56 protein-coding genes, 4 tRNA genes and 1 pseudogene are annotated in these 57500 nt (G+C 47.3%); 22 read left to right on the forward strand and 39 right to left on the reverse strand.

What is annotated here, in order from left to right; genetic code table 11:
* From tuf to ACJMNB_RS05125, 5 genes are all read right to left on the reverse strand, one after another.
* Positions 1-1185 carry an elongation factor Tu gene (gene tuf / locus ACJMNB_RS05105; protein ID WP_405339631.1) on the reverse strand — a complete coding sequence of 395 codons (1185 nt, stop codon included), beginning with the start codon at positions 1183-1185 and terminating at the stop codon, positions 1-3.
* A gap of 22 nt (positions 1186-1207) precedes the next feature.
* Positions 1208-1279, reverse strand: a tRNA-Thr gene (locus tag ACJMNB_RS05110).
* 46 nt (positions 1280-1325) lie between these two features.
* Positions 1326-1408 (reverse strand) — tRNA-Tyr (locus ACJMNB_RS05115).
* A 10-nt stretch (positions 1409-1418) separates the two neighbouring features.
* Positions 1419-1491: transfer RNA gene (locus ACJMNB_RS05120), tRNA-Thr, on the reverse strand.
* A gap of 232 nt (positions 1492-1723) precedes the next feature.
* Positions 1724-2662 (reverse strand): hypothetical protein, encoded by a 939-nt coding sequence (locus ACJMNB_RS05125; protein WP_405339633.1) that lies wholly within the window; start codon positions 2660-2662, stop codon positions 1724-1726.
* Positions 2663-2750: 88 nt separating this feature from the next.
* Between ACJMNB_RS05125 and ACJMNB_RS05130 the strand changes: the two genes are divergently transcribed.
* The 3 genes from ACJMNB_RS05130 (at position 2751) to ACJMNB_RS05140 (ending at position 5645) form a co-directional block, all read left to right on the forward strand.
* Positions 2751-3161, forward strand: a complete 411-nt coding sequence (locus tag ACJMNB_RS05130; RefSeq protein ID WP_405339635.1) for an acyl-CoA thioesterase — start codon at positions 2751-2753, stop codon at positions 3159-3161.
* A gap of 147 nt (positions 3162-3308) precedes the next feature.
* Positions 3309-4286, forward strand: a complete 978-nt coding sequence (locus tag ACJMNB_RS05135) for a T9SS type A sorting domain-containing protein (protein WP_405339637.1) — start codon at positions 3309-3311, stop codon at positions 4284-4286.
* Between the two features lie 66 nt (positions 4287-4352).
* Positions 4353-5645, forward strand: coding sequence for a replication-associated recombination protein A (locus ACJMNB_RS05140; RefSeq protein ID WP_405339639.1), 1293 nt, complete (start codon positions 4353-4355; stop codon positions 5643-5645).
* Here the strand turns inward: ACJMNB_RS05140 and ACJMNB_RS05145 are convergent.
* The 6 genes from ACJMNB_RS05145 to ACJMNB_RS05170 all read right to left on the reverse strand — a co-directional run bounded on the left by ACJMNB_RS05145 (position 5642) and on the right by ACJMNB_RS05170 (position 11326).
* Positions 5642-6694 (reverse strand): M48 family metallopeptidase, encoded by a 1053-nt coding sequence (locus tag ACJMNB_RS05145; RefSeq protein WP_405339641.1) that lies wholly within the window; start codon positions 6692-6694, stop codon positions 5642-5644. The two genes, ACJMNB_RS05140 and ACJMNB_RS05145, sit on opposite strands and share 4 nt — an antisense overlap.
* 68 nt (positions 6695-6762) lie before the next feature.
* Positions 6763-7323 (reverse strand): LemA family protein, encoded by a 561-nt coding sequence (locus ACJMNB_RS05150; RefSeq protein WP_405339643.1) that lies wholly within the window; start codon positions 7321-7323, stop codon positions 6763-6765.
* A 104-nt stretch (positions 7324-7427) separates the two neighbouring features.
* Positions 7428-8186, reverse strand: a complete 759-nt coding sequence (locus ACJMNB_RS05155) for a YggS family pyridoxal phosphate-dependent enzyme (protein ID WP_405339645.1) — start codon at positions 8184-8186, stop codon at positions 7428-7430.
* On the reverse strand, positions 8186-10516 hold the full coding sequence (gene lon, locus ACJMNB_RS05160) for an endopeptidase La (RefSeq protein ID WP_405339647.1): 2331 nt from the start codon (positions 10514-10516) through the stop codon (positions 8186-8188). Before lon ends, ACJMNB_RS05155 begins: the two co-directional genes overlap by 1 nt.
* 77 nt (positions 10517-10593) lie before the next feature.
* Positions 10594-10782 carry a hypothetical protein gene (locus ACJMNB_RS05165; protein WP_405339649.1) on the reverse strand — a complete coding sequence of 63 codons (189 nt, stop codon included), beginning with the start codon at positions 10780-10782 and terminating at the stop codon, positions 10594-10596.
* Positions 10769-11326, reverse strand: a complete 558-nt coding sequence (locus ACJMNB_RS05170; protein WP_405339651.1) for a hypothetical protein — start codon at positions 11324-11326, stop codon at positions 10769-10771. Before ACJMNB_RS05170 ends, ACJMNB_RS05165 begins: the two co-directional genes overlap by 14 nt.
* 225 nt (positions 11327-11551) lie before the next feature.
* Between ACJMNB_RS05170 and ACJMNB_RS05175 the strand changes: the two genes are divergently transcribed.
* Positions 11552-12160: a hypothetical protein gene (locus ACJMNB_RS05175; protein ID WP_405339653.1), complete on the forward strand. Its 609-nt coding sequence runs from the start codon at positions 11552-11554 to the stop codon at positions 12158-12160.
* Between the two features lie 97 nt (positions 12161-12257).
* Here the strand turns inward: ACJMNB_RS05175 and ACJMNB_RS05180 are convergent, their stop codons facing one another.
* From ACJMNB_RS05180 to ACJMNB_RS05235, 12 genes are all read right to left on the reverse strand, one after another.
* Positions 12258-14303 carry an LlaJI family restriction endonuclease gene (locus ACJMNB_RS05180; protein ID WP_405339655.1) on the reverse strand — a complete coding sequence of 682 codons (2046 nt, stop codon included), beginning with the start codon at positions 14301-14303 and terminating at the stop codon, positions 12258-12260.
* A gap of 113 nt (positions 14304-14416) precedes the next feature.
* Positions 14417-15412 (reverse strand): McrB family protein, encoded by a 996-nt coding sequence (locus tag ACJMNB_RS05185; protein WP_405339657.1) that lies wholly within the window; start codon positions 15410-15412, stop codon positions 14417-14419.
* A 398-nt stretch (positions 15413-15810) separates the two neighbouring features.
* The gene (locus ACJMNB_RS05190) at positions 15811-16983 is read right to left on the reverse strand and encodes a DUF262 domain-containing protein (protein ID WP_405339659.1); all 1173 of its coding nucleotides are present in this window, start codon (positions 16981-16983) and stop codon (positions 15811-15813) included.
* Positions 16967-17566: a hypothetical protein gene (locus tag ACJMNB_RS05195; protein ID WP_405339661.1), complete on the reverse strand. Its 600-nt coding sequence runs from the start codon at positions 17564-17566 to the stop codon at positions 16967-16969. Before ACJMNB_RS05195 ends, ACJMNB_RS05190 begins: the two co-directional genes overlap by 17 nt.
* Before the next feature lie 48 nt (positions 17567-17614).
* Positions 17615-18328 (reverse strand): hypothetical protein, encoded by a 714-nt coding sequence (locus tag ACJMNB_RS05200; RefSeq protein WP_405339663.1) that lies wholly within the window; start codon positions 18326-18328, stop codon positions 17615-17617.
* 1 nt (position 18329) lies between these two features.
* Positions 18330-20048 carry a DEAD/DEAH box helicase family protein gene (locus ACJMNB_RS05205; protein ID WP_405339665.1) on the reverse strand — a complete coding sequence of 573 codons (1719 nt, stop codon included), beginning with the start codon at positions 20046-20048 and terminating at the stop codon, positions 18330-18332.
* Complete coding sequence (locus ACJMNB_RS05210; protein ID WP_405339667.1) at positions 20048-22567, reverse strand: ATP-binding protein; 2520 nt, start codon at positions 22565-22567, stop codon at positions 20048-20050. The genes ACJMNB_RS05205 and ACJMNB_RS05210 overlap by 1 nt, the downstream gene beginning before the upstream one ends.
* A gap of 11 nt (positions 22568-22578) precedes the next feature.
* Complete coding sequence (locus ACJMNB_RS05215) at positions 22579-23697, reverse strand: DNA cytosine methyltransferase (RefSeq protein WP_405339669.1); 1119 nt, start codon at positions 23695-23697, stop codon at positions 22579-22581.
* Between the two features lie 21 nt (positions 23698-23718).
* A complete protein-coding gene (locus ACJMNB_RS05220) occupies positions 23719-24096 on the reverse strand; it encodes a hypothetical protein (protein ID WP_405339671.1) in 378 nt (125 codons plus the stop codon).
* Positions 24071-25531 (reverse strand): hypothetical protein, encoded by a 1461-nt coding sequence (locus tag ACJMNB_RS05225; protein ID WP_405339673.1) that lies wholly within the window; start codon positions 25529-25531, stop codon positions 24071-24073. The genes ACJMNB_RS05220 and ACJMNB_RS05225 overlap by 26 nt, the downstream gene beginning before the upstream one ends.
* Positions 25532-25644: 113 nt before the next feature.
* Positions 25645-25992 carry a hypothetical protein gene (locus ACJMNB_RS05230; protein WP_405339675.1) on the reverse strand — a complete coding sequence of 116 codons (348 nt, stop codon included), beginning with the start codon at positions 25990-25992 and terminating at the stop codon, positions 25645-25647.
* A gap of 210 nt (positions 25993-26202) precedes the next feature.
* Positions 26203-26508, reverse strand: a complete 306-nt coding sequence (locus ACJMNB_RS05235; protein WP_405339677.1) for a hypothetical protein — start codon at positions 26506-26508, stop codon at positions 26203-26205.
* 74 nt (positions 26509-26582) lie between these two features.
* Here ACJMNB_RS05235 and ACJMNB_RS05240 point away from each other — a divergent pair, with 74 nt between their 5' ends.
* From ACJMNB_RS05240 to ACJMNB_RS05250, 3 genes are all read left to right on the forward strand, one after another.
* Positions 26583-26948: a hypothetical protein gene (locus ACJMNB_RS05240; RefSeq protein ID WP_405339679.1), complete on the forward strand. Its 366-nt coding sequence runs from the start codon at positions 26583-26585 to the stop codon at positions 26946-26948.
* 772 nt (positions 26949-27720) lie between these two features.
* A complete protein-coding gene (locus ACJMNB_RS05245; RefSeq protein ID WP_173653603.1) occupies positions 27721-27915 on the forward strand; it encodes a hypothetical protein in 195 nt (64 codons plus the stop codon).
* Entirely contained in the window at positions 27890-28489 is a 600-nt protein-coding gene (locus tag ACJMNB_RS05250) for an N-acetyltransferase (protein WP_405339681.1), read from the forward strand. The genes ACJMNB_RS05245 and ACJMNB_RS05250 overlap by 26 nt, the downstream gene beginning before the upstream one ends.
* Positions 28490-28749: 260 nt before the next feature.
* Here the strand turns inward: ACJMNB_RS05250 and ACJMNB_RS05255 are convergent, their stop codons facing one another.
* Positions 28750-29280 (reverse strand): RNA-binding domain-containing protein, encoded by a 531-nt coding sequence (locus ACJMNB_RS05255; protein WP_405339683.1) that lies wholly within the window; start codon positions 29278-29280, stop codon positions 28750-28752.
* Positions 29281-29636: 356 nt separating this feature from the next.
* On the opposite strand from ACJMNB_RS05255, the gene ACJMNB_RS05260 reads away from it, so the two are divergent.
* Complete coding sequence (locus ACJMNB_RS05260) at positions 29637-30020, forward strand: (deoxy)nucleoside triphosphate pyrophosphohydrolase (RefSeq protein ID WP_405339685.1); 384 nt, start codon at positions 29637-29639, stop codon at positions 30018-30020.
* 32 nt (positions 30021-30052) lie between these two features.
* On the opposite strand, the gene ACJMNB_RS05265 is transcribed toward ACJMNB_RS05260, so the two are convergent.
* From ACJMNB_RS05265 to tmk, 3 genes are all read right to left on the reverse strand, one after another.
* Positions 30053-31582: a carboxypeptidase regulatory-like domain-containing protein gene (locus tag ACJMNB_RS05265; protein WP_405339687.1), complete on the reverse strand. Its 1530-nt coding sequence runs from the start codon at positions 31580-31582 to the stop codon at positions 30053-30055.
* A gap of 142 nt (positions 31583-31724) precedes the next feature.
* Entirely contained in the window at positions 31725-32504 is a 780-nt protein-coding gene (gene rsmA, locus ACJMNB_RS05270) for a 16S rRNA (adenine(1518)-N(6)/adenine(1519)-N(6))-dimethyltransferase RsmA (protein WP_405339689.1), read from the reverse strand.
* A 68-nt stretch (positions 32505-32572) separates the two neighbouring features.
* A complete protein-coding gene (gene tmk / locus ACJMNB_RS05275) occupies positions 32573-33202 on the reverse strand; it encodes a dTMP kinase (protein ID WP_405339691.1) in 630 nt (209 codons plus the stop codon).
* 97 nt (positions 33203-33299) lie between these two features.
* On the opposite strand from tmk, the gene ACJMNB_RS05280 reads away from it, so the two are divergent.
* A complete protein-coding gene (locus tag ACJMNB_RS05280; protein ID WP_405339693.1) occupies positions 33300-34304 on the forward strand; it encodes a hypothetical protein in 1005 nt (334 codons plus the stop codon).
* Positions 34305-34315: 11 nt separating this feature from the next.
* Here ACJMNB_RS05280 and ACJMNB_RS05285 read toward each other — a convergent pair whose 3' ends face one another.
* The 4 genes from ACJMNB_RS05285 to ACJMNB_RS05300 form a co-directional block, all read right to left on the reverse strand.
* Complete coding sequence (locus ACJMNB_RS05285) at positions 34316-35938, reverse strand: hypothetical protein (RefSeq protein WP_405339695.1); 1623 nt, start codon at positions 35936-35938, stop codon at positions 34316-34318.
* A complete protein-coding gene (locus ACJMNB_RS05290; protein ID WP_405339697.1) occupies positions 35928-37469 on the reverse strand; it encodes a hypothetical protein in 1542 nt (513 codons plus the stop codon). The genes ACJMNB_RS05285 and ACJMNB_RS05290 overlap by 11 nt, the downstream gene beginning before the upstream one ends.
* A 61-nt stretch (positions 37470-37530) precedes the next feature.
* The gene (gene secA / locus ACJMNB_RS05295; protein ID WP_405339699.1) at positions 37531-40488 is read right to left on the reverse strand and encodes a preprotein translocase subunit SecA; all 2958 of its coding nucleotides are present in this window, start codon (positions 40486-40488) and stop codon (positions 37531-37533) included.
* A 94-nt stretch (positions 40489-40582) separates the two neighbouring features.
* A complete protein-coding gene (locus ACJMNB_RS05300; RefSeq protein WP_405339701.1) occupies positions 40583-41071 on the reverse strand; it encodes a low molecular weight protein-tyrosine-phosphatase in 489 nt (162 codons plus the stop codon).
* A 26-nt stretch (positions 41072-41097) separates the two neighbouring features.
* On the opposite strand from ACJMNB_RS05300, the gene ACJMNB_RS05305 reads away from it, so the two are divergent.
* A complete protein-coding gene (locus tag ACJMNB_RS05305; RefSeq protein WP_405339703.1) occupies positions 41098-41607 on the forward strand; it encodes a DNA-deoxyinosine glycosylase in 510 nt (169 codons plus the stop codon).
* Position 41608: 1 nt separating this feature from the next.
* Here ACJMNB_RS05305 and ACJMNB_RS05310 read toward each other — a convergent pair whose 3' ends face one another.
* Positions 41609-42238, reverse strand: a complete 630-nt coding sequence (locus ACJMNB_RS05310; protein ID WP_405339705.1) for a GNAT family N-acetyltransferase — start codon at positions 42236-42238, stop codon at positions 41609-41611.
* 96 nt (positions 42239-42334) lie between these two features.
* On the opposite strand from ACJMNB_RS05310, the gene ACJMNB_RS05315 reads away from it, so the two are divergent.
* Positions 42335-43126 (forward strand): thioredoxin family protein, encoded by a 792-nt coding sequence (locus ACJMNB_RS05315; protein ID WP_405339707.1) that lies wholly within the window; start codon positions 42335-42337, stop codon positions 43124-43126.
* 20 nt (positions 43127-43146) lie between these two features.
* On the opposite strand, the gene ACJMNB_RS05320 is transcribed toward ACJMNB_RS05315, so the two are convergent.
* The 4 genes and pseudogenes from ACJMNB_RS05320 to ACJMNB_RS05335 all read right to left on the reverse strand — a co-directional run bounded on the left by ACJMNB_RS05320 (position 43147) and on the right by ACJMNB_RS05335 (position 46499).
* A complete protein-coding gene (locus tag ACJMNB_RS05320; RefSeq protein WP_405339740.1) occupies positions 43147-44079 on the reverse strand; it encodes a TolB family protein in 933 nt (310 codons plus the stop codon).
* A gap of 207 nt (positions 44080-44286) precedes the next feature.
* Positions 44287-45024: pseudogene (locus tag ACJMNB_RS05325) on the reverse strand (Gfo/Idh/MocA family protein); the annotation flags it as partial.
* A gap of 480 nt (positions 45025-45504) precedes the next feature.
* The gene (locus ACJMNB_RS05330; protein WP_405339709.1) at positions 45505-45903 is read right to left on the reverse strand and encodes a pyridoxamine 5'-phosphate oxidase family protein; all 399 of its coding nucleotides are present in this window, start codon (positions 45901-45903) and stop codon (positions 45505-45507) included.
* Between the two features lie 89 nt (positions 45904-45992).
* Positions 45993-46499 carry an O-acetyl-ADP-ribose deacetylase gene (locus ACJMNB_RS05335; protein WP_405339711.1) on the reverse strand — a complete coding sequence of 169 codons (507 nt, stop codon included), beginning with the start codon at positions 46497-46499 and terminating at the stop codon, positions 45993-45995.
* 105 nt (positions 46500-46604) lie between these two features.
* Here ACJMNB_RS05335 and ACJMNB_RS05340 point away from each other — a divergent pair, with 105 nt between their 5' ends.
* The 11 genes from ACJMNB_RS05340 to ACJMNB_RS05390 all read left to right on the forward strand — a co-directional run bounded on the left by ACJMNB_RS05340 (position 46605) and on the right by ACJMNB_RS05390 (position 54396).
* Positions 46605-47081 carry a VOC family protein gene (locus tag ACJMNB_RS05340; protein WP_405339713.1) on the forward strand — a complete coding sequence of 159 codons (477 nt, stop codon included), beginning with the start codon at positions 46605-46607 and terminating at the stop codon, positions 47079-47081.
* Between the two features lie 288 nt (positions 47082-47369).
* On the forward strand, positions 47370-48044 hold the full coding sequence (locus ACJMNB_RS05345; protein ID WP_405339715.1) for a hypothetical protein: 675 nt from the start codon (positions 47370-47372) through the stop codon (positions 48042-48044).
* 36 nt (positions 48045-48080) lie between these two features.
* Positions 48081-48818, forward strand: coding sequence for a hypothetical protein (locus tag ACJMNB_RS05350; protein WP_405339717.1), 738 nt, complete (start codon positions 48081-48083; stop codon positions 48816-48818).
* A 166-nt stretch (positions 48819-48984) separates the two neighbouring features.
* On the forward strand, positions 48985-49638 hold the full coding sequence (locus tag ACJMNB_RS05355) for a 16S rRNA (guanine(527)-N(7))-methyltransferase RsmG (protein ID WP_405339719.1): 654 nt from the start codon (positions 48985-48987) through the stop codon (positions 49636-49638).
* The gene (locus tag ACJMNB_RS05360) at positions 49635-50420 is read left to right on the forward strand and encodes a ParA family protein (protein WP_405339721.1); all 786 of its coding nucleotides are present in this window, start codon (positions 49635-49637) and stop codon (positions 50418-50420) included. The genes ACJMNB_RS05355 and ACJMNB_RS05360 overlap by 4 nt, the downstream gene beginning before the upstream one ends.
* A 3-nt stretch (positions 50421-50423) precedes the next feature.
* Positions 50424-51419: a ParB/RepB/Spo0J family partition protein gene (locus tag ACJMNB_RS05365; RefSeq protein ID WP_405339723.1), complete on the forward strand. Its 996-nt coding sequence runs from the start codon at positions 50424-50426 to the stop codon at positions 51417-51419.
* A gap of 6 nt (positions 51420-51425) precedes the next feature.
* Positions 51426-52226: a M23 family metallopeptidase gene (locus ACJMNB_RS05370; protein WP_405339725.1), complete on the forward strand. Its 801-nt coding sequence runs from the start codon at positions 51426-51428 to the stop codon at positions 52224-52226.
* Positions 52227-52262: 36 nt separating this feature from the next.
* Entirely contained in the window at positions 52263-52652 is a 390-nt protein-coding gene (locus tag ACJMNB_RS05375; protein ID WP_405339727.1) for a polymer-forming cytoskeletal protein, read from the forward strand.
* Positions 52653-53058: 406 nt separating this feature from the next.
* Positions 53059-53799 (forward strand): metallophosphoesterase family protein, encoded by a 741-nt coding sequence (locus tag ACJMNB_RS05380; protein WP_405339729.1) that lies wholly within the window; start codon positions 53059-53061, stop codon positions 53797-53799.
* 46 nt (positions 53800-53845) lie between these two features.
* Positions 53846-53918 (forward strand) — tRNA-Met (locus tag ACJMNB_RS05385).
* Between the two features lie 22 nt (positions 53919-53940).
* Positions 53941-54396 (forward strand): hypothetical protein, encoded by a 456-nt coding sequence (locus ACJMNB_RS05390; RefSeq protein ID WP_405339731.1) that lies wholly within the window; start codon positions 53941-53943, stop codon positions 54394-54396.
* Between the two features lie 284 nt (positions 54397-54680).
* Here ACJMNB_RS05390 and ACJMNB_RS05395 read toward each other — a convergent pair whose 3' ends face one another.
* The 3 genes from ACJMNB_RS05395 to ACJMNB_RS05405 form a co-directional block, all read right to left on the reverse strand.
* On the reverse strand, positions 54681-56024 hold the full coding sequence (locus tag ACJMNB_RS05395) for a diguanylate cyclase domain-containing protein (RefSeq protein ID WP_405339734.1): 1344 nt from the start codon (positions 56022-56024) through the stop codon (positions 54681-54683).
* 85 nt (positions 56025-56109) lie between these two features.
* On the reverse strand, positions 56110-56883 hold the full coding sequence (locus tag ACJMNB_RS05400; protein WP_405339736.1) for a lysophospholipid acyltransferase family protein: 774 nt from the start codon (positions 56881-56883) through the stop codon (positions 56110-56112).
* Positions 56884-56961: 78 nt separating this feature from the next.
* Positions 56962-57126: a hypothetical protein gene (locus tag ACJMNB_RS05405; RefSeq protein ID WP_405339738.1), complete on the reverse strand. Its 165-nt coding sequence runs from the start codon at positions 57124-57126 to the stop codon at positions 56962-56964.
* Between the last annotated feature and the right edge of the window lie 374 nt (positions 57127-57500).

A 57500-nucleotide genomic window follows, 5' to 3' on the forward strand; every position in this document is an offset into this window, starting at 1 on the left:
TTACTTGATGATTTCGGTTACGGAGCCAGCGCCAACGGTACGGCCACCTTCGCGGATTGCGAAGCGGAGCTGCTTTTCCATTGCCACCGGGGCGATCAGGTTCACGTGGATGGTCACGGTGTCACCCGGAGTCACCATTTCAACACCTTCCGGCAACTGGATCGTGCCAGTCACGTCGGTGGTGCGGAAGTAGAACTGAGGACGGTAGCCGTTCATGAACGGAGTGTGGCGGCCACCTTCGTCCTTCGTGAGAACGTAGATTTCTGCCTTGAATTCGGCGTGCGGGGTCACGGACTTCGGAGCTGCGAGCACCTGGCCGCGGCTGATGTCCTTCTTTTCTGCACCGCGGAGGAGCAAACCGACGTTGTCGCCAGCCTGGGCGTCGTCGAGGAGCTTGCGGAACATTTCAACGCCGGTCACCACGTATTCGGCGGTTTCGCCGAGACCAACGCGTTCGACCTTGTCGTTCAGGTGCACAACACCGCGTTCGATACGACCGGTAGCGACAGTGCCACGACCAGTGATGGTGAACACGTCTTCGATCGGCATCAGGAACGGCTTTTCGGTTTCGCGAGCCGGCAGCGGGATGTAGCTGTCGCAGGCGTCCATGAGTTCCATGATCTTGTCCTGGAAAGCGCTGTCGCCTTCGAGGGCCTTGAGGGCGGAACCGCGAACGATCGGGGTGTTGTCGCCGTCAAATTCGTACTTGGACAGAAGGTCACGAACTTCCATTTCCACGAGGTCGAGGAGTTCTTCGTCATCGACCATGTCGACCTTGTTCATGAACACGACGATCTTCGGCACGCCAACCTGGTGGGCGAGGAGGATGTGTTCGCGGGTCTGCGGCATCGGGCCGTCAGTGGCTGCAACGACGAGGATGGCGCCGTCCATCTGGGCAGCACCGGTCACCATGTTCTTGACGTAGTCGGCGTGCCCCGGGCAGTCAACGTGAGCGTAGTGACGGTTTGCAGTGGTGTATTCCACGTGGGAGGTGTTGATCGTGATACCGCGGGCCTTTTCTTCGGGAGCGTTGTCGATTTCGTCGAAACGCTTGGCGGCGGCGAGACCGCGTGCAGCGAGGGTCGTGCAGATTGCGGCGGTCAGAGTGGTTTTGCCGTGGTCAACGTGGCCGATGGTGCCGATGTTGCAGTGCGGCTTGCTTCTGTCAAAATGTTCTTTTGCCATGATTCTATCTCCAATTAGTGAGAGCCCAGATCGGGAGTCGGACCCGAGACCTCTTCCTTACCAAGGAAGTGCTCTACCACTGAGCTACCTGGGCTTATATAGCTCGCTGATGCGCTCTCTGCATCAGCGAGCTTTTATCGTGGGCCGTCGTGGTTTCGAACCACGGTAGGCGTAAGCCAACGGATTTACAGTCCGTCCCCTTTAACCACTCGGGCAACGACCCATTATGTCTAAGCCAAAGATAGGAATCGAACCTACGACCGGCTGATTACAAATCAGCTGCTCTACCAGCTGAGCTACTTTGGCACACCCTAGTTTCATTACTGAACATAGGAGTGAGCCAAATTTAATAAGTTTTATTGGGTTTTGTCAACGAATTTCGGCAAAAAAAGCAAAAATTTTTCATTTTTTTCAAGAAATCTGTCTACATACTAGATAAAAGAGTGTGAATAAATTGTGAATAGTTTTAAAAAGCCAAAAAAGAGCCCCTCTTCGAAGGAAAAGGGGCCTAAATTATTCAATAACAACTAGTTATATATTAATTGCTGTACCACATGTCCTCGAGGGTGAGGCCCCCGTTCAAGAAACCCTCACACAATTCCGTTTTAGCATCCACCGCCAAGTCTTCCAGCGTCGTTTTTTCGCCATTCTGCAATTCAGGTATTTGGTAATATACAGTCCCATTCATGCAAGACAACACGCTAATCTGACTTTTCTTTAAATAGGCGGAACAAATTTTATCATGCGTTTCCGCGTCTACTCCATTGTAAGTCTCAGCCACCAGGATGTACCCTAGAGACATACCGTTTATCGTATAATTGTTCGCCTTCATAGAAAAAGACCTAGATGCAAAAACCGCATCTACATAAAGAGTATCACCTTCTAGGCGGACATTGCAGCTTTGCGCCGGATCAGCAGGAGCCCCTTCATTGTAAATCCATTTTCCCGGCATTTCCGACATGATGTCTTTATAGTAATCGTAGAAGTCATCGCACTGGGATTCCATATTCGACGCCGTCTGGGAAAGGCCATATGACGCCCTATAGCCATCGATGGCATCCCACTCCACTTTTCCCCCTACATGGGATTCGGTGCAAGTGGTTTTCATGTTTTCGTCCATATCCTTGACATCGCCACAGATAACGTCATATTCGCTTTGGAACTCGCCCGACAACAGCACATCAACAGAGAAAACAGAGGGATCACCCACTTCTAAATCGAACACCGTATTCATGGACGATTCGTACATCTTCACGTCAAAATTCATTTCCAGGGTAACGTGGTTTTCGCGGGTATAGACCTTGCAGTCAAATGCAGCGCTGTTGCCCCTCGCCAGGTGGCGATCGTACGTAACATCGCCAAAATTATCGGGGCGATCGAACCAGTTTGAAGAATCGTCCGATGAACAAGCCGCAAACACAAAGGGCAAAAGCAAAACGCCTGTCTTGAACATACTTGTCTTAGAAAAAGATTTCATGCATTCTCCTCATCAATTTATTCTACAATATAGTCTATTTTAGCACGTTCGGAACAAGTTAAATTTGCCAGTTTTATATATTTAGGCCATGGAAACTTGCACATTTAAGCATACCGCGCGGATCGATGTCCGTTATGCAGAAACCGACCAGATGGGAATCGTCCACCACGCCGTTTACCCCATATGGTTCGAACAGGCCCGCACCGAATTTTTCAGGGCCGTAGGCGCCGGCTACGCCGAAATGGAAGCCGAAGGGTTCGCAGCACCGGTCTTGGAGCTTTCGGTTCGTTACAGACAACCCACCCACTACGGTGAATTCGTGGACATCGAGACGACCATGGTCCGCGAAGGCAGCCTCAAATTCCGCTTTGAATACAAGGCCTACGTCAACGGAACGCTCTGCACCACGGGATACTCGCTGCACTGCATGACCAAGGGCGGCCGTCCCACGCGCGACCTGCCCAGCGGATTTTCCAAACTTGAATTCGTGACCGAATAAAAAAACGAGCTGAAACAAAGATTCATGCAATTTTCCGTGAAGTCCATCACGGAAACAATATTTTTTTTGCTATAAAAATTTTTGGAAACCATTTTGCATAAAATAAGATATATTTGCGGTATAATCAAAGTGTTTAGGAGTGTATTTATGAAACAGACAAAATTTATTCTTCCCGCCGTTGTGCTTTCTGCAGCGGGTTTCGCCATGGCCCAGGGCTCCCTCTGGAATATGTATGTCGACGCTTACCAAGTTCAGATTCCCGAATTACTCTGGTGTAATTGGAAAAATGAAGACGGTTCGAGAGCGTGTGTAGATCCGAATATAGCACGCTGGTGGTACGCCTATGCCGGCGATACCGAAAATGGTCAGAAGGTGTCGTTTGAACCCATTACGAAAAACGATGACGGTACCTACAAGTTGATTATGGCCGATGAAGATGGCGACATCATCCCCAACGGAAACCTTGTTAAAGATGTCGGTCTTGTCGTAACCATGTCCGCTGCGGGCGGAACCGCTGCTGCTCCGGCAATTGCCGGTCTTGGTTTTGACTGGTTCAAAGACAAATCTGCGATGGACATTTCCAGCCAACCCGGTTACTGTATTCTTTACCAGTGGACTGGTTCGCAACCTCTTCAGATGGAACTTTCCTGGGACGAAGAAGCCAACGGCTACGACACCTGGTATGCAGAACTCCCTATGGGATATAAATCCCTTAACTTTGCCTGGTCCGACTTCAAGCAATACGGTTGGGACAAGAAACCGATTACCATCGCCACGGAAAAGTCCGTCGGCTTGAAGATTCGCCTGAGGAATTCGGGTGCCGATGAAGTCAAGGGAACCTTCAACCTGATTGAGCTCGGTTGGAAGGACGAATGTTCCGTGCTCTCTACTGAATCTTCAAAAATTGCCAGGGCAAATTCCGCCAAGGCAATCCTTACGGACCGTACGCTTTCCTTCAGTGGCGTTCGTGGTGATTCCCGCGTGGAAATCATGAACCTCCAGGGTCAAGTCATGCTGAAGGGTACGACCGCAGCGGCTATGGACCTTTCCCGCCTCGATGCGGGCGTGTACATGGTACGCATCGCGGGTTCCTTGAATCTTGCACAGAAGATTCTGCTGAAGTAGCAGTTTTTTCAAAATGTCAACTGAAAAGGCGCCGGGTGTTCCGGTGCCTTTTAGTATATTTGAATTATGGACCAGCCGCTCGCCGAAAGATTACGCCCCAGGAACCTGGATGAATTCCTCGGCCAGAACAAGATTCTGGGCGAACAGAGCCTATTGCGCAGGAGTCTCGAAAACGACAATGTGCCGAGCATGATTTTCTGGGGCCCGCCGGGCTGCGGAAAGACGAGCCTCGCCCACGTAATCCGCCAACATACCAAGAAGGCGTTCGTTGCGCTCTCGGCAGTGGCCAGCGGCGTGAAGGAAGTCAAGGAAGTCCTGGCCGATGCACGCAAGATGAAGGGGATGTTCAAGGATACGATCCTCTTTATCGACGAAATCCACCGCTTTAACAAGGGACAGCAAGATGCGCTGTTGGGTGCCGTGGAAGACGGCACGGTGACGCTGATAGGCGCCACCACCGAAAACCCGGGGTTTGAGGTCAACAGCGCTTTGCTTAGCAGGTGCCAGCTGATCCTGTTTGCACCCTTAAGCAAAGAAGACTTGCGCACGCTGATTTTTAGCGCCTTGCGGGACCATCCTCGCGGCCTGCAACTGAAAGATGTTGAAGTTGAAGATGCCGTCGTAGAAAAGCTTATTGCGCAGTCCGATGGCGATGCACGATTCTTGCTGAATCAAATTGAATGGATCGGCAAGAACCTTGGCGACAAGAAAGTCATTGACGAAAAACTTCTGGAAGAATTCCAGTACAAGAAGCCCCTGCGTTACGACAAGGGCGGCGAAGAACATTACAACCTGATTTCGGCACTGCACAAGTCCGTGCGCGGAAGCGATCCGGATGCAGCCCTCTATTGGCTGCACCGCATGTTGCAAGGCGGCGAAGACCCGCGATTCATTCTGCGCAGACTCATGCGCATGAGCATGGAAGACATCGGCCTTGCCGACCCCAACGCACTCCTGCTTGCCACCAGCGCCCGCGAAGCCTACGACTTCATGGGAATTCCCGAAGGCTTGATCGCCCTCGACGAACTGGCAATCTACCTATCGCTGGCGCCCAAGAGCAACAGCGTAGAGCTGGCCGGCATGGCCGCAGACCAAATCGTGAAGCAGACCGGCACGCTTCCCGTACCGCGCGCCTTCCGCAATTCCGTCACGAAGGTCGGCAAAAAGCTCGGCTACGGAATCGACTACCAGTATGACCACGACAGCCCCGGCGCTTACTCCGCACAGGAACACATGCCCAAGCAGCTCGAAGGCGTGGAAATTTACCAGCCCAAGCCCTACGGCAAGGAAAAAGCCCTCGGCGAAAGGCTCGCGCAATTAAAGCAGATTAAGAAAGAGAAGAACTCCAAAAAAGATTAGAACTGCTTCAGCAGCCTGATTCTTTCAGGGGTGTCAGGGTGTGTGCAGAACATGATATTCACCTTGGCGATGATGCCTTTAAGGCCCATGTTGTTATCGAATTCTTCGTCGGGGTGAATAATGTAGAGCTGCGCCACGTCGCTGCGGCGAACGCGATCGAGGCCCGGATATTCAGAAATCTTCTGCAAGGCAGAGGCTAGCGCCCACGGGTCGCCACAAAGCTCGGCGCCGCCGGCATCGGCCACATATTCGCGGGTACGGGAAATTGCCAAGCGCGTAAACCAGCTGAAGATATAACCGATCGTACTCCAGATAATAACCAAAATCAGAAAGAAGATGATGATGACTCCCCCGCTGCCACCACCACGGCGATTCCGCGAATGACGCTTAGGTCCGCGCAACATTGCCGAGAGCAGCTTTATAGACACTGTTTGAAGGGTCGCAAATATTCCCACGAACACGATGCATACTACCATCAGGCGGGTATCGCGATTCTTGATGTGGGTAAGCTCATGACCCACGACGGCAGAGAGTTCCGCATCGTTCAATTTCTCAATGAGGCCAGTGGTAAGCGTAATGGTAAACGAGGGAATATCAATACCGCTGGCGAAGGCGTTCAGGCCATTGTCTTCTACAATGTTGATTTGCGGCATTTCGATACCGCCAGCGATACAGAGGTTCTCGACTATGTTATAGACACGCAAGTTGTCCTTGCGTTCAAGGGGCTTGGCGTGCGTGGTATGGCGAATGATGGACGTATTTGCGCAATAGGCGATAATGAACCACACGCCTACGATCTGGAGCGTATACGGGAGCGCAGTCCAAAAGACATCCCACACTTCGGGCCAATGCAACAAGGCGTATTTGGTGTGCGTCGTATGTTCTGCAGGGCAACCACCTTGCATAATGGAGCAAAGAACCCCGGTAACATCCAGGATAAGAATCGTCGCAAAAACCATTCCCAGAATAATAACGGGGAACATGCACAACAGAAGAACACTGTTGCGGTTGTTCCGCCAAATCTGGGTTTGGAGTCCGACGTATTTCATAAAGATGTAAAATGTGAGATGTGAAATGACTAATTAATTACACATTCCACACTTCACATTTCTCATTACTAAAACTTCACTTCGGGGGCCTTGTTCAAGGCATCGCGACTTTCGGTAGCCTCGTACATAGAAGCGCGCCTAAAGCCGAACATTCCGGCAACGATATTGCTGGGGAATACCTCGCAGGCGTTGTTCAGTTCGCGAGTGGTAGAATTGAAGAAGCGGCGTGCAGCGGAGAGCTTGTTTTCGATATCGGCAAGTTCATTCTGCAGCTGCAAGAAATTCTGGTTGGCCTTGAGTTCGGGGTAAGCTTCCAGCGAAATGCGGAGTCCTGCAAGGGCGCCAGAGAGGGCCTTGTCAGCTTGGACCTTTTCGTCGACGGTCGTCGCGCTCATGGCCGCGGCACGTGCAGAAGTCACCTTGTCAAGCGTTTCTTTTTCGTGGGTAGCGTAGCCCTTGACGGTGTTCACCAGCTGGGGCACCAGATCAAAGCGCTGCTTGAGCTGCACATCGATATTCGCGAAGGCGTTTTCGCGGTTATTGCGAAGTTTCACCAGGCCGTTATACATGGCGATAAACCAGACGACAAGAACGACAGCTACTATCGTGACTACGATTCCGATTGTCATATTTTGCTCCTTTCCGTTTCTTAACAAGAAATCTATATAAAAAAAAGATCCCGGGGCAAGCCCGGGACGACATTTTTGCGCTTTAAAGGAGCGTCATTTCGGCCCTATACAGGGTCATTTACCGGTTTACTGTAATCGCGTTCACCGAAGAGGGCCGTTCCCACGCGAATCATGGTAGAACCTTCTTCGATGGCGACTTCCAAGTCACCCGTCATGCCCATAGAAAGCTGGTCGAAGTTCACAAAGGCGCCGCCCTTGGCAAGGAACTTTTGCTGCAAGTTGCGGAGGAAAGCAAAACATTCGCGGCTGTCTTCGGCCACACCGGTGTTCTTGCCGATGGTCATGAGTCCACGGAAACGCAAGTGCGGGAATGCATTTGCACCGCGCGATTCAAGATCATTCAAGAAGTTTTCGGCTTCGTGCACGTCGAGACCGCTCTTGGTTTCTTCTTCACCGGCGTTAATCTGGAAAAGAATTTCAAGAACCTTGTCTTGCGCTGCGCAGACTTTCTCCAGCTTTTCAACCGCCTCGATGCTTGCGATGGAATGGATGCAGTCGGCCACGATGGCGGCCTTCTTGAGCTTGTTACTTTGTACAGGGCCAATCACATGGCAACGCACGCGGCTGCCGTCTTTTGCGGTCAGCGGCTGGCTGAACTTGAGTTCGGCCTCCTGCACGCGGTTTTCGCCAAAGTCGGTGGCACCCAGCGCAATGGCATTGGCCACGGCCTCGGCCGGGTGGAACTTGCTGACCCACACAAGCTTTACCGAGTCGCGGCTGCGGCCCGCAACCTTGCAGGCTTCGGTAATCCTGGCTTCAAGAGCAGCCAGGTGCTCGCGCATTTCTTCAAGTGTGAATTCCATTACTTCTTCGCTTCCTTAAACAGCACCTTGATGATTTCGTCGATGTGCTTATGGGTATAAATCTTGAGGCCCTTCTTCGCAGGAGCCGGAAGTTCGTTCACGTCCTTCTGGTTCTGGGCAGGCAAGCGCAAGGTCTTCACGCCGGCCTGGAGAGCGGCAAGGGCCTTCTCGTTCAAGCCACCGATAGCAAGGCATGCACCCGTGAGGCTCACTTCGCCAGTGAATGCGATTTCGGGCGAAACCGGCTGCTTGGTAAACGCAGAGAGAAGGCAAAGCGTGAGGGCGATACCAGCAGAGGGACCATCCTTGGGCACGGCGCCTTCGGGCACGTGAATGTGGATGTCCGTCTTTTTCACGATATTCGGGTCGATGCCAAAGCGGCTCAGGCGTTCGCGCACAAGGCTCAACGCAATCTGCGCCGATTCCTTCATCACGTCGCCCAGCTTACCCGTCATCAAAAGCGAACCCTTGCCCGGCAAGAGCATGCATTCGATAGGCAGGATTTCGCCGCCCACACTTGTCCAGGCCAGGCCAACGATTACGCCCGGGCGACCGGCAGCAGGCAGCTGGCTATCCAAATAGCGCGGAGCGCCCAGGTAGTCCTGCAAAGTCTTCTCGGTGATTTCGGCCTTGAACTTCTTGCCCATCACCTTGTCCTTGGCGCGGTGACGCACCACGTTTTCAAGAGTGCGTTCCAGTTCACGGACACCCGCCTCGCGGGTCCATTCACGGATCACCTTGCCGATTACATCGTCGTCGAACACCACGTCCGTGCCGTTTTTAATACCCGTGCGTTCGCAAATGCGGGGCACCAGGTACTTGCTTGCAATCTGCAACTTTTCGTGGGGATAGTAACCCGGCAGGCGCACAATTTCAAGACGGTCGCGCAGGGCTTCAGGGATTTCGGCTTCGCTGTTGGCCGTGGCAATAAACAGCACGCGGCTAAGGTCGAGGCCCACTTCCATAAAGTGGTCCGTAAAGTCGTGATTCTGCTCGGGGTCCAAGACTTCGAGCATGGCGCTTGCGGGGTCGCCACGGAAGTCGCTGGCCATCTTGTCGATTTCGTCCAGCAGAATAATGGGGTTCATGCACTTGGCACGGCGCAGGGCCTGAATAAAGCGGCCCGGCATGGCACCAATGTAGGTGCGGCGGTGACCGCGGATTTCGGCCTCGTCACGGACGCCACCCAGCGTAATACGAACAAAGTTACGCTGCATGGCATTGGCGATGGATTCCACCAAAGTCGTCTTACCCACGCCCGGAGGACCGACCAGGCAAAGAATGGGGGCGCGGCGTTCGGTACCCGTCAACTTGAGCACCGCCACGTATTCCATGATGCGTTCCTTGACCTTGTCCAGGCCAAAATGCTTGGAATCCAGTTCGCTCTTCACCTTCTTCATGTTGAGGACGGTGTCGGTGTAGTCGCCATAGGGCAGGTTCAGGAACCAGTCCAGGTAATTGCGGCTCACCGCGTATTCCGGAGACGTGGGCTGCATCAGGCGCATGCGGCTGATTTCTTCTTCAAGCTTTTCTTGAATGGCAGCCGAGAACTTCTTCGCCTTGATTTTCTTGAGCAGCTGGTCCGGTTCCGAAGAATTGCCGTTTTCGCCATCCAGTTCGTCTTGCAGCTGGCGGATCTGTTCCGAAATGAACCATTCCTTCTGCTGCTGGGCCATCTTCTGGCGCACGTTCTGCTGCACCTTGACCATCATGGTGTCGGTATCGGCAGCCACCTGCATAATCTCGATCAGGCGTTCCGCCAATGCGTCAATCTCGCCGATCTCCAGCAAGCGCTGGCGCTCGTCCATGGAAATCTGCAAGAAGGGGATCATGCCGTAAAAGGCGTTGATCTGGCTGTCCATGGTGAACAGGGCGTCGACCATGCCCTCCGAAATATTCCTGTGCAGGGAATATTCCTTGAACTGGGTGAGCACCGTCTCGAAACGCGGAGTCTTGTCGGCCGCCGTAATCGAGGGCTTGCGGGCAGAAACCGTGACCGCCAAGTAGCTGTTCTTGGTCACGATGGAACGGAGATCCACCACCTGTTCGCCTTCAAGCACCACCTTCACGCAACCATTCGGGAAGGGGGTCACGTTACTCACGTGGGCAAGTACGCCCACCGAGTAAATGTCCAGCATGGGGTTTTCGATTTCTTCTTGTTCAATATTTTTCTGGGCCGAAAGAATAATTTCGCCATCGTGGGATTCGGCATATTCAAGAGCGCGCAAAGAAATATCCCTACCGACAAGAATGCGGCGGGTCGTGTGCGGAAATACAACAGCATCCCTCAGAGGGAGCAACGGATACATTTTCGATGTGTCTAAAGCCATACGCTACAAAGATAGTATCTTGGCGGAAAATTTTTGGGGTACCGACTTTTCCTTAAGCTGTTTATACTTTTTCAGTATTACACCTTAAACCGAGCGATTTCCTCAATGGAAAGTTCGCTCACATCTTTTCCTTCTGCTTCTGCATATTTGGCAAGTTCCAAAAGGTTCAGCTTGCAGGCCGGCGGATTTTTATATGGATCTGGAGCCGCAGAAAATGGAATGCGAACATCCGCCAAGAAATCGGCAATTTTTTTAGTTCCATTCATAGGTATAGGTCTCCAGTAATTTTTTTGCGTTCAGAGGGCCTAGCATAAAATGGTAAGGGTGAAGAATTCCCAAATGCGAGCATCCCAGTTTTTCAATATAGTGAATTAACAGCGCTTTGTTAAGGGCGTATCCATAAATAACACCATCGTACCCCCATTGAACGGATTTATCAACGGCAATAGCAAACAAATGCCCTCCAACACCCTTGTATTTTTGGGATCCCCTTTCGTGTTTGTTATTTTGCGGAGCACAGCATGCCCAATGCAGGTAAACCGCTTTTGCACCAGGAGTATTTCTTATTCCAACTAGTCCCTGAATCTCGGTGTTTTCTCTGAGAGCCAAAGCGTAAACTTCTACGTCCTCTGGGACATCAATCCAATTGATTCCCCATCCATTTTTCTCCGTGAATTTTTTTAGGAACGAACGGCTTTCGATCTTAAACACAACCGTTTCTTTTATTTCCCTAGTTTCGGTATCCTCCAAGCAAGAAACAATTCCATCTATCCAGATACCAACACCGCCAATCAACGCGTTTTGATTCATCTTATACTCCTTTCCCGCAGAAAAGGTTGCGGGAGTTATTTTTTTGTCGTGATGCACGACCGATGATATTCAGAGGCGTTCTGGCAAAAACGGGAACCCGCTTAAAACAAGAACGCACCTCGCCTTTGTATAGCGAGATGCGTCGGGCGTTAATGTACCTAATATCCCGAAAACTGGCAAGGGGCCGTTAAAAATTTTACATTTACCTCGAAGGAGGCGGCAGCCATGACACACTTGATGCAGCAAGCAATCGCCTGGTTCGGGTGGGGCAACGGGATTGGAGCCCTGGCCGGCATCAGCGCCATATTGACGGTTGCGGCCATACTCGCCCCGGTGATAGCCGGGCTATTGCTCGACAGGCTGGAACGCCTGCAGATTACAGTCCTGAAAACGCTGAACCACGACTTCGCCTACTTTTTCGTGAACTTTGTCACCTTCCCCGGCACGTTCATGCACGAGACGGCGCACCTCTGCTTCGCGGTGATCACCGGCGCCAAGGTCCATGAATTCCGCATGTTCGAAAACAGCGACGGAAGGCTCGGACACATCAGCTACAGCGCTCGCGGGCCATGGTTCTTGCGGGCCGTACAGCACACCCTGACAGCCGTGGCCCCCACCATCGTGGGCATTGCGCTCGGCATTGTCTTGTTGCGCACCATCTGGGCAGGCGGGCATACCCTTTGGGCCTACATTGGCCTCTGGTACCTGGTAATCTCGCTGATAGACCATTCCACCATGAGCGACGCCGACCTGAAAGGCTACTTTCAGGGCGTGTGGATATTCATTTTGCCGCTGTTCCTCTGCTTTTTGGCACTCGGCCTAATCGCACGATGAATGATCTGGGCGTTCCCGCGCCACGGCGCGGTCGGGCTATACTCGCTCCGCTCACGGAGCCACGCTACGCGCGTCTCCGCCCCCAAAAAGGGGGTTACTATCTCCCCTGAAGGGGACCATAGCCACTAAGCGGCATAGCCGCAAGTGGCTGGAGGCCTAACGCAGAATCAAACGGGAATTCGTCTAAATTCCAGCCTTTCAAGCGCTCATTTTGGAGATCTTTTGCTAAAGAATCACTTGGCAAAAAGTCTTGCGCCAAAACATTGTAAATGTCAATTTTATTGTTTGCAACAGCTTCTTCAACCGCATTATAAATGGCTTTGCAACCATCATTAACATCAGAGAAATTAAGACTTCCCTCAGAGAGTCCTATGGATTCACGTTCCAAAGCAAGCAACACATAGTTGGCCGATTCGTTCGGTCTGAAAACTCGACCCACAAATTTCTTGAAATTATTTTCAACAAAATCACTGACAGTTTTGAAGTCATTCGATTTAGAAAAAATGGCCCAGAAGTAATACTTGCGATTCAGCAAATCCAAGAAATTATCGCGGAACATGTCACGGGCCTTCCCCTTGAACTCATCGCGAAGGCTAGATCGCTTGGAGGTGTACGCCTTGAGCACGTACAAAAAGTTCACGTTGTACACTTGTAACAGAAGCGTGTCGCGGTCGAAAAGACGATTCTTGAAATGACGATTGCGAAGGTCCCACAGACTTTTATCCTTCTGAGCGTTATCAATAACATTTCCTTCATCATCAACCAACTGATAATTGTTAGAATCCACCTCGTTTGCAATCAGTTGTTCATCCGTCAATTCAGTCCTAAAATAGGATTCCCGGAACTGCTCTTCTTTTTTTAGGGAATCTTTTTCGCTACTCGGCAAAAATCCCCTAATAAAGAAGTTCGGCGTAACGCTATAACCTTCAGTCAATTCATCACGATAACGAAGCCCTTGGTACTTTTGCCTATCTTGGTCTTTCTCCAACAAGTCGCTAATATTATACTGGATGATGTTCTTCGCGTAGGTAAACTGTTTGTAAATGGAATTACCTTCTATCTTGTTTCCATCTTTATAATATTTGCTATCGCCCACAAACCAGATTTTCTGTTCTTCATCGGCAAAAATCAATTGACGGTCTTTGTAAAGGTGATCTATCACCTTACCATCTTTCTGCGCCTTCAGATAATTCATAGAATGCGGCAATTCATCGCCAACAAGCTTGTCAATCATCGCCTCGAACACGTTATTATACTTGTTCGTGAGCATGTATTCATTGCTGTAATCATTTGCGCTGAAGTTTGCACCCCATTCAAAGAAGGCTTTTACAATGTTGAAAAGCTTCAGGAACTTATCAGCGAAATACTTATGCTTTATGTGGCGCAGTTCAACAAGTCCACGATGCCCCAGCAAGCGGCGGAATTCGTTCACACGAATCGGTGCGTAAAACTCGGACTTTGGCATTTTAAAACCGAAGGTTTCTTCAATGTAGTTCATTGCCGAGAAATAAAGCACCAAAAGACGGTCATCTAAATCGAAAACCTTTTTCTTGTTTTCGAGATTCATGTAAATGGGCGCACCATTTTGCATGAACGGCTGCGTATGCGCTACTGTACGACGCCAATCTATGCGGTTATTGCCACTATGCTTATTTTTAGCCGTAAAGACAAACAGATTTTGATTTTCGGCATAAAACGCCTTCATGGCGTTCATCACATTAATAAGCGTAGGAGATTCTTTAGCACTACCGAATCGAAAAACCTCAGGAACATCCACGGTCCTGGCTTTAGGATTCTGCTGATGATACAGATCTATTGACGAGCAAACCCATAAAGAAAGCTTAGAAAGGAATTCCTTGGGAGCAGCGTCTATGGCAAAATCCTTGTCAGCATTCACCACTTCGCCAAAAGCCGTTTTTGCATCGTCCATGAATACCTTGGGCAACACAAACACAATGTTATCGGCGGCCTTTTCAGCGCTTTTCTTTGCAGACTTGTTATAAAGATATCCGACGCCATCCAGTTTGCCATCATTTTGCACAAAACCATTCGGTAAACCGGCAAAACGCCCTTCCTTATCGGTCGGGAGTACCTTTTTGAGGTATTCTGAAGAGTAAGCAAACTGTTCAAAAAGGAAAATCATTGTTTTTTAGCTGAATTGTCTATTTTTTCCAATTTTTTAGACATAGGCCCGTTTTTATGTATAAAAAATCGAGTTTTTTATACACGTTCGCTCTAAAAAGGCTTTTTTAGGCGCTATTTTTCACCGATTTCCGCCATAAACCTGTTTAGAATATCTTTCTTTTCCGGCTTATAAAGATCTTGGAAGGTGAAATATCCATCATCTTTTGTGCGGAAGAACGACCCGTTCTTATGTTCATCCTTGCAAACTTCGTTCCAAAGGTAGAACATCACCTTGCCGAGGAAACGATCCTTTGAAATTACATTGCCGTTATCGGGTTTGATGAAGAATTCGCCAAGCTGCTTGTCTTCGGATTCGGTGAGAGTGAGAATTTTCCCGTTAACAGTCTCGACAAACCTTTGCCAGGAATACTGAGAACCATCAATGTCGATTTGGAAATTGACAGCATCCTTGCCTTCGAAACTGATCGGCACATATTCCCAATCGAAGCGGCGTTTGAACGCACTGTCCATGGGGAACAGCGACTGATCGCTGGTATTCATTGTGGCGAGAATATTCAGGTTCGGCGGGAGCTTCAGCTTGCCTTCACCAACCTTACTCTCGTAATCCGTCCAGATGTCTTTCAAGACAGATTCTTCTTTAAGCCACTTCGCAAAATCATAATCCGCATCTATGGAATATTGCGAGGCACCGGAGCCATCACGGTCGAGCAACTGGAAAATGTCACCGAAAATCTGTGCACAGTTGCCGCGGTTAATTTCTTCGATGACAAGGAAAACCTTAGCATCTGCAGCACCGGTCAAATGCAACTTCCATGCCGCGGCATAAGCCTTAGCGAAAACCTGCGGAACGAAGGAATAAGTGATTTTTTCACCATCTTTCTTAGGCTTGTAGGCTCCCACAAATTGCGCGTAGTCGTAATCCGGGTGGAACGCGGTGCGGAATTTATGGGATTCATCAACATCTTTTAAGCCATAGCCTTTTTCGGGGTCATCAATCTTGAAAGACTTACCGGTGCCAGGAGCGCCGAAGAGAATATTCTGATAATAAGGCGGATTACCTGTATTTTTATTTTTTTGTTCATCTATTACAGCATTATTTTCGAACAAATCACTCTTTATGTCAGTATCTGAAGAGTCCGCTTCTTCAATTATAATTTGGGGAACTTTGTCATAGACTCCCCTTTGCTTACAAAGATCTACAAACCATCTAAAGAAGTCTCTTCGGTTTGTTTCCGTTTCCGAATGATACCAATCGTTGCTTATAAAATACTTGTTGAACAAGAAGAATCGTTTGTAAAGGCGTCCATCATATTTATGATCATTTTCGGCAACGCTCTTTAGTAAGATAACTGGGATGTTATAGCGCCCCAGAAAGTTGTGTTTTCTGCAAAAAGGAATATCTTGAAGATTCCTTAAGTCATCTTCATTCAAAATATTTTCCTGCTGGAGAAGACCACTCCAGGCTTTGAATAGTTCTTCACTCGTTTTCATTTGGGGCCTCCAGCTTAAATCTCTTTATCTTCATCTTTATCTTCTTCTTCTGTGTTGCTCAGGTCCCCATTTAACTTCATTTTTAAAGAGTGCATAGCCTCAATCGTTTCGGGATCATGGATATCAGTAAATTTCAGAAGCACTTCTAAACGTATATTCCTATTAACTCTTTTTCGTGCACCTTCTGAAGACGCCAATTTATAAGAATTAATCAATTCAAAAATATGCTTTTCTTTTGGATTGAGCGAACCAACTAATTCTGTGTCATTTTTAAACCTAGAATACATTTTGGCAAAATCATTTAATCGTTCTGCACAGTCATCATCAATAATTTGCCCATTTTCTAGCAAAAGAAACACGAAACTAAATAATGTGTACATCTGAGTTTTTCTTCTTGCAAATAAAAACATTTCTTCAGATGTTAATAGACGATCAATGTTTTCAATAGCTGCTATTATTGCGGCCTTGTCAGCATCCATATCTGGATAGTCGTCTTTTAGATCGTCATATATTTCATTAAGTGCTTTTTGGTTGACTTGGTCTATTATCCCCTTTTTATACAACGTAATAATATTTGCACAGAATTCGATATTTTTCATCCTTCTCTCATCTGCATCAGAGAAAATTCGGACTTTTTCCCAGAAAGGTTCTTCAGAAAGTTCAACAGCAAGATTTGCAAACAAACCGGATTTTGAATGTCTCTTTTCTTGATCATTTAAATTATAATTCGTTAAATTTAGTCTATTAAAAATGTCTATAATATTTTCTCTTTCTACTCCTGAATGAAGCTCGATAACATACAAATTGTAATCCCAAAATTTAGATTTTTCTATTGGAGTCAAATCGTTAAAATATTTATCTTTGTATAGTTCTTTCGTCTCATTGTTCAGCAAAAATCTTTCAGACAATTTGAATTTCCCATTTGAAAATTCGGAAATCGCATTTATACGCTGTTGGCCGTCAACTATTTTTATAATCGACTCTCCAGTTGTCGGGTCAGCTGGGAGCTTCCAAAAAAATAATACTGGGACATACAAATCCAGCAAGATTGTTTCAATCAGACGAACCTTATCTTTTTCAACCCAGACAGAGTTGCGCTGAAAACTATTGTCCACTACCAGTAAACCTTGTTTAAACATTACGTTTATGTCGTGAATACGTATCTTTTTATCATCGGCTTGGAACATTATTTTCTCCTTTATTTTTTAACGCTCTAATTCCATTTAACTGATATTCTTGTAAATCATTCCAATTTCTATATAACCTATAGGTTATAGGGTGCGTAATCAAAAGCCTTCGCTGTAGATTTGCTGTTGCAGCATCGGCCTTTTCATCCCATTTTTTTCGCATTTCAGGAATCTCACGAATATCTTTATCATTAATGAAACCCTTATATATTGAGCTAGAAACACGTTCGAATAACCGGGGTGAAGGAAAATTATAGTTTTGATTGCAGCTGTCGCGAAAGTTCTGCCAATAATCATTGTATAATTGGTCTGAAACAATAGCAATATCAATGTCAGAATAATTTCCCAACATGTCACCGGCCCCAAAGGATTTGAAATCTTTTTTAGGAGATAGACTAAAACCAACCTTAGCACTGCCAACCATTTTTACACTGTAAAAACTAACATTAAAACTATTTGAAACGATTTCTCGAAAGAGGTCTATTTTGTCAATTAATTCAACCCCTTCAAGATGGCAACACTCTGTAAAATACCAATTTTTTGATTTGAGTATGTATTTAACATAAAAATCTTCAACACTCATCGTTGTCAAATCTTTTTTTAACAAATCTAGGTCTATCGGCATAATTACTTATTCCATGTATAAAACGTTAATTTCATTAATTTCACCAATATAACAAGATCGATTGTTTAGAATAATAGACGAAAAACTCTTTACGTTATGATTACAGTACAAAATTGGATAAACCCCTTTTGGCAATTTATATTTATTGGCAGACAAAAATAATACTTCACTATTCGGCATGGATAAGGCGTAAGCACCCTGTTCAAGAACTGTCAAATTATATGACGAATCCTTATTGAAATCGTCTATGCACTGTTTAATATCGTTAGTGACCACCGCATAAGAAAAACGATGGAGATTGCTTTGAATTTTAGACAACAATTCACAGAATCCTATTTGTTCAACAGGATTCATTTCGCGAAGAGTGCCAAATTCATGGGTTGATTTTTCCACATAAGCGAGATGTTTTTTCCCATTATATTTTAACCATTCAATATACGGCAAGTTGGCAAGAATCGTTTCTGGCTGATTTCGACTTGAACCAGAGCCGTGCAAAAAACCATCAACATGAACAATTCGCTTTTTTTGTAGTTCGCTCCAAAGATTTCTTATTTCATCTAAACTGCGTTTTCTTAAATTACCCTGCGCATTTCTTAACGACAGGGAACATTTTTCCCGTTCAATCGCTTCAACAGTAAGTTCAGCACCAGGTCTAATACTGTGCAGATGCAAGCCGACAAGTTTTTCAATGTCTTTTAAAAGATCATTATAAGTCATCATATCATTCCTCGAAAGCTGGAGGGAACTTTAAAACACTGGCATCTTCATCTGAAGATTCAATAGCCACAACGTCTTCTAACCATTGTCTTAAGAAAGATTCCGACTGAGAGTCCTCTTTATTCACTTTATAAAAAGCAACTTTATTCGGCAAGTCTATCCTAGTTGTATCTCGTCCAGACGAAAGCGAGTCTTTTAACGATAACCCAGCTGCAAATCGACGTATATCAGAAACAAAATCTAACACAATGACTTTATCTTTACCTTCGGATAAACGCAACCCTCTTCCTAATTGCTGGATGAATATTCTTCTAGAATGAGTCACTCTCTGAAATACTAGAATATTGACGTCAGGGACATCAATTCCTTCATTAAAAATATCAACAGCACAAATGACGTTAATATTCCCTTCGTCAAAATCACTTAATATTCTATTTCTTTTGTATTGCCCCATTGCTTCAAATCCGCGATCCGACGCATTGGAATAAATGGCTTCCGCCCGGCAGAAACCAAGGGCATTTATCTTATTTTTCATAGTTATTGCGTGCTCAATCGTTCCGCAAAAGATAATGGCTCTTGGATTGGCTTGTTCTTTCCAAGCTTCATGAAATGTGTCAACAACGGAATCATCCCATTGATTAATAAAAAGCGTTTTATTAATTTGCTTTGGAGAAAAAGATTTTCCTTTTATATTTTTTAAAGACGCCCAATCAATATTATTCGTAAATATCCTATAATCAATATTTGCTAAAAAACCGTTTTTCAGCCCATCGATGATGTCAACGCTTATTTTGGGTTCGCCAAAGTATTTCGATATTTGAACTTCATCGGCCCGCCATGGTGTCGCCGTCAATCCTAACGCAAACGCTCCATTTTCCTTTCCTGCAGCTAAAAAATCAAACACTTGATCATACATTGATGAACCGACATGATGGCATTCATCAACCAATAATATGTCAAATAAGGGAAGATCCTTTCTATTCGTTATATAATTGTAAACTGTATCAACGCAAGCAAATGTAAAATCTGCATTTTCCAAGCTTTCGTTATTTTGCGGTTCATAATTATTCCAAACAAGGGTCTTTTCTGAAGGCTTAAGAAAAGGCCAAAACGCACGCTCCAGTTGGTACACTAAATCATTTGTATGCGCGCAAACAAGAACTTTTTTTGGTTCTATCGCTCGAATTCTTCGAATACTTTCTGCAGCAACAAATGTTTTTCCTAAGCCAGTGGCAAGAACCACAAGAGCTTTCTTTTCGCCCGAAAAATACGCACCCGTGATTTCTTTTATCGCCGATTCCTGATATTTACGAATGCTGCGAGTATTCAAAAATTTTTCAGGCAGTTTTTCTGTTTCATTTACAAGTCTAGACGCATCCCATAATTGCATCGGTATCTTGTTATAGCGCATTAAATTTTGCTGATACTGTTTAGCAGATGAATCAAAACCCATAGAGGCTACAACCACCGGTATATCAGCCTTATACTCATATAAAGCTTTTAACGTTTCTTCAAGAATAGAATCCCCTACAGCTTTTTTCCAGTGTTTTGCCTGAAACAGCCATTTTTTCCCGTATCGTATTGCAGTAACATCGGCTCCATGGTCATCACGTTGTCCAACAAGTCGAACATTTGTGTACCCCATATACAGAAGCAATCGGCAAATGTTTCGTTCAAAAGCCTGCCATGAACTGTTTGCGATGTCATGCAAATTATCGAACATTATGTCACCATCTCTTTTCTTAAAAATTCAATGGATAATTTCACCCGCTGCAGTGTTATGGAATCAGAATACTTATTTTCAAGGAATTGCAGAACATCATGCAAACAATTTTCATATTGTCGGATCACTTTTTCTCGCATAGACAATATATTGTCCTCTCCAAGAAGTTCTTCGCCACCAATAGCCAACGAATTTTTCCATATCGCGCCATTAAAGAATTTTTCTGGATTGTCATGGAATATAGACACTAGAAAAGAATACGGCACATAAAGTAAATAAGCTCCCGAATCCTTAAGTTCGCCTATTGTCGAAAGGTCGATTTCGCTAGAAATCAATGAATTGGTCAGACTTTTTTTCTGTTCGTTATCGAGTTCATTGAAATATGTCGCTGCATGTTCTCTCAAAAGATCGCTCATTTTTAAGCGCAAATCTTCCATAAATTCTGAAGCTTCTTTGTAGACAGAGTCTACATTAACTACTAGAGAACTTTTCCATCTAGTGTCTATAACCCGCCATATCAGATTACTCAAGCTATGCCCATTTTTGCTGCCACTTAGCGGATGCGCATTAAATAAATACATGGCAATCTCACTTGCAATCATTTGTTCTTTTGAAACATTATATTGCAAGAAAATTGGATGGCGATGATCTAAAAATACAGACATTTTTCCAATGCTCTTTTCCACAATAATTGGCGTCGTATGCTGTGATGTTGGAATTTGCATTGGTTTTCGAACCGCATAGACATCTACTTGAAGAGGCTGACTATTTTCTCCATCAGGATATCTGACTATTAAATTTGAACAAGACAGAGAATCAATTTTTTCCGAATTACTTAGTAAATTTTCTTCAGACAAGGGATTTTTAAAGCCCTTGGCCGAACCACATTTCGAACATTTTGACGAGTTGGCCGTATTCTTCGTCGAACAAACCTCACAAATCCAAGGTTCTAGGATTTTTGGCGTTTGATCCGTTCCGCAATGAGGGCAGGTTATCGACGATTTTGGAATAAATTTTCCACACGCCTCAAACACGCATGTTTTTCCATGCAATATATTCCCACAAACGCTACAAGTCTCGTCTTCTTTTAAATTCTGTGAACCACATTGAGGGCAAACAGGCAATTCTTCGACAGGTGGCTGATCAGCACTTTCTACTAACTTCCACCACTCACTATCATCATAATAACCAGGAAGTTTTTGTTTGAACTTTTCATAAAGCTCTCTTTCTTTATCACGAGATATTCTATGAGCAGATCCATCCTCCCAATACCCCATATACATGTCACCGCGACCAAAATTCCTGACTCGCCTATACGCTTGATAAAGTTTAAATAATGGCGATGTATTAGAATCTGCATTAGGCTGCGTTGGTTGCAAAGAGCTATTTCCACGAATAAACGTCATGGCCCTAGCCCATTCTGCACTTGTCCTTTGAAAATCCTGCTTCATAAAATCAACAGGAACAAAATCTAGATGAATTTCACCAACAATTCGTCCATACTGCGAGTCAATCGGATAATCCTTAATGGTTCTCTTAAATTCATCAACATATTCAAAGAAAGCATTCTTTTCTGCGATTTTTATCGCACGACCATTGCGGATCAGATCTATACCATATTCAGTATCAGAATCAAATCTTTGGATTCCAAGCCAACCTTTTATTCTTTCTTCAACAGTTCTAGTCGAATTTGAACCACAATGCGGACAAGAGGTTTCCTCTGACGGAAGAATCGCTCTACATTTTCCGCAACGTCGATTGGATCCTATAACTTGATCAAATTCAAAACACGCCGGAACATTTCCACTCTTTCGAACAACAAATCTTTTTTTGTCCCAAACGCAATGTTCAAAAGGAACGCATTTCTCCCCATTTATGGATATCTTTATTTTTCCTTCTCTTAAAATGGACGCATATCGCCGACCAATTTCTTCTCGAATTTTCGGCATCCCATACTGGATCAATTTTAAAATACAATTTCGATTTTGATTTCCCTCAGGCCACCAATCCCTTATCTCTATTATCGTCCCATGATTCCCAATAGCAAGCTCTTTCTTAGGAATTTCTTCTACATCTAGCGAGTAATCTTTTTTCTTATTAATTTCTTCAAGATTGATTTCGGTTTTCACCCAAACAGACATATCCGATCTGCTTGTATAAAAAGTAGTCCGATTGCCCAGCTTTCCTGTAGAGATATTAAATCCCATTCCAAAAAGACCCAAGGTGTCGTAAGGATTGTTCCCCGAATAGCCGGCTTTAATCGCCATTTCCGCAACTTCGGAAGTCATTCCAGGACCATTATCCTGAATCCGCAAGACACCCGAATTTTCACTTAAATTCTTTCTGCTAGGAAGCTCAATGACAATTATCGGGTCATCTATCTTTTCTCCGTCAATTTTTGCACTATAAAACGAGTCTATGGAGTTATCAATCAATTCACACAACGCATCCAACGGCTGTATGGACGTATGGGTCAGTGCAATCAAAATCTTCGGATCTGGTGTAAAATCGAATTTCATCTTTCCACCTTTTACTTTAACGCTTTTTCAAGATACTCGTGCAGTGATTTGGCAACCCCATTCGCAAGAAGATACGGGACTCCATTACCAATGGTTTTAAAACAATTTGTCAAAGTCATAGATGCAGGCAACGTAAATTCCTTTGGCAAGGATTGAAGAGCCATAGCTTCCGCGACAGACAGACGCCGTTCTTTATACGGATGCAAATGCACCTCATTATTTCCATATGCAACAGTAGGAGAAAACCGCCAACGGTGAATTCTTTTATATGATTTTTTATCCGAATCACCTTCCGGAATAGTTTGCATCCTAGAAAGACCTGCCTTGGGCTTGAAAAACCGATCACCGTCGGGATGATGTTCTACATCATTTTTTTCGAACCAGTATTCTACAGTTAAATCCTTCGCTATTCCATCTGGACACGACAACACAGAATCTTTTTCAAAAGGATCTTTCTGTGGCCACGAAATTTTTTTTACATCGTCCAAAGAATGCTTTATGTTCGCCCCCCATGGGAACCCTTGTAACTGATCTTTTTTATAAAAATCTTTTTTCAATAGATTCTTTTTCACACCAATCAGTATAATTCGATCTCGATCTTGTGGAGCACCAAATTCCAAAGAATTACTTAATCTATCGGTAAGGCAATAGCCTGCATTAACAAACGCCTTCTTCAATTCATCATAAAAAAGCCGATGTTTTTTTGTTTTCCACAGCCCTTTTACATTTTCAAACAAAAAGAAATCCGGTTTATACGTAATAATAAGATTTGTGTAGGACCAAGACAGCACGCCATTCTTTCCGTCTCGCCCCCTTTGTTTTCCGGCAATCGAGAAATCAGGGCATGGCGGCCCCCCAATAAATCCAGTCACGTTTCCATCATTTTTCAAATTATTTTTTAAACGTTTTCCGGTTTCTTCATCCTTCAAATAATTGTTAATATCGAAATTATCATAACCAAACTTCGGAAACTTGAGATTCATTTTTTTTCGGGAATACTTATACGCCTCTATAAAAGGCTTAAAATATTCATTTACCTGAACAATGTTAAATCCGGCTTTTTCAAAGCCAAGGTCAAGCATTCCACATCCAGAAAAAAAAGAAAAAACATCACACTTTTTTTTAGTCATATAACAATCTCGATCAATTTTTCACACTTCCACATACGCAAATGACTGCGGAGCGGATTGAACGTTAAAATCAGCCAAAGACTTCTGCTTGCGGTACTTCTTTGTCGAGGCAACCTTTATCGCAAAGGCTTTGTCGCGACCTTCAAAGTATTCGTTGTAAAACTCTTGAGTAATTCCAGAACTAAAGCTTGTCTGAATCCAAATATTGTCTGGAGTCCCGCTCAAAATAGTCTCTATTTCAAACTCACCGATAACCTTCTGCTCCGGCGAAGAAGAATATACTATCACCTTCTTTACAGAAGTATCTTTGAAGACCTGTTTACGAAACTCGAACTTTTTCGAGCCTTCGAAAATCTTGTGTGCGAATTCTGGCTTAATCGACAACAAAACGGCCTTCACTAGCGGTCTCCTTCAAGATAGATTCGAACTGGGCCTTAGAAATCTTGAAAAAACCTCTCGGGGCATCGTTAACACCCTTAAAGATTCCCAAATCAATAAGCCGTTCCATATTGATTCTCTTCGGGAAAGAATATACATAGAGAAAATTAACAACAAATGGCTTCTGTGGCTTATAATCCCACATTTTTTCCAGCTCTTTTTCAGGGAAAACGCTGCCCCTCAAACAATACTGAATGAACTCAGCCTTATTCGTAAAACATTCCCTTGTGTCAGTTACCATTCCAATGGTCGTAACAACACCTTTATAGAGTCCACCGGTCCTGTAGAAAACCAAAATATCGCCCTTCTTAGGGTGCGGCGCCAGCGCCCTAGACACATAGACCTTTGATATTCCATTACGATGCGGGGAATCTTCGACAAAATCTTCGGGAGACTCCGTGTTCAGGATGGAATCGGGAAGCAATTCGGTATGGTACTCCGGGTAAATAGGAACGATATACGTATCGCGATTTTTGGAGATGTAGGGATATGTTCTATGTACATTTTCACCATCGAATACCGGAGAGAAATCGCGCACATACACATTCTCTTCACCCTTCTTGCCCCAATAGGTAAAGCCCCATTTTTCCATGAGACTAATCAGACGTTTCTGTTCATCGCTCCTATCGAAAATCGTTACGTATATTTCGTCAACCTTGTGCTTTAAAGCGTTATCAAAGATAATCTTTAGGAAACGTTCGCCAAGCCTAAAACCGTTGGAGATAACTTTGAACGTGCCAACCTTAAGTCTCTTTTTAGTCGGTAGAGGAGGAATGATGTCAGCATAGTTTTCGTCTGCACCTTCAATTTTCAGATAAAGAAACGAAAGGAGTTTTCCCTTGTTGGAATTAATTGTTATATAAGCAGTCTCATTGTGTTTTTTCTGGAACCATTCCGTAAAACCCGGATAATCGTCTTTCAGAGATTGGAAAAACGGATCGTTAAGGTCAATCATTCCGAACGGTATTTTTTGGACATTCAAAACCTTATAATCGACCATCTCCGGATTTTCAGCGAAAACCTTTTCAAGGAAACGGTCAACATCAACAACTTTATCTGTAAGGTTAAGAGATTTCGCCCTATCATGGATTTTTTCATTTTCAGAAATCAACAAATCCACACGATTGGACGCCACTTCATTTAATAGGACAGCGTTTACGGAATCTTCATCGGTCCAATCCTGCGATGTAGAGTTCCCAAGAACCTCATATCCAGTTAAATCCAGACTTTGATTACCAACACCCCCTAACTTCATTATTTTTTCTACAGTCTTGGCGTGAATAACCTTTTGGCACTTGGATCGATTAAGCCACTTGAACAGGATTTGAGAGTCCTGATTAGATTTGTTCGCAGAAACCTTGTTAAGGAAAATGCTTGTATCGAGTAAAACTTTCATATGACCTCCGTGATGCGGATGAATAAATTACCATATGAAAATCTACATTTTTCAAGATGTCATATTATGACATATATAATTTCATTCAAGAGAACATTCCAATTCTAAGAACGTTATTTAAACTTCCCAATTATAATCCTCTTGCATCCATTATTCAAAAGCACATCCGTTTTCAAATCTTTTTTTTCAACATCCACTTTCGTCACTTTTTTTAGCCTATATACGGGATTTCTTGAATTATGATATTTTATTTTTTCAACCTTCTTTTTATCCATCAAGATTCCCAATACACTATAGGTCAAATAATCCCTTTGCCCGCCTTCATGCGAACTATGCAAATTCAGTTTTTCTGCAATTTCAGAATTCGTGAGGCCTTCATATTTGCCTAGTAAAGCCAGAATCGCTTCTTCCATTTGTTTCAAAGCGTCGCTGGCTAATTTTTTTATTTCTTCACCCGTCATATAAAGCTCCCAAAAGATTTATGTCCTAAGAGTCACACAGGACACCCTGTCATTATAATGATTTTCTAGTTGCATTTTTTCCAAAAAATACTAAAAAAGTTTACCGCTATATTTTTACGAGGGTTTTAGGGGGTGGCCCCCTAGAAGAGGGGGTAGAGAAAGCCACGGCGTGCCGGGGCTGCAGCGAGGGGGAGGCCTCCCCCGTCAGGGTCATTCTTCCAGGAGGACGATGGTGTCGGATTCGTCATATTCCTTGCCGAAGGCCTCCTTGTAGCACGACTGCAGGGCAGCCTTTGTGCCGGGGCTCTCCGTGAAGAGGAACATTCCGCTGTCTAGGCAGTCCATGTCCAGCTCGCCGTCTATGTCTATGCATTCAGGCCGGAAGGTGGACCACAGGTAATAATCGACATAGCCCGCCCGGATGTCTTCGCGGAGGAGGTTGTCGCCCGTGCCCGGCTGGATTTTCAAGAAGATCTTTTCGCTTTTTACCCACGCGAGGAGCGCTGTATCGTGCATTGTGCAATTTCTCCGGTTTTGCAGTGTCCCTTTCCACGCCAAAATATAGATCTTCGGAAGCGTCATTTTTTGTCATGTACATCGGCGACTTTTCAGGTTCCTCGCCGAGCAAGGCAAGAAAGAGACTCTTCAAAGTCGCAATTTGCGACTTTGAACGAATGGTTGCAATAAAAACCTTTTCTCCACAGTATTTGCAAAATGATCTGTACGCTAAGTTCATAAAAGATGTATCTTTAGAGAAGATCGAAGACGAACTGCTTCTTAGGGTGGTAGACGAAATGACCGACATCAAGTACGAAAAGGAAAGCTCTTTTTTGGATGGAATGGACGCCAAGGCTCGCGAAATGGCGAGAAAGATGCTCGTTAAAAACAAGCCTGTTGAAGAGATTGTTGAATTTACAGGTTTGTCCGAATCAGAAATTCTAGGAATAAAAGGTTAAAAGCCTTTTATCACCCAATATTTATTCAAAGAAACCGATCCCTAAAGGCCGGTTTTTCTATTTGCATTATTCATACATTTTGACACCACTGGTGACAAAATTGCCGCTCCAATGGCGAGACAATTTTCATTTCAGCAGTTGCCAAACGCCCTTTACCTTGGAATGTTTGGGCCTTCGGATTGATTTTAACGCCTTGAAAACATCCTCTACTATTTTCGATGGGAACACAGGAACTTTTATTTTTGTCCCTTTTCGTGTCCCTTTTTTTGACCCTTTTTGCGGCTGTTTTTAAGTGCCGTTACCATGTAAAAAATAGCGAATTTTCGAAAATTTAATCATTTTACAGGATAAAAACCTCTATTTTTATTTCAACAAAAACCGTCATTTTTGACGGTTTTTATGATGATTTTTATGACGGTTTTTTGATACTTTTCCTGATATTTTTTTTGATACCTTTTGCGATTTTTTATGCAAATTGCGACCTCAAAAATTCCCGGGGTTTTAGGGGTGTCCCCCTAGGCGAGGGGGTAGAGAAAGACGGATGGAGATCCCCGGTCAAGCCGGGGATGACATCCGGCTGTAACGAGGGGGAAGCCTCCCCCATCAAACAAAAATCTTTTTACATGGAAAATGGTATTCAAACGCTCGAAAAAAGCGTGTATATATAAAGATAGGGACAGTCTCTATTCGCCCAACGGGGGCGTTCCCGCTTTATGGAAAATTCAAGCAATGTTGACTAAAACACCAAATAATTATAGATTTTGGGGGTATTATGGCTCTTGAAATAAGAAACATCCCCGTTCTTACTGGCTCCGCGGCAGAGTCGTTTATCCGCGCAGCTGAGGAACGCGAGAAGAACCCGCGTCGCCTTGGGCTCAAGGTTTCCTTCGCCCAGATCGACGAAATGGCCGCCCGCGCCCGTTCTTACAGAGAGGCCCATAATGGAAAGAATCCGTTTAGCATCTGATTGCACGATTTATCCCATCGACAAGAATACCGAGTTGTCCTCGTTCTGCTGCGGCGACGAGGATCTTGACGATTTCTTCAGGAACGACGCCTACCTGTATTCTGCGCAGTTGTTGGGAAAGAGCTATATCGCAGTGACGAATTCGGGCGCTCCGCAAATTGCATGCGCGTTTACTCTGGCCAACGATAGTATCAAATCGACGATGATTCCGAAATCTTCGCGGAACCGCCTGGAGCGCAAGGTGCCGAACGCAAAACATACGCGGACGTATCCGGCGTTGCTGATTGGGCGCTTGGGTGTAAACGGACAATTTCAACAGAGTGGCTTGCATTTGGGTAGCCAGATTATTGATTACTTAATTTCCTGGTTTATCCATCCCGACAACAAGACGGGGTGCCGCTTTATGGTTGTCGATGCGTACAACAAACCTGAGACTATTAACTTCTACCAAAAGAATGGTTTCCGCTTTTTGTATCAAGACGAGAGCCTTGAGAAAGAAGCTTTCCATGTCAGTGTCGACCAGTCCTTGAATACTCGGATGATGTATCTGGATTTGATTGACTTTGTTTCGTAGAAAAGGCTACGGTTGCAATTTTTGCAATAGTTGCCGCGTGGTATAAATATTGTCGCACCGATGGTGCGACAATTCCTATTTCGGCTCGCACTTTTTCAGTTTCAATTTGTTTATCATCTTCGACACTTCCAGCACCACATCCGTGTATTTAGCCTTTTTCGTGTCGAAGCAAAGATCCTTATCAATATCAACGAATCTTATACAATTGCCCCCGGGAATTCGCAAAGAATATGTGTAGTCCATTTTTCCTCACTTTGGGGTTAACGATCCCTCCGTAAGATTTTCCAATGGCCACCAAAATCACCACCATACCGGGCAATAATCTTTTGCTTTTTTAGTTTATTGATGCATTTCTGCACTGCAGAAGGCGCAATTTCAGTAATTTCAGAAAGCTTCGCTCGTGTGACCGTTGGATTAGCTATGATTGCGTTCAAAACCGCGTCAATGCTGCTATTGCCGTCGGTCTGACCACCTCTCTGACCACCTGTCTGACCACCATCTTTTATACCATTATTTATCTCCTCACTAAAGGTTTCCCGGTACGCAGAAGAAAGCTTAACTTTCAGCATAAAGTCGTACAACTTATATTCAGGAGCAGGATTCCCGGCGGATTCATCCTTACAAGCGACATATTCCACCTCTACATTTATCGACGGAACACAATAATCAAGAGGAGCTCGCAGCAATTCATTCAAATGTTTGGGATTATTGTCGACACCGACAATTCGCCCATCATCTTCTATTCCAAGGACAATATCACCTCCATCGGCATTGGCGAAACTCTTAGTCATTTTTCACATTTCCTATTATGAAGCAACACAACAAATACGCCGGCAAATACGGCGCACTTTGTGCTATTGCGTTTTTATTTAATTGGGATGATCTTGCGATTCTGTTGGCGGGGGCTTTCCCCGGCATTACCTAGCATTCGCTTTAGCGAACGCGCCCGAGCAGGTCGTGTTCCTGCCAGCTATCCAACAACATCAACAAGAAGGTTGATGGGCCCCGCCGCGAATGCACGTACGGACCAAGTGGTCTATGTCGACTGTCGCGAGGATTTTCTGAACTACAAGATGCAATATAGGTTACAAAAACAATCTTGTCAATAAGCTTGCGTAATCCAAATCCCTTTTCTAAATTTCGCTCCATGAAACGCATCGAAGTAGTTGCAGGCATCATTAAAGAGGGCGGCAAGATTTTTGCCACCCAGCGGGGCCACGGCGAACAGAAGGGATTCTGGGAATTTCCCGGCGGCAAGATGGAGCCGGGCGAAACGCAGCAGCAGGCCCTTGCCCGCGAACTGAAAGAGGAACTGGCCATCGACGTGAACGTGGGCGATTTCCTCTGTACGGTGGAGCACGACTACCCCGCTTTCCACTTGACCATGCACTGCTATTTCTGCACCATTGCCGGCGGCAAGGCGCCCGAGCTCTTGGAGCACGAGGCGGCCAGGTGGCTTACGCCCGCGGAGCTCCATTCGGTGGACTGGCTGCCCGCCGACATAAAAGTCGTCGACGCGATCGAGAAATAAACGAAAAACCCCGCTTTCGCGGGGCATTTTTCTTAGAACTGTTCAAAGAACTTGTGGACCTCTTCGGGCACCCAAGTCTGTTCCCAGTTCCAACCGATGTTCATGTTGCCATTGTCATGCGCAGTCCACTGGTGGTCTCCGGGCCAGCTGCACCATTTTACGGGGAAGCGTTCGTCGACGTTCTTGAAGTCGTAGCAGACGTGTCCGGTGTTGCCCTTGACTTCTTCGGGCTTTTCGCTGCTCGCGTCAGTGAAGTTTTCGTCGGCATCGGCCTTACCGTTACGCTTCAGAATTCTCGGAAGGGCGCTGTTCTTGGCGCGGCTGTAATCGCAGCGGCCATCTTTCACGCCGTGAACGTTCATCCAGGCGATAGGCAGTTCCTTCATGTTGTTGCCTTCGGGCAGCCAAATGTTGTAATCTGCCACAGCGTAGGTGGCGGCAGCACGCACGCGGCTCTGCATGTCTTGCATCAGGGAGTAGCTGAACATGGCGCCAAAGCTGAAACCCGTAATGAACACGCGGCTGGTATCGATGCAATAGTTCTCTTCGAGGGTGGTGAGCGTTTGGGCGAAGAAGTCGTGGTCGCCCTGGCCCTTGGTCCATACGCCGTCGATGGCATCCAACGAAACGAAGATGTAGTCACCGTTCTTGTCCAAAACCTGCTGGCCATAGTATGGTGTCGGGTGGTCATAGTCAGCATCGTGGTGCACAAAGTCTTCGCCGCGGCTGCCATAGCAGTGCAGTGCGAAAAGCACCTTGTGAGGTTTCTTGTTGTCGTAATTCTTGGGTAAAGTGATAAAATAGGTGCGGTTGTCGCTGCCTACCCTGATTTGGAACTGGTCGCCGTTCTCGACGCTCTTGACCTTCTGCAACTTGGATGTGGTGCCGCAGCCCTTGCTCGGGGTCGGGTTGTTGCCAAGTGCATAGCCAAACTTGAACTTCTCTTCGCTCTTGTTGAGCTTTACATCGAGTGTGGTATCCAGTGTGCCGAGGGGCACGGTGAGCGTGTCGAAACCTTCGGCCACAAAGCGGATCGCTTCGTCTTGGGCGGCGTCTTTCATAAGGGCGCCATTGGGGGCATCACTTGCAGCGGCGATTCCGCTGGCGTTACCGTCGGTGGTGAACTTGAAATTCTGCTTGGCGCTACCCACAGAGACCTGTGCAAAGTAGGTACCGCGGGCCTTGACTTTCTGGGTCAGGTCGAGAGTGCCGGCGCCCTGCAGAGTCTTCTTGAAAACCTGGTGGCCAAGGGAGTTGAAGATCTTTACCTGCACGGGCGAGGCGCTGCTCTGGGAGTAAGAGAGAATGCCATTGTTGATGCCGATATAGCCGGGCTTGCTCACAGAAGCGATTGCTTGAGCACCTTCGTCTTCGTGAATGGTGAATTTCCCCTGGCTGTCGGTAGTTGCGCTTTTGCCTTCTTTGAGGAGGCTGACCGAAGCGCCCTGGAGGGCCTTGCCCTGATCATCGGAAACGGTTCCCGAGATGGTGTAGGCAGACGCCACACCGCAAAATGCCAAGAGGCACGCGGTCGTAAAATGACTCTTTGCTTTTATAAGCATATTTACTCCTTTTTATGTATCACCATAACAAACACACCTTACTATAAACTAACTTATAATATGAATAAATTCCCATGGCCATTCTCCTTGGCCATGGACGAATCGTCTATAAAAATATTTTTACCGATTTTAGGTAGAAAGGCTACCCGACAATCACCTTGTAGAATTCAAGGAACTGCGCGGGGGATAATTCCTCGGCGCGGACTGTTGTGGGGTAATCCAGCAGCTCGATGGCTTCCTGAATCTTCTTCTTGTCGTAAGCGCGGCCGAACGAGTTGGCCAGCGTCTTGCGCTTTTGGGTGAAGGCGGCGCGCACGAAGTCAAAGAAGCCCTCGGGAGCCTGCAGGGCGTCGGCCTTGGGGGTCAGCAACATGGTGGCGCTATCCACATTGGGGCGGGGCGTAAAATGCTCCGGCCCGATCTTGCGGAGAATCTGGGTGTCGGCGTAGGCGGATACCAGAACAGAGAGGCTGCCGTAATTGCTGCTGCAGGGGCTTGCACAAATGCGCTCGGCCACTTCCAGCTGCACCATTCCCATAAAACCCTTGGTCAAGTGCAGTTTCGGCATGAGCCCTGCAATAATCGCAGTCGACACATTGTAGGGCAAATTTCCTGTGACCCAGGGTTTTTCGTGGGCATCCAAAAAAGCCTGCAAATCAAACTTTAAAAAGTCAATGTTTTCGATATGGAAATTCTCGCGGCCCTGGAATTTTTGTTGCAAAAATTCCACGCACTGCTCGTCGATTTCGACGGCAGTGAGTTGCACGTCGCGCTCGATCAAGTGTTCCGTCAAGGCGCCGTGCCCAGGGCCAATTTCAAGCACCCATTCGCCCGCATTCGCCGGCAAGTCCCCCGCAATCATCTGTGCGGTAGGTACATCCAAAAAGTTCTGTCCAAATTTACGACGGCGGGCTCTATCCATGTCGCCAAAGATAGAAATAAAAAGCCCGCAAATCAATTGCAGGCCATTCAAGTAAGGTTAAAGTTTTTCTAGAGTCTCGCCTTTACAAGCTTATACAAGTCTGCAAATACGGCTTCAGGAGTGCGGTCCGCATCAATAGCCGCAACGCAGTCGCTGTAGTCACGGGCCGCGGCAAGGTACCCCTTGCGCACCCTCTCGAAAAATTCGGCCTTTTCACTTTCAAGGCGATCGGGTGCCTCGCCCCGCTTCGCGGTGCGCGCGCGTCCCCGCTGCACGTCAATGTCGAGCACAACAGTCAATTCCGGAAAGCAACCGTCGCAAGTGATTTCAGTCAGTCGCTGCACAAGGTCGGCACCCAAGCCGCGGGCATAACCCTGGTAGGCAAAAGTGCTCCATGCGAAACGGTCGGCAATCACGATCTTTCCCGCATCCAGCGCGGGCTGGATAATTTCTGCAATCACCTGGGCGCGTGCTGCATTGTACAACAAAAGCTCAGTCTTGTCACTCATGATTCCCTTGAAGCTTGTATCCAAAAGAATCTCTCGTACGCGTTCCGAAATCTTCGCGCCGCCCGGTTCACGCAACTTCACTACGGAATATCCTTCCTTCGTAAGCGCGTCGATCAACATGTCGATCTGAGTCGTTTTGCCCGACCCGTCGATACCTTCCAAACTAAAAAAATGCTTAGCCGTTTTCATAGTAGTTTTTCTTATACTTCAAAAAGTTAGAAAAAATTTATCATACGCCAAGAAAATGCTATCTTTTAGGCGCTTTTTGCAACTAATGGAGTTTTTTATGCCCTCTGAAAATGCGATTATTGAACGTGCCGAAATGTATTTGCGCAAGCTCTCTTGCGGAATCAACCCTCTGACAGACGAAATCCTGCCCGAAGGCGATTCCTGCAAACAGGAACGAATCAGCAAGTGCCTCGCCTATGTCGCATCACTGTTGCAACAGCAATTGAACCACGACCATGTGGCCCCCATTCCTACAGAACAGCCCCGTGCCGTAAAGCGCGCCGCAAAGCCCGTCATGCAGGAACTGGCCCTTGACGCCGAAGCCCTTACCCGCTACCGCTTTTTCGACTACCCCGTTTCCATTTCCCGCGTGGTCCGCAACATCAACGAACTGCTTCCGCGCAACGTGAACATGAATCACCTGCTGTACGCCGACGTGGCGAACTTCCTGGTGCAAGAGGGGATTCTCGAAAGGCAGACCACCGAAGACGGCAACGAAGCCAACCTGCCCACCGCCAAGGGCGAATCTTACGGTTTCGAAAAGGGCGAATCGGAACTGCGCGGCCACCACAACATTTATACCCAATGCTGGCAGCAAGCGCAGCAGTTCATTCTGGATAACATCCAGAAGTGCATCGCCATCGCCAACGAACGCTTTGCCAACCGCAAGGCCAACCAGGCTCAGGGCGACGACCAGGAAGCTGCTCCCAAGCGCGCACAAAAAGAAAAATTCCACCTGACCGCCGACCAGCTCAAGGAATACCCCAGCGAAGACACTCCGGTGCCCGTCAGCGAAATCGCACGCCGCCTCAACGCCCTCGTAAGCGACAACATGGAACGCATCTACTACAAGGTCATTCGCGACTGGTTCGTGGAACAGGGCTATCTCGAATTCAAGAATTCCCCGGAAGGCCGTAGCGCATTCCTGCCCACCGAAAAAGGCGCCATGGGCGGGCTCTTCGTGGAATCCCGCACCGGCAAAGACGGCGAGCTATACGATGTGGTAATGTACGATGCCAAGGCCCAGCAGATTTACCTGGACCACCTGGCAAGCATTTCTTAAATCTGCTCTTGTCAATAGCTACTCGGCGGTGCACACATCGCCTTACCGGTCACATTCTCATTTGCCGCATAACAGTTACGGCTTGACGAGCAGCCAGCATTATTATTACCGGATTCTTGGCAATGGCAGGCAATGTTGTCGCCATTACCGTCAAAATCCATAAGCCTGCCACCCTGGCATACGATCAAGTATCCACGCTGTCCGCGTTGTTCGTTAATGCAGTAACGAATCGAATTGTGACATACACCGAGCATTTTTCCGTCCGCATCGCACGAAACGCGAGGATTCCAACTTGAATCCCTTGCGGCCATAGTAGTTGTAAAGCTTTCAACTTTTAGCGTGATTGGATAATATCCTGTTAGCGTTATATTTGCAAACTTATAATCGGAATGATGATTGTATCTCCCTGTGTCCTGTACATATATAGTAGAGTCTGGACAGAAATATTCTCCGTTTTCTCCGCAATTTTTGCCTAACATACGACCTTCTTCATCATATGTATATCCTACCGAATATCTCCCATCGAAAGCACCCCTCACCTCGACCCACGTCCCTTCGTAGCAACGGTACATGACGCCATTGTCAAATTCGTCATTCACGCATTTATGGTCGCCATCCTGGCATTCCCCGCACGAGACGAGTTTCATAAACCAGTGCGATTTACCGTCATCATCTGTATAATCGCCTACATGTGTGCGCTTGCACGAGTATCCGTTTTCGCATTGCTCGGTCATCATGGTGGAACCGAACCTTCCATTGACGCACTGCGTTACGCGACCGGCACCATCGATGTCATTGGAGCATTGCTTTTCATAGTTCAGACATGTTCCGCAACTATTCCCGTCGCAAGATACATTGCCGCACGCTTCCTCTATCTTTTTTCCGCCTTCGCACTTCGTGACCGTTCCCTTGAATTCTGCGTCGTCGGTACAGGTGCTCACGTTGTTCACGCACTCGCCGCAACCATTGCCATCCTCGTTACAGGAAACGGACCGGCAACTATATTCGACCTTCCTTCCCTTGATGCAGGCCTTGACAGTACCGATTCCCTTTCCGTCGTTGGTGCAGACAGCCGGCGTGTCGTCTTCCGAGCATTCGATCTTGGACATGTTCATGTCGCAGTCGTCGCCTTTCTCGTTGCAGGCAGCGGTCCTGCAGCTGTATTCAATCGACTTTCCCCGGATACAGGTCTTGATAATGCCGATTCCGTCCTTGTTGTTGGTACAGACGTCCGGCTCGCCTTCTTTACATTCCTCTACAATACTGCTGCTGGACTTCGCCGAAGAACTGGACTTGTCCTTCACGTCACCGGATTTCGTGGAGGAACTCGACTTCTTTTCAGTCTTGACCTCGACACTATCCGGGAGAACAATCTCCTTCCACTCGCTTTCGTGGCAAAGGAGGTACACATTTTCTTCGGCGACATACACGGTATCGCCTTCATTGGATTTGCCACAGGAGTCCAGGTCATCGGCAGCTTCGATTTCCGGGACGGTTACGGATTCTGCCGAAGATTCATCGTCGCCACCACAGGCTACCAAGGATGTAGCCATCAGTACAGCGAAAAGGCCAACGCATAGAATTCTTGCTTTCATTTCTTTTCCACCTTCCTTCGGGTTTTGACTAGTTTCCATATTCGTAATCTGGATCGTCTTCAATTTCAAATCCGGTCTTGTCTTCTGCCCTTGGCGGCTGGCACATTCTCATGCCGGTCACCGCAGTTTGTCCCGCATAGCAGTTAGAACCCGACGAACAGCCACCATTATTATTACCGTATTCCTGGCAATGGCAGGCAATGTTGTCACCGTCGCCGTCAAAGTCCATAAGCCTGCCGCCCTGGCATACGATCAAGTATCCATTTTTACCGCGTTCTTCGTTAACGCACAGACGAACCGAATTGTGACATACACCGAGCATTTTTCCGTCCGCATCACACGAAACGCGACTGTTCCAATTAGCATCCTTTGCGGCCATAGTAGTTGTAAAGGTTTGAACTTTTTGCGTGATTGGATAATACCCTGTTAACGTTATATCTGAATACCTACCAAAAGATTTATGATTGTATCTTCCTGTGTCAAGTGTAGTGAATCGCTTGCCGCAAACATAACTCCCATTCTCTAGCGTGTCCAATATCAAATAACCGTCATCACCGTACATGCATGTGCTGAATCCATCACTACCATTGATTTCGTGCCACTCTCCTTCGTAGCAACGGTACATGACGCCATTGCCAGAAGGGTCATTTGCACATCTAAGTTCACCTTCCAGGCATTCCCCGCACCTGGTAAACTTCATTTGGAAAAAACCATCCTCGTTCTCGCCCACCTTGGTGCGCTTGCACGAAAATCCGTGTTCGCATTGCTCGGTCATCACGGAACTGGGCTTCCCGTTTACACATTGCGACATGACGCCGACACCATTTTCGTCATTTTCGCAGGTTTTATCATAGTTCCTGCATATTCCGCACTTGTCTCCGTCGCAAGACACGTTGCCGCACTTTTTCTCTTGCTTTTTCCCGTTCTCGCATTTGGTGACCGTTCCCCTGAAATCCTTGTCGTCGGTACAGGTGCTTACGTTGTTCACACATTCGCCGCAGCCAGAGCCTTCCTCGTTACAGGAAACGGACCGACAACTGTATTCGATCAGTTGTCCCCTGACGCAAGTCTTGATGATACCGATACCGTCCTTGTTGTTGGTGCAGACAGACGGCGTATCTTCGTTGCATTCGTTCCTGGACATATTCATGTCGCAATCATCGCCTTTTTCGTTGCAGGCGGCGGTCCTGCAGCTGTATTCGATTAGCCTTCCCTTGATACAGGCCTTGATGATGCCGATGCCATCCTTGTTGTTGGTGCAGACGTCCGGAGTTTTACTTTCATCGCATTCGTCCGCGTACTTGCTCGCCAGGAAATCGCTTTCGTCCGTTTCGCTGCTGCTGGACTTAGTCGAGGAACTAGACCCGGTCGAAGAACTGGACTTGTCCTTTGCATTACCGGATTTCTCCGAAGAACTCGAGATTTCCGAAGAGCTCGAGTCCTGATCGTCGTCAGATTCGTTTTCCGGAACGGTTACGGATTCTGACGAAGAGTCATCGTCGCCGCAAGCCACAAAGCAAGATGCAGCCATAAAAGCAGCCATCACGACGCATATAAAGCTTTTCTTCATAGATTCTCCTACAGTAGCAAAAAAGCCGCAGCGTTAAAGCTGCGGCTATTTTAAATACAAATTACTCCAAGTCCTTGCCGTGGCACTTCTTGTACTTGAGGCCAGAACCGCACCAGCACGGATCATTGCGACCGAGCTTCGGAGCCTGCTGCTGAGCGCGACGGCGAGCAGCGGCGACCAACGCAGGGTTCACCTGACGGGTGCCCGGAAGTGCGGACTGCGGCATGGGCTGGGCTTCCTGCTGTTCTTCAGAAATCGCATTGGTTTCAGAAGTAGCGGCAGTGCCTGCGAGACCAGCAGGCTTTGCGCCTTCGGCGCTCAACTGTTCGGCCGGTTCTTCGGCATTTTCAGCAGGTGCTTCGGCCGGGGCTTCAGCGGCATTCTGAGCGGCAGCTTCTTCGGCAGCCTTGCGTTCTGCTTCGACCTGTTCCTTGCTCTTGAGCTGCAACTGGTCCGGAGAAACAGTCACACCGTTCGGGAGCGTAATGCGGATGTTCAGAATGCGGAGAGCCGTAAGGGTTGCAATCTTTTCCATGCAGCCTTCGAACAGCTTGTAACCTTCGTTCTTGTAAACCATCAGCGGATCCTTCTGGGCGTATCCGTGGAAGCGGATAGAATCCTTCAGCTGGTCCATGGCGTACAAGTGTTCCTTCCACACCTGGTCAATGGTCATCAACAAGAAGCGGCGTTCAATCTGGCGGAAGTCGGCTTCCGGAATAATCTTCGTGAGCTTTTCGTAGCGGGCCTTGCAAATGCCGATGATTTCATCGAGCACCTGTTCCGGCGTCTTGCTCATGGCATCTTCCAGCGTCAGGTTGTATTCCATGCCCAGGCTGCGCTGCAAGTCGATATGCAGGCCTTCCAGGTTCCAGGCTTCGGCATAAGTCTTGGCCGGAATGTAGCTAGACACCTTGATATCGCAGGCATCTTCGATGCGGTTCATGATTTCTTCGCTGATGTCTTCGCCGTTCAGAATGCGACGGCGCAGGCCGTAAATCACCTTACGCTGTTCATTCATCACGTTATCGTAGTCCAGCAAGTGCTTACGGATATCGAAGCTCTGGCCTTCCACGCGGCGCTGTGCACCACGGATGGAACGGGAAACGATCGGGTGGGTAATCACTTCGTCTTCGCCCACGCCAAAGCGGGTCATCAAATTCTTCACGCTATCGCCACCGAAGATACGCATCAGGTTATCGTCGAGGCTAAGGAAGTACTGGCTAGAACCCGGGTCGCCCTGACGGCCAGAACGACCGCGCAACTGGTTGTCAATACGACGAGATTCGTGACGTTCGGTACCAAGCACATGCAAGCCACCCAGCTCGGTAACTCCCGGGCCAAGGGCAATGTCGGTACCACGACCGGCCATGTTGGTTGCAATCGTCACCTTGTCCTTGTGACCGGCATACTGAATGATTTCGGCTTCGCGACCATGGTTCTTGGCGTTCAACACTTCGTGCGGGATGCCTTCCTTCTCCAGGAGGCCATGCAAGTGTTCGGACTTTTCGATAGAGGCCGTACCAACGAGCAGCGGCTGGCCCTTTTCATGACGTTCCTTGATTTCGGCCACAATGGCGCGCCACTTGGCATCTTCAGACTTGTACACCATGTCCTGCAGGTCCTTACGTACGCAGGGCTTGTTGGTGGGAATCACCCAAGTGTTCATGTTGTAAATCTTGATGAATTCCGTAGCTTCGGTTTCGGCGGTACCCGTCATACCCGAAAGCTTCTTGTACATGCGGAAGTAGTTCTGGAACGTAATCGTTGCAAGGGTCTGGTTTTCGCGACGGATCTGCACGCCTTCCTTGGCTTCGATAGCCTGGTGCATACCGTTGCTGTAACGGCGGCCTTCCATGAGACGGCCCGTGTTTTCGTCAACGATGATGATTTCGGTATCGCGGACGATGTAGTCCACGTCCTTTTCGTAAAGGTACCAAGCCTTCAGGGCGTTATCCAAGAAGTGCACCCAGTCGGCATGTTCGCCGTACAGGTTCGTAATGTGCATGAGTTCCTGAATGTGGTTCACGCCCTTTTCGGTCAGCTGGATGTTCTTGTCCTTTTCGTCGACCGAGAAGTCCTTGTTCTTGATAAGCTGCTTGGCAATTTCGTTTGCCTTGGCGTACTTTTCGGTAGCGTCTTCGGCCGGACCACTAATAATAAGCGGCGTACGGGCTTCGTCAATCAAGATGGAGTCCACTTCGTCGACGATACAGAAGTTGAGTTCGCGCTGCACCAAGTGGTTCGGTTCCACAGCCATGTTGTCGCGCAGGTAGTCGAAGCCGAATTCGTTGTTGGTACCGTAAGTTACGTCGGAGTTGTAGCTCACGCGGCGTTCTTCGGGGCTAAGGCCGTTCACAATCAAGCCCACCGTGAGGCCCAGGAACTTATAGACCATACCCATCTGCTTGGCGTCACGGCCAGCCAGGTAGTCGTTCACCGTCACCACGTGCACGCCGTGACCGGAAAGACCGTTCAAGTAAACGGGCAAGGCGGCAGCAAGGGTCTTACCTTCACCGGTCGCCATTTCGGCAATGGCACCTTCGTGGAGCACCAGGCCACCGATCATCTGCACGTCGAAAGGCATCATGCGGAAGGGCTTCACCGATTCAGGGTACAGTTCGCGAACCTTGGCGTACACGGAGGCGGGCAGGTAAACTTCCCATTCGTTCTTGCCGGCGGCAAGTTCGGCCTTCGCGGCATTCACCGATTCCTGGAGTTCAGGGCCCAGGCGGCTAAAGTCAAAGTTGTTTTCCGGCTTAAAGATATTGAAGATACCCAGGCGGCGGTCGCAAGCTTCTTGGCACACGGCAAAGGCTTCGACCTTGATATCGTCAAGGGTAGCACCGTTCTTGAGTTTTTCGCGGAATTCTGCGCTCTTGGCGGCAAGGGCGGCGTCATCCAGAGCTTCCAGGGCTTCGCGGGCCTTGTGGATTTCGGCAATTACCGGGCGCAGCTGCTTGACCTTACGTTCGTGAGGGGTACCAAAGATCTTATGAAGAACGGTATCGACTATACTCATCTTTTTCCTTTTTACGGCCGAGGGCACTGCCCGCGGACACTGATTAAAAAATTACGGGGATAATTTAGCAAATAACATGCCAATTCAAAATCGTTTAGTCTTGAAACAGGGGCTTAATCTGGGCAAGCATGGCCTTGCAACCCTCATTTACATCGTCCCAAGTTGCAACAAAATCGCCTGTATACCAGGGGTCCGCCACATCGCGGCTCTTGCCGACCCAATCCATCAACAGCGAAACCTTCCGGTTTTCCACCGGGCCCGCTGTTTCACGCGTGTACACGTCGGCAGGCAAAATCCAGCGCAGGTTGCGCAAATTGTTACGGTCCATGAGCACGATGTAGTCGTAATATTCATAGTCGCGGGCGGTCATCTGGCGAGCCGTTTTGCCGCTGCAATCGATGCCGTGCATGGCAAGCATGCGGCGCGCCGGCGGATACACAGGGTTCCCGATTTCTTCGGTACTTGTCGCAGCGCTCGCTATCTCAAAATCCTCGGAATTCCCCACCAGCTTTTTCATCACGAATTCAGCCATGGGGCTTCGGCAAATGTTCCCGTGGCACACAAACAAAATCTTGATTTTCATGCGAAAAATATAGTATCTTTAAAGCCATGAAAAAGCCCGCCAGCAAAGCCACGCGCACCCGCGTCACCCACGAATTCCCGGCCCTGTACGACCGTGAATCGCAAGTGCTCATGCTCGGCTCCATTCCCTCGCCCAAGTCGCGGGAAATGGCATTCTACTACGGGCACCCGCAAAACCGATTCTGGAAAGTCATGGCTGCCGTCCTCGGCGAAGATATTCCCGAAACCATCCCGCAAAAAAAGGCCATGCTCAAGAAGCATCACATCGCCCTGTGGGATGTTCTGGACAGCTGCACCATCGTAGGCGCCAGCGACACAAGCATCGAAGACCCCGTCGTCAACAACATCGGCGAACTCGTAAAGAAATCAAAGGTTTCACGCATCTTCTGCACCGGCGCTACTGCCTACAACTTGTACAAAAAATTCTGTGTAAATGATGTCGGCATTGAAGCCATCAAGCTCCCGTCCACATCGCCCGCCAACTGCGCTGTTTCACTAGAAAAACTCATCGAAGCTTACAAGGTGATATTAGAATAATTCACACCTTTTTCTTTACGCTCCAACTGCCCATGATTTTACCGTCATGGGCAATTTCGCACTCGTGAAACACCTCAAAACCGCGGTTCTTGTAGAACGCCAGATTTTTCTCGGAGTTCGTGAACAATATCAGCTGATCAGCGCTACGTTCGCGCACATAATATTCCGTAAAGGCGACGAGCTTGGTGCCAACGCCTTTTCCCTGAAAAGCCGGATCCACCGTCAGCGAACTCATATACCAAATGTCTGGACTGCTTTTCTGGTAATCGTGACACGGCTTGCCAGCCGCCTCGTCCATGGCGATCCAGTTGTTCATTCGCCTGACATTCACGCCCCAATACACCTGCAGCCAGCCGTGAATCAAGAACTGAAGGACCGACGGTCTCTTGAAATGCGGGGGCTCGAGCACCGCCAAGCCCACCATCTTGCCGTCTACCTTGGCAACCAAGAAACGCGCCTTCTTAAAAGTCGTGAGCCATGCCCTGTACATCACCGCCCAAAGCACCCTCAACCTTTCCTTTACGTCAGGGAAAAAGTTCACAAAATATGCGTAGTCCTCATAGGCCCTCAACGAGAACGCCACGGCCTCTTTCAGTTCCTTACGCTCCAAAATTCCAAATTCGACTTCCAAAAATCACTCCCAGCAAAAACCAACAAACCTCTTTGCAAAATCTAATATACATTATGCTTTATAAAAGAGTAATAGTTTTTTCCTATATTATTTCACATGAAACTGAATAAAATTGTAGCTTTCGCCTGCGCCATGATTTTTATGGCAGGCGCCATGACTCACGCCAACGCAAAAAACGCTCAGGCCTACAACGAAGACATTAAAATCGTCAAGGTCAACGACAGCAACTTCGAAAGCGAAATCCTGCAATCCAAGAAGCCGGTCATCCTGGAAATTTCTTCTACCAGCTGCCCGCCGTGCCTCATCATGATTCCGACTCTCATCAGCATCGCGAAAAACTACAGCGACATCAAAATCGCTTCCGTCGGCATCGACGAGCCGGGCATCGACAGAATCAAGGCATCGCTCCCCATCCAGGCGTTCCCGACATTTTTCCTTATCAAGGACGGCAAGATTGTAAACAAGTTAGTCGGCGCCGTCAAGGAAGAAGAACTGCTGGCAGCCCTGCAATACACGCCTAAAAAAGGGGCAGCCAAGCCCGCAAAGAAATCAAGGAATTCCCCGAAGAATCTCGTGTGCAAGACGAACGGACAGTTCAACGGCCTCAAGAATCTCGTAACCATCTCGTTCGTATTCGGCGCCACCGAAATCGAAAATGTCGACATCGTGACCGACGTGTTCGTGCCGCCAGAAATGAGCGACAAACGCGAACAGATGATTGAACACGTGCGCGCAAGCGGCAAGGGCGAAGTGACTCCGACCATGACAGGTTTCCGCATGCACATCGACAACAACTGCCGATTCATGAAGGCCATGGACATGAAACGCACCTCGACTTACGGCGAGATGCGTGCCGGGCTGGAACTGCAGGGTTTCACCTGCGAATAATCGGATAACCCGCCGCCAAATCAGCGCGTCTTTTCATACCTGACATACGCAAACCGGCGACTGTCCGGCGCCCAGGAATTCACGTTGATGGTTCCCTGGCCACCGAACAGCTTTAAGATTGTACGCGGTTCGCTCCAGCCAGCTTCATCGCTACCGGTCATCAGGCGAATTTCCACATTCTTGTTGGGCACATGCTCACCCGGCCGCACGTCGCGTTCATGGTAAGCGAGCATGACCACTTTCTTGCGGTCCGGCGAAATATGGGGGAACCAGGTGTTCCAATGGGCGTCGAAAGTCATCTGCGTCTGCTCGGAACCGTCGGCCTTCATTCGCCAGGCCTGCATGCGGCCAGTCCGCACCGAATTGAACCAGATGTATTCGCCGTCGCAGTCGTATTCCGGACCGTCGTTCAAGCCAAGGGCTGTCGTAAGCTGAATTTCGTTACCGCCGGCAGTAGGAATGGTATAGATATCGTATTCACCATGACGTTCGGCGCAATAGGCGAGAGTTTGACCATCCATCGTAACCCCGTGGAGGTAACTGGGAGCAAGGGGAGTCACCAGTTCCGGCGCACGACCGTCAAAGAAAATCTTGTAAATTCGAGAAAGTCCGTCTTCCTTGGTGTGATGGCTTACAAAAAGCCCCAAGTTATCGGGTGAAAGCACGTGGTCGTTGTTGCAATTGTCCACAAAATGGGAGGGAACCTCTAAAATTTTCCCGGATTCCATTTCGTACTTGAAAATGCGACCGTTACTATTATAAGTCAGGATTTTTCCGTCGGCGCTCCAGTTGGGTGCCTCGATCACGCAGTCAAATTCCTTGAGCAGCTCTGATTTTCCGGTTTCGATATCGAAAACTTCCAGATAGGACTTGTCGCCGGAGCGGTCCCACACCTGAGCGGGGGAGAGCTCGAAGGGGTAAGACACACCCCAAGCCGAACGCAGGTTGTCCATCTGCGTCATCATCTGCATGGTTTTCGCATGCGGCATTTCGGCACATTCCTTCAGTCCCTTTTCAAGGGCTGCCTTGCAGGCAAGCACCTCGTACTCGTAACAGTTTTCGATACGCGGGGGAATCCTGGATTCCACCATTTGCCCGGCAACATCGAACAGCTGGATTTCCACCATGTCGTTCAGGTTCTGCACACGAATAAATCCGTCGGTACCGTGAATCACGCCCTCGTTCTTGAGGGGCGCCACCATGGAAGTTTTCAAGTGCGCCACCTGGCCATTCGCATAAACCAGGTCAATCCAGTCCGTGGCATCCACACCCGTGTGGAACTTGACGCAGTGAGTCTTGGTCTCTACGACATGGTTGTCGCCGTCGCCATTCAAGAAAATATCCGCAAAAGTCAGGCTGTAAATACCCAAGTCCAAAAGGGCGCCACCCGCCAAGGCGGGGTTCCACAAACGCTCAATATGGGAAAGCGGCATCGAAAAGTCGGCTTCCACGCCCTTCACCTTCCCGATCTTGCCTCCGGCAATCCAGTCCTTGACCATCTGCACTGCCGGCAAGAAACGGGTCCACATGGCCTCGCACAGGAACACACCCTTCTCTTCGGCAAGGGCGACCACCTCGGAAGCCATCAGCGCATTAGCCGTAAATGCCTTTTCCACCAGAAGGTTTTTGCCGTGTTCCAAGCAAAGCAGAATATTGTTGTAATGCTCGGAGTGGGGGGTGGCCACATAAACCAGGTCCACCTGGGGGTCTTTCACAAGTTCCTCGTAACTGCCGTAGGCCCGTTCAAAACCATAATCATCGGCAAACTTTTTAGCCTTGTCCATGGAACGGGATGCCACCGCATACGGCTCAACACCCATACCGCGAGCTTCAATGGCCTTGACAGCCTCAGCCATCTTCGTGGCAATAAACCCACAACCGAGAATAGCAAATTTCATTATAAAACCTCGCTACTAATATAGACTTGTTTGGGCAATCCGTGGTCAAATAATAGTCTTATAAATGGACTCATGCGTATACATCGACACCCCTTTTCAGCTGTTGATAAGTCAACATTTCAGTCCATTGATCTTTTACGATTATCAACACACATGTTAATATAGAGTTAATACTATGTTCAATCGTAAATATGTGAATTTTCAATTCAAACACATTATCCACAAATGTGTAAATTTGTTTCACGTGAAACTTTCGTTTTTTGAAAAATTTAGACGGGATAAAATTCACCTGTTGATACAATAATTGAAAATATCCCAAATTTATTCACCATATTGAAAAATGTTGAAGAAATCCATATATCTGTTGTTAATAGAATGTTTACAAAATTTATCCACAAAAGTCCTACTTTTGTAGTGGAAAAAAGAAAATCCCGACTTCAAAAGCCGGGACTCTTCCGAGAAAAAGACTAGGATAAATGACTAGAATTTCACAACTCGCGGAGCAGCGCCGAAGGCATAGAACGTGGCAGTGGCATCCTTGAAATAGAGCACTTCGGTGTTAGGGTCTTCGACAGAATACATGGACCTGAGTTCAGGATAGTGGTCAAGCATGTGAGCCTTGGGTTCACGGCGATCATCGCGAACCAGGGTACCGGCGACGCGAACCCACTTGGTGCCTTCGCTGTTCATGCCGCAAATTTCGACCTTGCCGTTCTGCTGGATCTGCTTGGAGCAATCCTTGGTCTTGGAGGTCTGGATGTAGAGCTTGCCTTCAAAAATTTCGATGGTGCCGAAGGGGCGAACACGGGGCTGGTCACCTTCCACCGTGGCCAGGAAGTAGGCGCCACATTCCTTGAGAAAGTTCTTGACTTCTTCCATTATGTTTCTCCTTTTAATTAAAAATCTCGATGTGTTCATTCCGACCCATGAGCCGGGATACATTCCTATTTATAATATAGTAAAAAGAATTAATGCGAAGTCGCAACAATCCGCCTATATATTTCTTCCATTTGAGCTGAGAAGCAACAGAAGATTACCTTCTTGACTTTTTGAGCCGGGAAGTTCCGGACAGTCTTCACGGCAATCTCGGTAGCAGCTTCCCAGGGGTAACCATAAACCCCAGTGGAAATAGCGGGGAAGGCAACCGTCGCACAATCGTTTTCTTCCGCCAAATCAAGACAGCTTCTATAGCAAGATTCCAGAAGTGCCGGTTCACCATGTTGGCCATCTCGATAGATCGGTCCTGGAGTATGGATGACAAACTTTGCCGGCAACCTGAACCCGGGAGTAATTTTTGCCTGGCCAGTCTCGCAACCATTCAGGGGAATACATGCCCTCAAAAGTTCCGGACCTGCCGCCCGATGAATGGCGCCATCGACTCCGCCACCACCCAACAAGGAGCAGTTAGCCGCATTCACAATGGCATCGACATTCAGCTTGGTAATATCACCCTGAATAATTTCAATCTCTATCATATTGAACCTCGGCTATAATATAATAATTATCATCCCTATGTGAATAGATGTTGAAAACTCCGTTTCAAAACAATCTGTTTTTGTATATATTATAGTGGGTTATTTATGAAGATAGAGCATATTGCCATTTGGGTAAAAGATATCGACAAGGTCTGTGAATTCTACCGGAAGTATTTCGGTGGAAATATTCACCCCCTTTATCACAATCCCAAAAAACAATTCACCAGCCGATTCGTCACCTTCGAAGATGGCGCCCGCCTGGAAATCATGCACCGTCCCGACATATGTCAAGACAACGATGTTGGGACTTTGACAGAGTCAAAGTCCGACATGCTCATGCTCGATCATGGTGGTGTACAAGCACCCCCTCACGATACTCGCCATCGCATGTTTCACGTGGAACATCTTGGAATAGCACACATTTCATTTTCTGTTGGTTCAAAAGAAAAGGTGGACCTCCTAACCAAAGAAATGTCCGAAGACGGAGTCTCCATCGTAGGGGAGCCCCGAACCACCGGCGACGGGTACTATGAAAGCGTGGTCCTAGACCCCGAAGGCAATCGAATCGAAATAACCGTCTAACGCCATTCCCTTGATACTAATTATCAAGGGGTTCTTTTATGTTGGGTCTTTGGGTTCGCCAAATCCCGACATACTCATGCTCGGTCATAAAAATATGCAAGCATATTTTTGCGACTTTCAGCTCGCTATGTTGGGACTATGGCTATGCCATAGTCCGACACCCTGCGGTTACCAAATAAAAATGCGCAAGCCCATTTTTGCTTGGTAACCTTGGTTGTGTTTCACGTGGAACATCTCCTTTCTTGGGCACGAAGTGTCCTAACATAAAAATTAATGTATATTAGGGACATGAGGAGAACATTATTCATTCTGGCATTAGCTGCCTTAAATGTGCAGGCCGTCGACTGCATCCGACACACCTTCAATTATTTTGCGACGAACTTCGAGGAACACGCACTCGTCATGGCTGGTGATATGTTGCCGGATAGTCTATATTCGGAACAGAACGGCCTGGTCTATACCATCAAGTATCATTGGACAGGCGCCCATCTTGACAGCATGGGTCTGTACCAATCTTGCCGCGCCCGCAATATCGAAAAAAGATCTACCTACATTCCCGACTGGGAAATCGACTCCACCAAGGTAGGCAATGTCAAGAAATACGACTGGAAATCCCAGAAAGAAAAAGGATGGCACTTCACGGTCTACCATGCAAAGGATTCCGTCTATATCGATATAGACAAGGAACAACACCAGACATTCTACATCAAGAACGATACCATCCACGAAGTCAACAACTGGATTCCTATGCAAAGGATCATCTATCGCGATCCGAATAACGAAAGCAAGTGCATCCGAACAAGCGACAAAAAGAACTTCCTCATCGGCACCTATGAATACGAAATGAAGGGAAACAACCTCATCCAGAAATCTGTCAAGTTCGACAATAACAGGTACTTCAGAGCCCCCGACCCCTGCACAGGCGGCAATGAATATACCACTATATATTATAAGAAGAGATAAAAAATCAACTCAACATTTTATACTATATTTCCTCCCATGAAAAAAGTCATTCTCATTCTCTCCATTCTAGCATTAGATGTTTTCGCCGTTGACTGCATTCGAGCAACATTTAACGCCTATGTAATGCTGTACACCATCTACAGCGAAGACTACGAAGGACTCCGCACAGACAGCATGTACGTCGATAAGGGATCCTCCATCTATGCTTCCAAAGACTACTGGACCGGAAACCACCTGGACAGTGTCATCGAATATGGTAAATCCAGCGACTCCGAAGAATGGGAAAACAGGGTGAACCTCATGAACAGGACCGCCACCGTTACGCAGGAAGGCGACCTGAAGAAATACACCATCTTGGACGATGGAGAAATCGATTCAGAATATTTCATTTTCCTCGATAAAGATTCCCTATACTATAAAGAAGGTATAGAAGATGACACTATCTATATTAAGAATGATACTCTCCACAGAGATCATGGTGAAGAAACAATCGTTAAAGATGCGGATAACGAAAACAAGTGCTACGATAAAGATAGAGACAATAATGTTTGGATGACATATGAGTACGAGACTAGGGGAGACACCCTTATCCAAAAGAGGACTCATCAGGATGGTGGCAAAGTCCTAATCACATTCATGGTCCCTGTAGATAGCAATTCTACCACCACCATCCAACGCAAAGTTCGCCCGGCAATCATCCCCGAAAAAGCCAAACATTTCGACCTCCTCGGTCGCCCAACCAAGGGAAAGTACACCGTGGATTTTCTAAAATAACGTTCCACGTGAAACACAACCGAGGTTTATTTTCACATCATTTCAACATTTATCAAAAACTTATCCACGAATATTTTAAAAAAGTGAAAGGGCACAAGCCCTTTTTTTTGATTTTGTGATTTTGGAATACTAAATTATGTTCGGATTGTTTCACGTGGAACAAAAATTGAGTTACAGAGAAAACAAAGAACAACAGAGTCTTTTAAACCAGTTCTTGAAAGAACATGGTATCGAACTGTCCGAAGACGTATTGGGCAAGCTCTATGACTTCGCCGACTTGGTAGTAGAAACCAAGCAGTTCGGCAACTTGATTTCGGCAAAGGATTCCGAAAAGTTTTTAAGCAGGCACATTGCAGATTCCCTCGTTCCCTATATATATATAGTGAACGAAATTTTGAAAGCTGTCCCTGCAGGTGCCAAGTGGGCCGACATGGGAGCCGGTGCAGGCTGCCCGATTTTCCCGCTGGCCATCGTGATGCCCGAAGTAGAATTCTATGCGGTGGAACCCCGCAACATGCGCGTACAGTTCATGAAGTACGCCAAGGAAAAATTGCACCTGGACAACCTCACCGTCGTAGGCAAGCGTTTCGAAACTTCGGGACTTGCTTACCTGGATTTCGTGAGTTGCCGTGCACTTTCGACTTTCGAAAACGACTGGGAACGTGCCCAGCCGGGACTCGTCGGCGGGGGAAAATTCCTCACGCTCAAGAGCTATAACAACATCGTTCACCTGGAAAACGATCCTGCAGTACACATATACAAATATGCACTGCCCCAGGAAGAACAAACATACGCCTTAGTCACTCGAGGTAATGAATGAGTAAAGTGATCGCTGTCTGTAACCAGAAAGGTGGCGTGGGTAAGACCACGACGGCCGTGAACCTGGCTGCAAGTTTTGCCGCATTGGAAAAGAAGACCCTCCTTATCGATATGGACCCCCAGGGTAACGCATCGCAGGGTCTCGGCTACAACGAGATGCAGGATGTGGATATCCACGAAATCCTGAACATGGCCGACAATCCGGACAATATCACCTACGACAATATTAAAGAAGCAATCCTTGATACGAGCCTCGACTACCTCAAGGTCATCACCTCCGGACCGGACCTCGCCGTCATGGAAATCGAACTGGTGAACGCCATGAGCCGCGAACGCCGTCTCGAACGCGTGATGAATGTCCTGAAGCAGACCTTCGAATTCATTATCATCGACGCTCCTCCGAGCCTGAACCTTTTGACGCTGAACGTGCTGACCGCAGCTACCAGCGTGCTCATCCCGGTGCAGTGCGAATACTACGCCCTGCAGGGTATGACCGAACTTTTCAAGACTATCCGCGAAGTCCAGAAAAACCTGAACCCGAACCTGAAGATCGAAGGCGCTCTTCTTACCATGTACGATTCCCGCCTCAGTCTCTGCAAGCAGGTCGCCGAAGAAGTCCGCGATAACCTGAGCGATACCGTTTTCCAGGCAATGATTCCGAGAAACGTGAAACTCTCCGAAGCTCCTTCTCATGGCAAGCCCGCTATACTTTACGATGTGCAGAGCAGCGGTGCACAGGCCTACATGAAACTCGCCGAAGAAATCTTGAATAAGGGAAAGTAATCAATGGGTAAAAAATCTTTCGCACTGGGTCGCAGCCTTTCCGATATCCTCAAGGATCACTCCGCACCGGCCGCGGCAGAAATTCAACAGTCCAATCCACAATCCGGCGAAAATGGCGCCGAAGTTTCTTCCGCTGTTGATAACTCCCAAAAAGTCGTAGAAATCAACGTCGACCTTATCGACCCGAACCCCTTCCAGCCCCGTAAGGTATTCAGCGACGACGAGCTGGTGGAACTGGCCGAATCCATCGAACAGCACGGCTTGATCCAGCCCATCGCTGTCCGCAAGGTGGGCGACCGTTACCAGCTGATCAGCGGTGAACGCCGTACCCGCGCAAGTAAGCTTGCCGGACTTCCGACCATCAAGGCCCAGGTTTACGAAAACCTCGACGACAAGGCCATGGCCGAATGGGCACTCATCGAAAACATCCAGCGTGTCGACCTGAACCCGGTGGAAGTTGCCAAGTCTTATCAACAGTTAATCGATAACCACGGCTATACTCACGAAGACTTGTCCAAGATTGTGAGTAAGTCCCGCTCTGCCATTACCAACGCACTGCGCCTGCTGAAGTTGCCGGCACAGGTGCTCTTATGGATAGAAGAAGGCAAGATTTCCGGCGGTGCCGCCCGCGCCCTCTGCAGCGACAAGATTCAAAACGCCGAAGAGTTGGCCAAGCGCGTCATCGATGAAGGATTGAACGTCCGCCAGATCGAAGCCCTTGCCCGTGGCGAAGACATTTCCAAGCCGCAGGCTGTCGAAACGGCAGTCGAACCTAAACCCGAAGACCAGCCTGAAGTTCACAAGCCCGAAGTCGAAGCCAAGCCGAAGCCCGAACTCAGCGCCGACATGAAACAGTTCGAGATGCGTCTCGAAACCTTCTTCGGAACGAAGGTCCAACTGAACCCCAGCGCCTCCAGCGAATCCAAGGGTACTATCGTTATTAACTATTATTCCATGGACGACCTGAACCGAATCCAGGAACTCATGGAAAATCGATAGGCGAAAATGAAAGGCAAGTATTACACCATACAGATTATCCCGGAAGATTCCAAGGAAATCAAGAAGTACCGCGTTTCCACAAGGTGGTGGCTCTTCTTGAAAATTTTCCTTGTCCTGTTGATAATCGCATCTGGCGTGCTCATCTACAATGCGGGCCGTATCGGAAAAATCGTCGTGCAGTACGAAACCATGCGCACCGCCAATGCCCAGCTCGCTAAGCAGAATGCCAACTACGAGGAACTCTTTTCAAGAATTGACTCCCTCTGGGTCCTGGAAGAACGTATCCAGAATATCCTCGGCACCTTCATCGAAAACGATTCCAACAAGATCAACAGTCTTATAGACAAGAACCGTTTCGCCCATACGCCTTCCGAAAAAATCAACGTGGATTACGAAGGCATCCACGGGTGGAAGTCCATGGAAGAAAGGAGCCGGCTGGAACATATTCCCAACGTGATTCCTGTCGTCGGAATCGTGAGCAAGAAATTCAGCGAAGAGAACGACCACCTGGGGACCGACTTCTCTGCCCAGTCCGGCGATCCCGTCTTTGCGTCGGGTAGCGGCATCGTGGAATTTGCCGGCCAGAAAGACGAACTGGGAAACACGGTCGTCATCGACCACCAGAACGGTTACGTCACGAGCTACTCCCATCTCAGGGATATCCGCACCCGCAAAGGGCGTTCTATCGGCAAGGGTGAAATCATAGGAACTGTCGGAAACACGGGAAACAGCAGTGCACCGCACCTACATTACTCAATTACCAAAGATGGCAGGGAAATGGACCCCGAAGATTTTATAAATTATTAACCGCGCTGTCGAGCGCATAACAACCAGAGGTAAATCATGGCTACAAAGGAACAGGAAATTACCCAGATTGGCCACAGCGTGACCATCAAGGGCGACATCAGCGGCAACAGTGACGTTCGAGTCGCAGGCAACATCAACGGCAGCATCACGATCGAAGGCGAACTCATCGTCGAACGCCAGGGTTATGTCGAAGGTGAAATCAAGACCACTACCGCTGTCATTGCAGGCTCCGTCAAGGGTAACATCGACTGCTCCGACAAGCTGATCCTCGAAAGCACTTCCCAGTACGAAGGCAACATCAAGACCAAGCGTCTTATCATCCAGGAAGGTGCCATATTCCAGGGCAACTGCCAGATGAACGCCAAGCCTGCCGCTGCAGAAAAGCAGGCCGCTGCTCCTAAGAAAGAAGCAAACGCTCTCCTTTAATAGAAAGCCAAATATTTAACGAAGAACCCTCTTGTCAGAGGGTCTTTGTTTTTTAAGAAAGGGACAAAAATTTAAATCCACAACCATACTATAAAACATCAATTATTTATATAAATGATAATGATAATTGACAGGGTGAATAGTGAATATAATTGTGGAAACGAAAACTTAACTCAATGACAGTCAAAAAGTTATAAAACTAAATTTGATGAAAATAAATGTTGAAAACTTTCAATCTGTTCACTTTTTTCAATGTTGATAAGTGTTGAAGGTGAGTTTTCAATGCCAATTCACAGGCGATGCACCAAATTATGTTGAAAACGCTATGATAAGGGTCACATTTAGTAAAAAAATGAAAAAAATCATAATCATAGCCCCAATATAATAGTTATATTGTACAAACAAAATGTCATCAAAGATCTTAAAAATAGGTCAGATATCCGATATCCATATCGGTAATGGGGACGAGCTCGTACAGGGAATCGACGTTTGCGCGAATTTCCGTAAGGCTCTTGAATCCAAGTCCATGCAGAACCTGGATCTTTTGGTGCTGTCCGGAGACCTTTCGGAAAATTCCGAACCGGGCGCCTACGAATACGTTGCCTCCCTGCTCAAGGACTACAAGAGTCCTTACTGCATTATTCCCGGCAACCACGATGACCTCAATATCATGCGGAAACATTTTGACCTTGAATCCAAGATTCACGGTGACAGGTGTTTTTACCGCTACGACCTCCAGGGCCGGACCATCTTTTTCCTGGACAGTGCCTGTGGCAATGTTTCACCGGAACAGCTGACCTGGCTCAAGACCGAAGCTGCAAAGATCAAGGATGAAGTTATCTTGTTCATGCATCATCCGCCCTGCTTCTGCGGTCACCGCTTTATGGACTTGCGTTACCATCTCGAAAACATGGTCGAGGTGCAGCAGGTTCTTGCAGGCATCAAGAACTTGACCCACATCTATGTTGGTCATTATCATCACCATTTCGAAGTGAATATGGGTCGTCAGGTTGTGCACGTTGCACCGGCAACCCAGTTCCAGATTGATCCCGGTATGCCCTATTTTAATTTGAAAAGTGCCGATCCAGGGTGGCAACTGATCGAATGGGGCGAAAAAAATGTAGAAACTACAGTTTATTTTGAATAGACCCCTTGAATTTTTAAAACTATTTGACTAAATTTGGGAAAAATTTGGCGGCTTAGCTCAGTTGGTAGAGCGTCGGAATCATAATCCGCAGGTCTGTGGTTCGAGCCCACAAGCCGCTAGTATTTTGAAAAAGAGGCTGATATGTCAAGACGAATCCTAAAAGTGGCGTTGTTGATGATCGCCTCTTTTTTCGTAACTCCGGTGTTTGTCGCTTGCGATAGCGCTGACGATAACGTACCTGAAATGAACCAGGTACAGGCATCCACTCCCAAGACCGTGCCTATCGTGCAGGTCGATGCCTTCACTGCCCCTTCCTCTTCGGAAATCACTGCCGAAAAGGCAAGGCTCTATGTGAAGACCAGTGCCGCCCTCGTGGAACTCGGAGTCCGTTGGTCCGAAAGAATCGACAAGGCTAACGATACCGAAAAGATCCAGATCCTCAATGCCTACAATGTGGCCCGCGACCAGCTCTGCGCCCGCGTCGGTCTCGCCGGCATTGCCGAATACAACTGGATTACTGCGGTTGCCGTTCCCGATCCGAAAAACAAGGCAACTTTCGAAGCTGCCGGCATGCGCACCAATACCAATAATAACTAGCCGTTTTTCGGTAAGCTATTTAGTGTAATTATTACTAGAATATTGTAATCAAATCGGTTTGACATGAACCACGCCGCAATTATATATTTGGCGTGGTTTTTGGTGTGTTGTGGGTTTCCACTACGGGGTTAGAATGTACACACTTACCGATTATGCGACAACTGTTATGTTGTTCAAACTGTTCTGCATCGCAGGCTTTACAGTCCTGATGCTCATTTACCTTTGCTGGTATTCTAAATTCTGGACAGACGAAGATTTTCCGGGAATGCGTCCGGAACGCAAGGCTACTTCTGCAGATTCTTCAGATCCGGTGAAAACACCTTGTGAAAATTCCTGCCGTGTTCCTTCACGTGGTAAAGTGCAGTGTCTGCAGCCCGGTAAAGGTCTTCGAATTTTTTCCCGTGTTCGGGGAATATGGATATCCCTATTGAAAGTGAAACGCAGCTACCTAAAGGTTCACGGGGGAAAAGGCGTTTTACTTTGTCCGAAATTTTTGTCGCGAGTTTAAGGGCGGTTTCGCTCTTTTGAACATCGCGCAGGTAGACCATGAATTCGTCGCCACCGATGCGGCCCTTGATATCCATTCCCTTGAAGGTTCTCTGCAATATATTCCCGATAGCGGTCAGCACCCGGTCTCCGGCGGCGTGACCGAATGAATCGTTGATGTCCTTGAACTTGTCTACATCGATCATCATGAGTGCGCCGCTGGTGTCGTCCGTGGCGTTGTTGATGATATTGTTAATTTCGCTTTCTGTTTCTTGCTTGTTCAAGAGCCCGGTAAGGGAATCTGTCTTGGAACGTTTTTCCAGCTGCAATTTCATCAGCTGAACTTCCGTCACGTTATTGATCAGGGCGATAATGCCGTTGACTTTTCCGTTTTCGTCAAAGACGGGACGCTTGATCAGTTCCAGGTATTCGGCACCGTCTTCACCTTCTTCCTTGATCACGTAATTGGTACCCTTGCCCGTGCGCAAAAGTTCCTTGTCGGACTCCATGGCCTTCAGGGCGTTTTCCTTGTCTTCGCGGATTTCCAAATCCGTCTTTCCGCGGATGGTCCAGTTCGGGTCGTTTTCGGTATGCAGGTGATGCCAGTAGTGCGTTGCAAAGACGTACTTGCCTTCGGCATCTTTCAGGTATATATTGGATGGCAGTTCCTTCAGGATTTTTTCAACTTCCGAGAAAGTTGCGGAGTCCTTGCCTTTGATGCAGTTGGTAATCCGGAGATGAATCAGTTCTTTCTGGAATGGCGGCTCGAAATACTCGTTCGCGCCCGCAGCAATGCAAAGCTTGTAGTCTTCGGAATTCGGGACTGCAGAAACGGCGATATTGGGAATGCCCACGAACCTTTTGTCTTCGTTCAGTTTTTGCTGTAACCAGAAACCACTTTTCTTGCACAGCTCCACGTTGAAGAGGACGGCAGAAATGCTGTCGTGTTTTTTGTCTACTAGCTGCAGGGCTTCATCTTCGGATTCCACATCTACGATAGGATACTGTTCAGAAAGCAGCGAGCGGAATTTCTTTAAGGCGTTGCCTTTTATTTTTACGAGAACGAGCTTGCGCTTCGCGATAGGCTGAACCACCTTCGCATCTTCTATATTGAAAATATTTTCGTTTTCAAGTATCTGCATTTATAACCCAATTATTCATATATATAATTTTTTGAAAAAAAGGTATTACAGTATATTCCAATTTGGAATATCATTTTGCACTAAATCACTTGCTATAAATTTCCGGATTGCAGCTGAAAAAGCGTCGGTGGGTCCATCCATACCAAAGAGCAGGATTTTCTGCAATTCGGTTTTCGAGCCAGCGGTTGAACGTATCGTTTATGCTGCCGTTTATAGGTGTTGCCTCTATTGCGTGAAGAATCCTTTCGTTCCTGGATTTAGGTTCTTCGAGCCAGCAGATAAATACGGGAGTTCCCGGGCGGTGTTTCAGCAAAAAGTCCGGCAGCGGATTGACGTGTACCTGTTTTCCGAGGAATGTTGCCTTGGCGGCACTTTCGATTCGGCTATCTTGATCCATCAATAGGCAGAACAAATTTTTCTCGTCAAGGAGCCGCAGAAACTCGCGGGGGTTCCTGGCGTTCACTGAATAATTTCTTTGGTCTACGGAACGGATTCTGTTTTCGACAATGCGGTTGAGCATTGCGGGCTTTAACGGTATGTAGCTTGCCTTGAGCGGAATACCTAGGCGGCAAAGCCAAGGGCCAATTGCCTCGTAGTTACCATAGTGTGCAGTTAAGAATATTCCGCCTTCGCGCATCTTTTCTAGAACGGATTCGCTGCCGTCTGAAAGTTTGTATGTAATATGGTTTTGCTTGAAGGGATAGCTATTGAAATCGTGCGGCAATTTTTTAAATGAACCGAAGTCAAAAAGGATATCGCTGACGTGTCGAGACAGGTTAGAAATAATTTGTCTATATTCTTTAGTATAAATTATTTTCGAGTGAGTAGACTGGGCATAATTCAAATTAGCTTGTACCACATTTCGTTTCCAGCCGGATGCCAGCAGGAGTCTATAAAGAACTTTCTCGAGAATGTAGCCGGTCTTGAACAAGGCGGATTAATCCTTGTTGGGTTTTGACTTGTTCTTGCCGGAGTCATTGGCAGATTCACTGAAAGGGAATACGAAGCGTCCACGGAGAACGCAGCCGGGAGCTCCCGGATCGCATTCCTTCTTGCGTTTATTGCAGAAGGTATTCCTGAGGTGTCTGCATTCGTAACTCATATATAGAATTATAGAAAAGAACCGGGAGAAAAGAAAAATTGGGTAAAAATAATGGCTATGACTGACCATAGACTTAATAAATATGTTAACAGAATGTTGATAAATTGAATATTATGTGGATATAAAACAAAAAAATGGAAAAAAGTGAAAAAAAAAGAAAAAAATGCGCAAAACCTCTTGACAATCGTCACATAAAGTTCTATAATTGGCCTCACCCTCGAACGGGACGGCTGAGAAGCTGAAACGAACGAGAAACGGAGGCCCGCGAGGCCGCCGGGAAGATTGAAGGAATCGGAGATGTGCTTAGTGACGGGTCCAAGAGATTTCTTGGAAAGTCAATTATACGAACGTGATTAACGGGACCAAGACTTTAA

This window comes from Fibrobacter sp., from assembly GCF_045131395.1.
Taxonomy (GTDB): Bacteria; Fibrobacterota; Fibrobacteria; order Fibrobacterales; family Fibrobacteraceae; genus Fibrobacter.

Bases quoted from the DNA above. Each gene is read 5' to 3' on its own strand.
- ACJMNB_RS05405 (WP_405339738.1), bottom strand. From the start codon at position 57,126: ATGAGTTACGAATGCAGACACCTCAGGAATACCTTCTGCAATAAACGC.
- ACJMNB_RS05335 (WP_405339711.1), bottom strand. From the start codon at position 46,499: ATGATAGAGATTGAAATTATTCAGGGTGATATTACCAAGCTGAATGTC.
- ACJMNB_RS05370 (WP_405339725.1), top strand. From the start codon at position 51,426: ATGAAAGGCAAGTATTACACCATACAGATTATCCCGGAAGATTCCAAG.
- ACJMNB_RS05215 (WP_405339669.1), bottom strand. From the start codon at position 23,697: ATGACTAAAAAAAAGTGTGATGTTTTTTCTTTTTTTTCTGGATGTGGA.
- ACJMNB_RS05280 (WP_405339693.1), top strand. From the start codon at position 33,300: ATGCCCTCTGAAAATGCGATTATTGAACGTGCCGAAATGTATTTGCGC.
- ACJMNB_RS05340 (WP_405339713.1), top strand. From the start codon at position 46,605: ATGAAGATAGAGCATATTGCCATTTGGGTAAAAGATATCGACAAGGTC.
- tmk (WP_405339691.1), bottom strand. From the start codon at position 33,202: ATGAAAACGGCTAAGCATTTTTTTAGTTTGGAAGGTATCGACGGGTCG.
- ACJMNB_RS05360 (WP_405339721.1), top strand. From the start codon at position 49,635: ATGAGTAAAGTGATCGCTGTCTGTAACCAGAAAGGTGGCGTGGGTAAG.
- ACJMNB_RS05225 (WP_405339673.1), bottom strand. From the start codon at position 25,531: ATGAAAGTTTTACTCGATACAAGCATTTTCCTTAACAAGGTTTCTGCG.
- ACJMNB_RS05375 (WP_405339727.1), top strand. From the start codon at position 52,263: ATGGCTACAAAGGAACAGGAAATTACCCAGATTGGCCACAGCGTGACC.
- rsmA (WP_405339689.1), bottom strand. From the start codon at position 32,504: ATGGATAGAGCCCGCCGTCGTAAATTTGGACAGAACTTTTTGGATGTA.
- ACJMNB_RS05330 (WP_405339709.1), bottom strand. From the start codon at position 45,903: ATGGAAGAAGTCAAGAACTTTCTCAAGGAATGTGGCGCCTACTTCCTG.
- ACJMNB_RS05170 (WP_405339651.1), bottom strand. From the start codon at position 11,326: ATGAATCAAAACGCGTTGATTGGCGGTGTTGGTATCTGGATAGATGGA.
- ACJMNB_RS05190 (WP_405339659.1), bottom strand. From the start codon at position 16,983: ATGTTCCAAGCCGATGATAAAAAGATACGTATTCACGACATAAACGTA.
- ACJMNB_RS05250 (WP_405339681.1), top strand. From the start codon at position 27,890: ATGGAAAGAATCCGTTTAGCATCTGATTGCACGATTTATCCCATCGAC.
- tuf (WP_405339631.1), bottom strand. From the start codon at position 1,185: ATGGCAAAAGAACATTTTGACAGAAGCAAGCCGCACTGCAACATCGGC.
- ACJMNB_RS05390 (WP_405339731.1), top strand. From the start codon at position 53,941: ATGTCAAGACGAATCCTAAAAGTGGCGTTGTTGATGATCGCCTCTTTT.
- secA (WP_405339699.1), bottom strand. From the start codon at position 40,488: ATGAGTATAGTCGATACCGTTCTTCATAAGATCTTTGGTACCCCTCAC.
- ACJMNB_RS05130 (WP_405339635.1), top strand. From the start codon at position 2,751: ATGGAAACTTGCACATTTAAGCATACCGCGCGGATCGATGTCCGTTAT.
- ACJMNB_RS05240 (WP_405339679.1), top strand. From the start codon at position 26,583: ATGTACATCGGCGACTTTTCAGGTTCCTCGCCGAGCAAGGCAAGAAAG.
- ACJMNB_RS05145 (WP_405339641.1), bottom strand. From the start codon at position 6,694: ATGAAATACGTCGGACTCCAAACCCAGATTTGGCGGAACAACCGCAAC.
- ACJMNB_RS05290 (WP_405339697.1), bottom strand. From the start codon at position 37,469: ATGAAGAAAAGCTTTATATGCGTCGTGATGGCTGCTTTTATGGCTGCA.
- ACJMNB_RS05395 (WP_405339734.1), bottom strand. From the start codon at position 56,024: ATGCAGATACTTGAAAACGAAAATATTTTCAATATAGAAGATGCGAAG.
- ACJMNB_RS05285 (WP_405339695.1), bottom strand. From the start codon at position 35,938: ATGGAAACTAGTCAAAACCCGAAGGAAGGTGGAAAAGAAATGAAAGCA.
- ACJMNB_RS05235 (WP_405339677.1), bottom strand. From the start codon at position 26,508: ATGCACGATACAGCGCTCCTCGCGTGGGTAAAAAGCGAAAAGATCTTC.
- ACJMNB_RS05350 (WP_405339717.1), top strand. From the start codon at position 48,081: ATGAAAAAAGTCATTCTCATTCTCTCCATTCTAGCATTAGATGTTTTC.
- ACJMNB_RS05195 (WP_405339661.1), bottom strand. From the start codon at position 17,566: ATGAGTGTTGAAGATTTTTATGTTAAATACATACTCAAATCAAAAAAT.
- ACJMNB_RS05230 (WP_405339675.1), bottom strand. From the start codon at position 25,992: ATGACGGGTGAAGAAATAAAAAAATTAGCCAGCGACGCTTTGAAACAA.
- ACJMNB_RS05155 (WP_405339645.1), bottom strand. From the start codon at position 8,186: ATGGAATTCACACTTGAAGAAATGCGCGAGCACCTGGCTGCTCTTGAA.
- ACJMNB_RS05245 (WP_173653603.1), top strand. From the start codon at position 27,721: ATGGCTCTTGAAATAAGAAACATCCCCGTTCTTACTGGCTCCGCGGCA.
- ACJMNB_RS05320 (WP_405339740.1), bottom strand. From the start codon at position 44,079: ATGGACAACCTGCGTTCGGCTTGGGGTGTGTCTTACCCCTTCGAGCTC.
- lon (WP_405339647.1), bottom strand. From the start codon at position 10,516: ATGGCTTTAGACACATCGAAAATGTATCCGTTGCTCCCTCTGAGGGAT.
- ACJMNB_RS05305 (WP_405339703.1), top strand. From the start codon at position 41,098: ATGAAAAAGCCCGCCAGCAAAGCCACGCGCACCCGCGTCACCCACGAA.
- ACJMNB_RS05300 (WP_405339701.1), bottom strand. From the start codon at position 41,071: ATGAAAATCAAGATTTTGTTTGTGTGCCACGGGAACATTTGCCGAAGC.
- ACJMNB_RS05210 (WP_405339667.1), bottom strand. From the start codon at position 22,567: ATGAAATTCGATTTTACACCAGATCCGAAGATTTTGATTGCACTGACC.
- ACJMNB_RS05265 (WP_405339687.1), bottom strand. From the start codon at position 31,582: ATGCTTATAAAAGCAAAGAGTCATTTTACGACCGCGTGCCTCTTGGCA.
- ACJMNB_RS05200 (WP_405339663.1), bottom strand. From the start codon at position 18,328: ATGATGACTTATAATGATCTTTTAAAAGACATTGAAAAACTTGTCGGC.
- ACJMNB_RS05315 (WP_405339707.1), top strand. From the start codon at position 42,335: ATGAAACTGAATAAAATTGTAGCTTTCGCCTGCGCCATGATTTTTATG.
- ACJMNB_RS05125 (WP_405339633.1), bottom strand. From the start codon at position 2,662: ATGAAATCTTTTTCTAAGACAAGTATGTTCAAGACAGGCGTTTTGCTT.
- ACJMNB_RS05365 (WP_405339723.1), top strand. From the start codon at position 50,424: ATGGGTAAAAAATCTTTCGCACTGGGTCGCAGCCTTTCCGATATCCTC.
- ACJMNB_RS05260 (WP_405339685.1), top strand. From the start codon at position 29,637: ATGAAACGCATCGAAGTAGTTGCAGGCATCATTAAAGAGGGCGGCAAG.
- ACJMNB_RS05140 (WP_405339639.1), top strand. From the start codon at position 4,353: ATGGACCAGCCGCTCGCCGAAAGATTACGCCCCAGGAACCTGGATGAA.
- ACJMNB_RS05150 (WP_405339643.1), bottom strand. From the start codon at position 7,323: ATGACAATCGGAATCGTAGTCACGATAGTAGCTGTCGTTCTTGTCGTC.
- ACJMNB_RS05380 (WP_405339729.1), top strand. From the start codon at position 53,059: ATGTCATCAAAGATCTTAAAAATAGGTCAGATATCCGATATCCATATC.
- ACJMNB_RS05180 (WP_405339655.1), bottom strand. From the start codon at position 14,303: ATGATTTTCCTTTTTGAACAGTTTGCTTACTCTTCAGAATACCTCAAA.
- ACJMNB_RS05345 (WP_405339715.1), top strand. From the start codon at position 47,370: ATGAGGAGAACATTATTCATTCTGGCATTAGCTGCCTTAAATGTGCAG.
- ACJMNB_RS05255 (WP_405339683.1), bottom strand. From the start codon at position 29,280: ATGACTAAGAGTTTCGCCAATGCCGATGGAGGTGATATTGTCCTTGGA.
- ACJMNB_RS05205 (WP_405339665.1), bottom strand. From the start codon at position 20,048: ATGTTCGATAATTTGCATGACATCGCAAACAGTTCATGGCAGGCTTTT.
- ACJMNB_RS05135 (WP_405339637.1), top strand. From the start codon at position 3,309: ATGAAACAGACAAAATTTATTCTTCCCGCCGTTGTGCTTTCTGCAGCG.
- ACJMNB_RS05175 (WP_405339653.1), top strand. From the start codon at position 11,552: ATGACACACTTGATGCAGCAAGCAATCGCCTGGTTCGGGTGGGGCAAC.
- ACJMNB_RS05165 (WP_405339649.1), bottom strand. From the start codon at position 10,782: ATGAATGGAACTAAAAAAATTGCCGATTTCTTGGCGGATGTTCGCATT.